Raw genomic sequence first — 55,638 nt, 5'->3', positions numbered from 1 at the left:
TATCGACAACCCACCCGATCCGTTCATCGTAATGGTGTCCCAAAAGGACAAGATACTGAACATCTCGGGCCGCTTGCGTGGCACTGATGAGGGCCAGCGATTGGGGAACATCAGTTCGATCGACTCACTCAAGGAATTTCCGATCAGTGTGATCGACACGACCGCTTTCAACAGCGACGCGGCATCCTCTCATTTCGTTGCCGCGACCTCCCCGGCTTTGTTGTCGATCCTCAACTCGTTGCGGCGTGTCAACAATACCTTCGGGCGGGAAGACCGACCGGCCATCGATATTCTGGTGCCACCTACCGAACGCAATCCAGATGGTGCTACTGAAATTGTTCTGACGGAAACCGGGCAGGCACAGGTCAGCTCTCCGTGACGCGGTTCAAGCTGCGTCAGTATCTTCTGGACAATGCCACCTGGCTTGGCGCCGGCGTTCTTCTGACGTTTTTGTCCAGCTTCGGGCAGACCTTCTTCATCTCGATCTTTGCCGGTGAGATCCGCGCGGAATTCGGTCTCGGCCACGGTGCATGGGGTGGGCTGTACACATTGGGCACAACCCTGTCGGCCATCGTGATGATCTGGGCCGGAGGGCTAACGGACATCTTTCGTGTCCGGGTGCTGGGTCCGGTGGTTCTGACCGGGTTGACCCTGGCCGCCCTTGCCATGGCGCTGAATACCTGGCTGCTGCTGTTGCCGGTGGTGATTTTTCTGCTGCGCCTTCTCGGTCAGGGGATGAGCACGCATCTGGCCGCAGTCGCCATGGCGCGGTGGTTCACGGTCACGCGGGGCAAGGCGCTTTCCATTGCATCCATCGGCTATGCCATCGGTGAGGCCTTGCTGCCCCTGATCTTTGTTGCGGCCATGGTTTACATGGACTGGCGTTGGCTGTGGGTCGTCGCGGCGGGGATGACCGCCTTGGGAATTCCCGTGTTGATGCGACTGTTGCGCGAGGAACGAACACCGCAAAGCCTTGCCAGCAAATCCTCTGCCATTGGGATGCAGGGTCGCCATTGGAGCCGTCGCGACGCGCTGTTTGACCCCTTGTTCTGGTTCATGGTGCCCGCCGTGCTTGCGCCATCGGCATTCATTACCGCGTTTTTCTTCCATCAGGTCTATTTCGCTGAGGTCAAAGGCTGGCAGCATATTCAACTGGTCGCTCTGTTCCCGATCTTTACCGGAGTATCGCTGCTGTCGATGTTTGCTGCGGGCTGGGCATTGGACAAATGGGGCACTGCGCGCATCATGCCATACTATCAACTTCCGATGGCGGTTGGGTTCGTGGTTCTGGGCATGACTGAATCAATCAGCGGCGCGACGGTTGGGTTGGTGTTTCTTGGCCTGACGGTCGGAGCAAACAGCACTTTGCCCAGCGCGTTCTGGGCAGAATTCTATGGGACCCGGCATATCGGCGCCATAAAGGCGTTGGCTGCGGCTGTCATGGTTCTGGGGTCAGCCATCGGCCCTGGTTTGACCGGCGTTCTGATTGACCTTGGTTTCTCGCTGAGCATTCAGTTTTTCTGGATAGGCCTGTTTTTCGTGCTGGTATGCGCCTTGGTTTGGGTCGGTGTTTCCCGCGCCCGCCGCGACCTTTAGCGCGCGCGCCTGAGATATACGTAATACGCCCCGTCTCCGCCGTGGCTTATATGAGCCGGCGTGACCTGCAACACCGCCTGCGCCAGCGGTGGGATCGACAACCAGTGAGGAACCTGATTTCGCAGAACACCGCGCGGCGTCGGAATCGGACCGGGCTCGTCCCGATCCTTGCCTTTGCCGGTCACGACCAAAACCAGACGCTTTCCCTGTGCCTGCGCGCTCAGGATAAATCGGATCAGCGCCGGATGGGCCGAAGCGACCCGCATACCGTGCAGATCCAGCTTGCCTTCGGGTTTCAGCTTGCCGCGCTTCATCCGGCCAAAGGCCTTGTTGTCCATCTGAACCGGTGCATTGCGCAGCGCATCCGTCACCGAAGGTTTCAGATCATTCGGTTTCGGTTTCGACTGAAAGGTCTGTCCAAGTTCGAATGCCTGAAAACGCGGTTTCGGGGTTTTCTTGGGCTTAGGTTTCGGCAAAGAGGTCGGATGGACCGTCTGCGGGATTCCCGGGTGCAGCCTCTCGGCCTGTTTGGCGACCTTGCGCCACAGCTCGATCTCTTCGTTTGTCAGTTTGCGCCGGGTCATCAGAATTCATCCGGCAGCAGGGCATAGGCACGCTGGATGGGCAGCAACAGCACCATCCGGCCCGGATCCTTCAGCTTGCCCGCGGACTGACCGGCTTCGTCCCCCGTTCCGAAAAAGATATCAGCCCGTTGCGCGCCTTTGATGGCCGCACCTGTATCCTGCGCGATCATCAGGCGGCGGATCGATTCCTTGCCGTCCTTTTCCACCCAAACCGGCGCACCCAGCGGGGTATAGGCCGGATCGACCGCGATGCTGCGCATGGTCGTTATGGATCGGTTCATGGCACCCAGCGGTCCAAGCTCGGGCGCGACACGTGAAACTTCGCGGAAAAACACGTATGAGGGGTTGTGGAGCAGCAATTCCGCTCCGGCCTCGGGGTTCTTGCGCACCCAGGCGCGGATCATCTGCGCGCTGACCTCATGCGCGCCAAGAATACCGCGCCGCACCAGTTCCACGCCAATTGACCTGTAGGGATGCCCGTTCGCACCACCATACCCGACGCGCAAAGCCCCCCCATCCGGCAATCGAACACGACCCGAACCCTGGATTTGCAAGAAAAACAACTCTACGGGGTCATCGACCCAGGCAATCTCAAGCCCGCGGCCCTGCATGACATCACTGGTCAGGATTTCTCGCCGGCTCAGCCAGGCCCCCTCAGCGCGGGCCTCGGGCGGCATTTTGTAGATGGGGTACCTGAAACGATCCGTCCGGGTACGCGCACCATCAAGTTCGGGTTCGAAATACCCCGTGAACAGGGCATCCTCACCATCCTCGACCAGAACAGGGCGAAAAAAGAGCTCAAAGAACGACCGTGCCGCTTCGGCATCGTAGGTTCTTGCCACACCGCACAGGGCCCGCCAATCGGGATCCTTCAGATCACCGCAGGTGTTCAGAAAAACCGAAAGGGCTGCACCGTGGTCATCCTCGGCCCAGCCATGCAGATCATCGAACGACAGAATGGATCGCGTTGCCTCGGCACCGGCAGCGCTGGCAGCGGTCATTGCACCCACCAGTAAAAGCGACCGGAGCGTGGCAATCATGCGTCCGTGGCAACAAGCAGCCAGTTCGGATCGTCCTTGCCCATCACACGGGCAAAGGTCCAGCTGTCCTTTTGGCGTTTCACGGTATTGGGGCTGCCTTCGACGATATCGCCACCGCGATCCCGCACGACCGATGTCAGTTCACCCACGAATTTCATGGTGATTTCGGCCTGATTGGTATCCTTGTCGAACTTCACATCCGTCAGGGTCGTCTCTCGGACACCGATAAACTCGGCCTCGATCGTCAGGCCCTGATCTTCTCGTGCGGCGACGCCCGCAACGAAGGATTCAAAAACTTCTTCCGACAGGAACGGTTGGATCTCGTCCAGGTTTCCCTTTTCATACCCCATCAGGATCATTTCATAGGCACCGCGCGCACCCTGAACAAACTCGGTGACGGAAAAACTGGGTTCAACCCGTTTCATCGCCGCCAGCGTCTGTGCCAGCTCGCTGTCTTCCGGGACATGGTCTGTGATGTCATGATCCGGGCCGCCTTCGATCACTTCGAAATCGCGGCGCGACTTATGCGCTTCGGGCTGCTGCTGCACAGGCGGTTTTTCAAAACCTTCACGCGTGCCCAACACGCTCTTGAGGCGCAGGATCAGGAAAACGGCAATTCCGGCCAGGACCAGCAACTGGATCATGGGTTCGTTCATTTCATCCTCTTTTCAGAACCGCGGCTTTGTATACGCGGCCTCATGCCACTATGTAGGTGACCGTAGGTGGCAAGTCCACAGCCCGGCCTAAGGGAAAGGATAACGCAAATGTATCTGTTCTTGGCATTTTTGTTGGTGCCCATCATCGAGATTGCGCTGTTTATTCAGGTTGGCGGGTTGATCGGCTTGTGGCCAACCCTTGCCATCGTAGTACTGACGGCGGTTTTGGGCACTGTTTTGGTGCGGACACAAGGTCGCATGGCGTTGGGAAACCTGCAACGGTCGTTTGCCGAACTGGACGACCCGACCGAGCCGCTGGCGCATGGTGCGATGATCCTGTTGTCGGGTGCTTTGTTGCTTACACCGGGATTTTTCACTGATGCCATTGGATTTGCCTTGCTTGTTCCGGGCGTACGGGTTGCGGTTTTCAGGTACCTCAGATCGAAAGTCACCGTTACCCAGTTTCAGATGGGTCAGGGCCCCGGTTTTCGGTCACGGGAAAATCCGTTCGATCAGGGTGACATCATAGACGGCGACTTTACCGAGGTCCGCCCTAAAAATGATCCGTCAAAGCCGTCTAAATGGGTGGAAGGCCCCCACCGGCATTGAGGTGCCGCGCCCAACTTGATAAGCAGTGGCGAATTTCATTTTTGGAGTAGATCCATGGCCGAAGAAAAAGCTGCAGAAAACACTGCGGCCAAAGCCGCCCCGCAAGTTCAGATGCGTGTTCTGGGGCAGTTCATCCGCGACATGTCCTTTGAAAACGTGATGGCCCAGAAGGGTGTTTCCGGTGACGTACAGCCCGAAATCGCGGTTCAGGTGAATCTGGACGCCAAGAAACGCCCGACAGACCACCAGTTCGAAGTGTCGATCAAGCTGAACCTGACATCCAAAGCCAAAGGTTTGGAAGACGTTCTGTTCCTGTGTGAGCTGGACTATTGCGGCCTGTTCCACGTGGAAGGTGTGCCGGAAGACCAACTGCACCCGTTCCTGATGATCGAATGCCCGCGGATGCTGTTCCCGTTCCTGCGCCGCATCGTCAGCGACATCACCCGTGACGGCGGTTTCCCACCGGTGAATCTGGACAATATCGATTTCGTCGCCCTGTATCGCAACGAATTGATGCGTCGTCAGGCCGAACAGTCCCAAAAGACAGACGCCTGAGGTTTTGGCCCGTACCTGACGGGTTCAGGTGCGGGTCCACAGGGCATTGTCGCCCAGTTGTTCGATGAACGCGTCATGTGCCGCGCGTTCATCCTCGGTAATACGAGACGGCAGCGGCGTGGCTCGTGGTGCCGGTCGCCAATCATCGCCGCCGCCTGCCACGGATGATGCAGATGTTGACAGTCCAAAATCGGGCTGTCGTCCTCCGATCAGCTCAAGATAAACCTCGGCCAGGATTTCAGAGTCGAGCAACGCGCCGTGCAGAACACGGTTCGAGTTGTCGATATTGAAGCGACGGCAAAGCGCATCCAGTGAAGCCGGAGAGCCGGGGAACCGTTTGCGCGCAATCGCCAGCGTATCCAGCGCCTGTTCCATCGGGATGAGCGGGGCACCCATCCATTTCAGTTCGGCATTCAGGAACTTCATGTCGAAAGATGCATTGTGGATCACCAGCCGCGCATCGCCGACGAATTCGCGAAAAGCGTGTCCGATCTTGGCAAAAACCGGTTTGTCTTTCAGCGTCACTTCGCCTTTTTCCGGCGGACGTGGGTTTTCCAACAGGTCCGGGCCGATGCCATGCACGCCAAATGCCTCTTCCGGCATCGAACGTTCAGGGTTGATGTAAACGTGATACGTCTCACCCGTTGCGACGTGGTTCCACAGTTCAACCGCGCCGATTTCCACGATCCGATCACCGCTTTCGGGATCGAAACCCGTGGTTTCGGTGTCGAGTACAATTTCACGCATCTGCCATCCCCGCCCGTATCTGCCTGACCACATCCTGCACCTGCGCGCGGGCGTGGTCCAGAGTGTCGGTCACGATGACGTAATCCGACCGCGCGCATTTTTCTTCATTCGGCATCTGCTTGGCGCGGATTTGCTCGAACTGCGCCTCGGTCATTGTGCCCCGTTCCATGACACGCCGCTTTTGCTCGTCGGCCGGGATCGAAACACACGCCACCGCGTCCATCGCCGCGTCACCGCCCGTTTCAAACAAAAGCGGAATATCGAACACCAGGATGTCGTGAGTCGCGGTTTCACGAAATGCTGCGCGGTCAGCAGCGACCAGAGGGTGAACGATGGCTTCGATGGCCTTCAGCGCAGCGGGATCGGCGGCAATAATCTGTTTCAGTGCCTCCCGGTTGACCGCACCGTCCTGTATGGCCGTCGGAAACAGTCGTTCCATGGGGCCAACGGCCGCGCCCCCCCTGGAATACAGGCGATGCACCGCCGCATCCGCATCCCACAGGGCACAGCCTTCTTCGACGAACATCTGCGCCGTTGTGCTTTTCCCCATGCCGATGGAACCGGTCAGGCCAAGCGCGAAACTCATGCCAAGGCCGCCGCACGCGCATCAGCATCAACTTCGGGGCGCACACCGAACCAGCGTTCGAAACCGGGTACCGCCTGGTGCAACAACATGCCCAGCCCATCGACTGCGGTGCATCCTGCCTGTTCTGCTGTTTGCAACAGGCGGGTTTTCAAAGGCGCATAAACCAGATCCGTTACCACGGCACCGGGCTGCAACCCATCGAGTGGAACCCGCAATTCCGGTTGACCCTGCATGCCCAACGAGGTGGTGTTCACCACGAGCTCTGCGTTTTCGATGACATTTCCGGCCTGAACCCAATCCACCACGCGGATACGTTGGCCGAATTCCTCTTTCAGATGATCCGCACGGGCGCGGGTTCGGTTAGTCAGCAGGATTTCCGGGACACCCGCGTCAGACAATGCCTGCAACACGGCGCGCGCGGCCCCTCCGGCCCCGAAGACAACAGCCGGCCCGTCCTTTGCATTCCAGTCCGGTGCACCGGTGCGAAGATTCTCCATGAACCCGTACCCGTCAGTGTTATCCGCGTGGATCGAGCCATCTTCACGAAACACCAGAGTGTTCGCCGCACCTATCACCGTTGCACGGTCAGACGCATGATCCGCGATCTTCAAGGCGGCTTCCTTGTGGGGAACGGTCACATTGGCGCCAACAAAACCCGCCTTGGGCAGGGTGCGCAGCACGGCTTCCAGATCGGCGGGTGCCACATCCATCGGGATGTAATGACCGGCAAGACCGTATGTCTTCAGCCAATGACCATGCAGTTTGGGGGATCGTGAGTGACCAATGGGATGTCCAATCACACCGGCCAAAGGAACCCGATAGTCCGTCATTGATCGATTACCCCTTTGACAGCCAGAAAGTTGAGCAGCTCCAACAGGGGCATACCCAAAACGTTAAAATAGTCGCCGTCAATGGTGGCGAACAGGCGGACACCTTCTTCTTCCAGCTTGTAGGCTCCGACGGCATGCCGGATGCTGTCCCAGTTTCGCGCCACATAGTCTTTCAGATAGGCGTCCGAACTGGCCCGCATCCGTAACCGCACCTGCCCTACATGCCGCCAGATCGGCTCTCCATTCTGATAGATCACGGCCGCGGACAAAAGCATGTGCCGCTTGCCTCGCATGGCTTTCAGCTGGGCCAACGCCTGTTCGGGGGTTTCCGGCTTTGACATCAGCTGACCGTCAAAGTCCAGAACCTGATCACATCCCAGAACCATGGATCCGGGGTTTTTGTCGCTGACCTTCCGCGCCTTCATTTCTGCGAGTGTATCGGCAATGTCCCGTGGTGATGCGTTTTCAGCCAGCAGGGCGCGTTTGGCCGTCTCTTCATCCACGCGCGCGGTTTGAACCACAAACGGTACGCCTGCATTTTCAAGCAGCTGCGCGCGAATGGCGGACCCGGAAGCAAGAAGAATGGGGACAGACATGTGGAAAACCCCGTGCGCAAATCATTGAGAGTTCAGGGATGCTTTGTATGGGTTTCCGGTTGACACGCAACCCCGTGGATTTCGCGACAAAGATCCCCGAGTCGCTCAAATCCCATCCCGTCCGGACAAGGATAAGTCAGTTTCTCTGGAAAACCTCGATATCCCGAATTCTCCTACCAGTTATCCCCAAGTGAAACAAGGAAGGATGAGAATAAACCCTTGATTTTAAATGTTTAAAATATCCACCAACAGAATCACCTAAAGAATTCCGTGATCTGTCCACCTGGGGAAAACGCTTGTGTAAAAAAGTAATCCACGGATTTTGCTCACCCTACAAAACCATCATCCTTTTTCTTTTCTTATTTTTTTATTAGGGAGGGTTCCGAACAACGCCCGGAGCCGAAATGACCGATCTTCTTTTCACACTGTATCCGTGGGTGAAGTCACTTCATATCATGGCGGTGATTTCCTGGATGGCAGGCCTGTTCTATCTGCCCAGGTTGTTTGTCTATCACGTTGAGAAAGCTCAGGCCGTCGATGGCGCACAGGAAATTTTCTTTGAAATGGAAGAAAAGCTGCTGCGTGTGATCATGGGCCCGGCGATGATCGTAGCGTGGGTCTGTGGTTTGATCATGGTGTTTACGCCGGGCATCGTGGGGTGGGAATGGAGCTGGCCTTGGGTCAAGGGCGCCGCCGTGATCGGCATGACATGGTTTCATCACTGGTTGATGGCGCGACGCAAGGATTTCCTGGAAGGGCGAAACAAGCTCACTGGGCGGCAGTTTCGCATGATGAATGAGGTCCCGACCGTTTTGATGGTTGCCATCGTTCTGGCGGTCGTTCTGAAGTTCTGAGGGCCTGTTTGACTCCGAACCGCACTGCGCTTATGTAGGGATCAACACGCCCGTCCGGGCGGCGTATCTTCCATACTGAAATTCCACTTCGTGCCGCGCTGTGAGCGGTGAAGGTATATATCATGACAACCGAATCCCTGAATCTTGCTGATCTGAAAGCCAAAAGCCCCAAAGACCTTCTGGCGATGGCCGAAGAACTGGAGATCGAAAACGCCTCGACCATGCGTAAGGGCGAGATGATGTTCCAGATTCTGCGTGAACGCGCGGATGAGGGCTGGACCGTCGGTGGCGATGGCGTGCTTGAAGTGCTTCAGGACGGTTTCGGTTTCCTGCGCTCGCCCGAGGCGAACTATCTGCCCGGCCCGGATGACATCTATGTCTCACCCGAGATGATCCGCCAGCACTCGTTGCGGACAGGGGATACCGTCGAAGGCGAGATCAAGGCTCCGGATGAGAATGAGCGCTATTTCGCGCTGACGAAGGTGACCAAGATCAACTTCGAAGATCCGGAAAAGGCCAAGCACAAGATCCTGTTCGACAACCTGACGCCGCTCTACCCGGATGAGCGGCTGAAGATGGAGATCGAGGATCCGACCATCAAGGACAAGTCCGCCCGCGTGATCGACCTGGTCGCGCCGATCGGCAAGGGCCAGCGGTCGTTGATCGTGGCGCCGCCGCGAACCGGTAAGACGGTGATCCTGCAAAACATCGCGCATTCGATCGAACGCAACCACCCGGAATGCTACCTGATCGTGCTGCTGATCGACGAACGCCCCGAAGAGGTGACGGACATGCAGCGTTCGGTGAAGGGCGAGGTGGTGTCTTCGACCTTTGATGAACCGGCGTCGCGTCACGTTGCCGTGTCGGAAATGGTGATCGAAAAAGCCAAGCGTCTGGTTGAGCATAAACGAGATGTTGTTATTCTTCTCGACTCGATCACAAGACTTGGTAGGGCCTTTAACACCGTGGTCCCATCCTCGGGCAAGGTTCTGACCGGTGGTGTGGACGCAAACGCCCTGCAACGGCCCAAGCGGTTCTTTGGTGCGGCGCGGAACATCGAGGAAGGCGGATCGCTGACCATCATCGCAACCGCACTGATTGATACCGGCAGCCGGATGGACGAAGTCATCTTCGAAGAATTCAAAGGTACGGGTAACTCGGAAATCGTTCTGGATCGCAAGATCGCAGACAAGCGTGTGTTCCCGGCCATCGACATCCTCAAATCCGGCACCCGGAAAGAGGACCTGCTGGTCGACAAGGGCGACCTGGCCAAGACCTTCGTTCTGCGGCGTATCCTCAACCCGATGGGCACGACCGACGCAATCGAGTTCTTGCTGTCCAAGTTGAAGCAGACAAAGACAAACAGCGAATTCTTCGATTCCATGAACACCTGATACTGGTCTTTAACTCTAGCGAGGCCTTCGAATGGATACGATATTCGCCTTGGCCAGCGCGCAGGGCAAAGCCGGGGTGGCGGTCATCCGCCTCTCGGGTCCGGACTCCCATTCAGCAGCGGCGCGCCTGACGGGTGGTGCGCTGCCAAAGCGTGGCATGGTCCTTCGCACTCTGACCGATCATGGCGGAGCACGTTTGGACGACGGATTGATCTTGACCTTCCAGGCCCCGGCTAGCTTTACCGGTGAGGACGTTGCCGAGCTTCAGATTCATGGAAGCACCGCCTCGGTCAACGCCGTGCTGCGTTGCCTGTCGGATACGGAAGGATTGCGCATCGCTGAACCGGGTGAGTTCACACGCCGGGCACTGGAAAACGGCAAGATGGACCTGACTCAGGTTGAAGGCCTGGCCGATCTAATTGATGCAGAAACGGAAGCACAACGTAAGCAGGCTCAGACCATTCTGGCGGGCGAGCTGGGCACATTGGCTGAACGGTGGCGTCGGGATCTGATACGGGCTGCGTCCCTGTTGGAGGCTGTCATCGATTTTGCGGATGAAGAAGTTCCAACCGATGTGACGCCGGAAGTACGCGCGCTGATCCAAGGTGTCATGTCGGACCTTGATCGTGAAGCAGATGGCGTCAAGATTGCCGAGCGAATACGTACAGGGTTCGAGGTTGCGATCGTGGGCCTTCCAAATGCGGGAAAATCCACCCTTTTGAATGCCTTGGCAGGCCGTGAGGCGGCCATCACTTCGGAATATGCCGGGACCACGCGTGATGTGATCGAAGTTCGCATGGATCTGGCTGGTCTACCGGTGACCTTGCTGGATACGGCGGGGTTGCGACAGACCGAAGATCATGTCGAAAACCTGGGCATCGAGCTTGCGCGCAGCAGAGCGGAGGCCGCCGATCTTCGCGTTTTCCTGTCTGAAACACCGAAGGACCTGGGGGTGGAGATGCGGGAAGATGATATACATGTTTTGCCCAAAGCAGACCTTCGGGGGATCGAGGGGAAGGGTGTGTCAGGGAAAACAGGTCAGGGAATAGATGCGCTAGTAGACCAGATATCGTGTGTGCTGCGTAAGCGAACTACTACGCATGGTATTGCAACTCGGGAACGTCACCGCATTGCAATCACCAGAGCATTGGACTCACTTACATCTGCGATCTCGGTTCTGGAATCAGGCCCAGACCTGTATGATATTGCGGCAGAGGAGCTGAGAACCGCCATTCGCGCCCTTGAATCCCTGGTGGGCAGAATAGACGTGGAAACTCTGTTGGATGAAATCTTCTCCAGCTTCTGTTTGGGAAAATAAGGAGTGTTTCACGTGAAACATTCGAAGTTTGATGTCATCGTCATCGGCGCAGGTCACGCCGGAACCGAGGCTGCTCATGCATCAGCCAGAATGGGCGCAACAACTGCGCTGGTAACGCTGTCTGCAACCGACATTGGCGTCATGTCCTGCAATCCGGCGATTGGCGGTTTGGGGAAGGGCCATCTTGTGCGTGAGATTGACGCTTTGGATGGCGTCATGGGGCGCGTGGCGGATCAGGCGGGCATTCAGTTTCGTTTGTTGAACCGTCGAAAAGGGCCCGCCGTTCAGGGGCCGAGAGCGCAGGCGGATCGCGCCCTTTATCGTCATGCCATGCAACAGGTAACGGAGAAACAGGATAACCTGTCCGTCGTTGTCGGAGAGGTTGTCGATTTCCTGATGAACGGCAAAAAGGTTGCAGGTGTTGTTCTTTCCGATGGATCAGAAATTTCAGCGCGCGCCGTTATCCTGACGTCCGGTACGTTTTTAAGGGGCGTCATCCATATCGGTGACGTGTCTCGCCCAGGTGGGAGAATGGGGGATCGGCCTTCCATCAAGCTGGCCGAGCGGTTGGATGGATACGATCTTCCCATGGGGCGATTGAAAACCGGCACACCGCCGCGTCTGGATGGACGAAGCATTGATTGGTCCGATCTTGAAAGGCAGGACGGCGACGATGAGGCAACCCTGTTTTCTTTCATGTCGAAAACCGTTGTCGCGCCCCAGATTTCTTGCGGAATTACGCATACAAATGCGCGAACACATGAGATCATTGCGGCGAATCTTTCGAAATCTGCCATGTATGGTGGTCACATCGATGGGGTAGGCCCGCGTTATTGCCCCTCGATCGAAGACAAGATCGTACGCTTTGCGGACAAGGAATCGCATCAAATCTTCCTCGAGCCCGAAGGGGTCAACGATCACACGATCTATCCGAACGGTATATCGACGTCATTGCCGCAAGACGTTCAGCTTGACTATGTGCGATCGATTAAGGGTCTGGAGAATGCAGAGATTCTGCAACCGGGATATGCGATCGAATACGACTATGTTGATCCGCGCGTCCTGAGCGCTTCTTTGTGCTTGCCAGCTATTCCCGGACTATATCTAGCGGGTCAGATAAATGGAACCACAGGATATGAGGAAGCCGCGGCTCAGGGCATGGTGGCCGGCCTCAATGCGGCGTTGGAGACCCAAGGGCGGGAACCCATCCATTTTACGCGATCCGACAGTTACATTGGCGTGATGATCGATGATTTGACAACTCGAGGAGTTGCCGAACCTTACCGCATGTTCACGTCACGCGCGGAATTCCGGCTATCCCTGCGCGCCGACAATGCCGACCAACGGCTGACACCGCTTGGTTTGGAATTGGGGTGTGTCGGACAGGAGCGTAAAGTTCAGTTCGAAGAAAAAATGCACCAACTTGAGAGTGTGAAGTCAAAGCTGACGGAACGGACTTATACGCCCAAGGAAGTTCTCGCCGCTGGTATAAACGTTAATCAGGATGGAAACCGTAGGGATGGGATGGCAATTCTGGCATTCCCCGATACTTCGTTTGAAGATTTGTTGCCCCTTGTTCCTGATTTACAAGACGTTGATCCAAAAATCCGCCTCCAGATCGAGCGGGACGCCTTGTATGCCAATTACATTGCCAGACAAAAGCGGGACGTCGAAGCAATGAAACGGGATGAGTCCTATGTCATCCCCCATGAGTTCGACTATTTTGCTTTGGACGGTCTGTCTTCGGAGATGAAACAGAAACTGTCGCAAGCCAAACCCGCAAATATCGCTCAGGCAAGCCGTGTTGAGGGGGTCACGCCCGCAGCGCTGACGCTTGTTCTGGCAAAACTGCGCCGGGATCAAAGAGCTCGCCAAGCATGATGGTTGATTATTCGAAGTTTGAGGACCTGAATGTTTCACGTGAAACATTCGAGCGCCTTGTAACCTATGTTGATCTGGTGAAACGTTGGAATCCTAAGATCAACCTTGTGTCGCGGAACAGCTTGGAGAATATCTGGGACCGGCATATTCTGGATTCCGTGCAAGTCTATCGGTGCGCTGACAGTTTTGACACCTGGGCGGACCTGGGAAGTGGCGGCGGATTCCCCGGTATGGTCTGCGCCATCATCGCTGCGGAAGAAAACCCAGGCGCCGCATTCAATATGATCGAGAGCGACCAGCGGAAATCGGCTTTCTTACGCAGCGTTGCGCGGGAATGCGGCATAAAATGCGCGGTGACTTCAAAACGGATTGAATCGGTTGATCCTTTGGCTGCTAGCATAGTTTCCGCCCGAGCACTGGCTGACTTGCGCACCTTGTTGTCCTTTTGTGACAGGCATTTACGCACCGACGGGACAGCGTTGTTGCCCAAAGGCGCAAATTGGAAAAAAGAGCTGGAAGACGCACGTGAGGAATGGAATTTCCAGGCTGAGGCGATTACAAGTTTAACTGAACCTCAAGCCGTTATCCTTAAGATAAATGGAGTATCACGTGGTTGATTTGTCTCGACCTTCAGGGCCTCGGATAATTGCTGTTGCCAATCAGAAGGGTGGGGTCGGGAAAACAACCACAGCTATCAATCTTGCCGCTGGATTGGCAGAGGCCGGTTGCAGAGTTCTGGTGGTTGATCTCGATCCACAGGGGAACGCGTCAACCGGTTTGGGTGTCGAAGATCGAGACTGGACAACTTATGATCTGATCCTCGACGACGCGCCATTGGAAGCCGTTGTTCAGGAGACTGAAATTGAAGGTCTTTTCGTTGTCCCGGCCACCGTTGATCTGAGTTCCGCCGATATCGAACTGATCTCAAACGAAAAACGCAGCTATCTTTTGCATGATGCTTTGCGGCAGACAGCCATAGACGCGTTTGAACTGGATTTCGTGCTTATCGACTGCCCGCCGTCCTTAAATTTGCTGACCGTGAATGCAATGGTCGCTTCGCATTCGGTGCTTGTGCCGTTGCAGAGCGAATTCTTTGCCCTTGAAGGCCTGTCGCAATTGATGCTGACGATTCGAGAGGTTCGTCAAACGGCGAATCCAGATCTGAGAATCGAAGGTGTTGTGTTGACCATGTATGACAACCGCAACAACTTGTCCCGCCAGGTTGAAAAGGACGCGCGTGACAATCTGGGTGAGATGGTTTTTAAAACCAAGATACCCAGAAATGTGCGGGTCAGCGAAGCGCCGTCATATGCGCTGCCTGTTTTGCAATATGACTCGGGCTCGCTTGGGGCCATGGCCTATCGGCATCTTGCTCGCGAGATCATGCACAAGAACAATAAGACCGCTGCCTGAGCGGGAACGAGGAGGGCGACATGAGCGCCAAGAAAGCAAAGTCCAGAGGTTTGGGGCGGGGCCTGTCTGCCCTAATGGCGGATGTGAATCCTGAATCGGAAGGTCGGATTCCAACGGATGCACGCAGACCTGATCTGAAAGTCCCGATTGAAAAACTGAAAGCCAACCCCAACCAGCCGCGCCGGACATTCATGCCCGAGCAGTTGGACGAGCTGGCAGCGTCGGTTAAGGAAAAAGGCATCATTCAGCCGTTGATCGTTCGCGCGACGGGTTCCGACGAATACGAAATCGTCGCGGGGGAACGCCGTTGGCGCGCGGCGCAGATGGCGCAGCTGCATGATATCCCGGTGATTGTACGTGATTTCGATGATACTGAAGTGTTGGAAGTTGCGATTATCGAAAACATCCAACGCGCGGATCTGAACGCTGTGGAAGAGGCCGCCGGCTACAAGCAGTTGATGGACCGGTTTGGTCACACACAGGAAAAGCTCGCCGAGGCCCTGGGTAAAAGCCGAAGCCATATCGCAAATCTTTTGCGGCTTCTGTCCTTGCCAATGGATGTGCAAACCCTTGTTATTGAAGGAAAATTATCCGCAGGCCACGCAAGGGCACTGATTACGGCGGAAAATCCTTCGGAACTTGCGAAACAGATCGTCAAGGATGGCTTGTCGGTGCGCGCGACCGAGGCTTTGGTCAAAAAACAGCAACAAGGCGGCGCTGAGCGTTCCGCACCTCGCGCCAGAAATCTGGATGCTGGAAAGGATGCAGACACACGTGCGTTGGAAAAAGACCTGTCCGCGATCCTGGCGATGAAAGTGTCGATCAATCACAAGGCCGGAACGGAAACAGGGCAAGTTGTTCTGACCTACGAAAACCTGGATCAGTTGGACGACTTGTGCGCCAAGCTCAGCCGTTAGGCCGTGACCAGATAAAGATCATGACGCCGCCCAGCACAACCGCCTGAATGATCAATACAAAAGGCGGTGCTGACAGCAAAACAGAGAGTCCGAAAACGGCGGCGATCGAGACGGTTGCCGCCCTTTTTGCGACCGGTCGAATGGCACCGGAGCTTTGCCAATCAAGAATCAATGGCCCAAAAAGGTTATGGGTCACAAGCCAATTGTGCAGCCGCGAGGATGAGCGGGCGAAGAAAAACGCGGCAAGCAGAAGAAAAGGCACAGTTGGAAGAAGGGGCAGGACAACCCCAACAGCCGCCATGGCAACACAAAGCAATCCCAGTCCGGCCCAAAGATACTGCATGCTCAGTCCAACAGCTCCCGGATGACTGCGTTCAATACGGCGCGCCCGTCTGATGTGGCGATGAGACGCCCGTTGCAACGCCGAACCATGTTGATGTCGGTCAGGTGATCTATGGCCTCAGAGGGAAGAGGGCGGCCAGAGAGGGCTTGCCACCTATCTATATCTAGCCCCTCAGCAATTCTCATACCCATCATAAGGTATTCATTTGCCTGATCTTCAAGTGGCAACGCGCTGCGGTTCTTTTCACCATTGCCTTGATTGGCGGCATCAAGCCAACGCTGGGGGTTCAGATGCGTTTCGGTCGCGTATTTCTGACCATTCAGGGTAATCCTCCCATGGGCACCGGGGCCGATGCCGACATAATCGCCGTACCGCCAGTATATCAGGTTGTGCTGCGATTCTGCGCCCGGGCGTGCATGGTTCGAAACTTCATAGGCCGGCAAGCCATGTGCTTCGCATATTTCCTGAGTGACCAGATACATGTCGGCGGCACTGTCATCTTCGGGCAGGCCGCGTAACTTACCTAGGGCATACCGATCCCCAAAGGCCGTCCCGTCTTCGATCGTCAATTGATAGAGCGACAGGTGATCTATGGCCATCGACAGCGCTTCGGTCAGTTCTGTACGCCAGGCGTCCAGCGTCTGGTGTTGGCGCGCATAGATCAGGTCAAAGCTGACCCGGTTGAAACAGGTGCGGGCGATGTCAAAGGCGGCGCGTGCTTCTGCCACGGTGTGGATGCGGCCCAGTCGCCTGAGATCTTCGTCATTCATCGCCTGAATGCCCATCGAAACCCGGTTCACGCCCGCATCGCGATAGGCGGCGAACCGTCCGGCCTCGACCGAACCGGGATTGGCCTCGAGGGTGACTTCCATGTCATTGGCGGGCCGCCACAGGGCGCGGGCGGTGTCGATCACGGCAGCCACGGTCTCGGGTGCCATCAATGACGGAGTACCGCCGCCAAAGAAGATCGTGTTCAGAACCCGGTCGGGCGTTTCGGCAGCAGATCGGTGAAGCTCGGATAGATAGGAGTTAAGCCATTGTTTTTGATCAATATTTTTGGAAACATGGCTGTTGAAGTCGCAATAGGGGCACTTGGCCTCGCAAAAGGGCCAATGCACGTACAGGCCAAAGCCCCCGTTGCGCCAATCATCCGCCAAAGCAGCCTTTCACGAACATTTCCACCGCGCGACCGCGATGGCTGATCTTGTTCTTTTCCCAGCGATCCATTTCGGCAAAGGTAATGTCATATCCTTCGGGGACAAACATCGGGTCATAGCCGAACCCGTCCTTGCCACGAATCGGCCAGACCAGATGACCGGGCGCGACGCCTTCGAACACTTCGTCGTGCCCGTCGGGCCAGGCCAGAACCAGTGTGCAGCGGAATTGGGCCGTGCGCGGATGCGGCGCGTTTTTTGCTTCGAGCTCATCATGGGCGCGGGTCATGGCCATCAGAAAATCGCGCCCGTTGCCGGTTTCTGCCCAATCGGCGGTGTAAACACCCGGTGCGCCGTTCAGCGCATCGATCGTGATCCCGGAATCGTCCGACAAAGCGGGCAGGCCGGTGGCTTTGGCGGTCGCATGGGCCTTGATCCGCGCATTGCCGACAAAGGTGTCCTCGGTCTCTTCGGGTTCTGGCAGGTTCAGTTCGCCGGCACCGACGACTGTCACGCCGAAGGGCTCGAGCAGATGCGCCATCTCCTCGAGCTTGCCTTTGTTGTGGGTGGCGACCAGCAATCTGTCGCCGTCGAACTTGCGGGTCATGCGGTGGCGGCCTTTTGCGCGGCCGCCAGTTCCGACACGCCTTTTTCCGCCAGATCCATCAGTTGATCCATTTGGGCGCGGCTGAAGACCGAGCCTTCGGCGCTCATCTGTACTTCGATCAGTTTGCCGGATCCGGTCATGATGAAGTTGCCATCTACGCCTGCTTCGCTGTCTTCGGGGTAATCAAGGTCCAGCACCGGCTGACCTGCATAAATACCACAGGACACAGCCGCGACCGGATCAACCAGCGGGTCCGAGATCACATCGCCGGCCTTCATCAACTTGTTCACCGCCAGCCGCAGCGCGACCCAGCCGCCGGTGATCGAGGCGCAGCGGGTGCCGCCATCGGCCTGGATCACATCACAGTCCACGGTGATCTGACGCTCACCCAGGGCAACCCGATCAACGCCGGCGCGCAGGGCGCGGCCGATCAGGCGCTGGATTTCGACCGTACGACCCCCCTGTTTGCCCGCGGCCGCCTCGCGCCGCATCCGCGTATTGGTGGCACGAGGCAACATGCCGTATTCGGCTGTGACCCATCCCAGGCCCGAGCCCTTGATAAACGGCGGCACGCGATCGTCGATCGTGGCGGTGCACAAAACATGCGTGTCGCCCATTTTGATCAGGCAGGAACCTTCGGCATGTTTCGTGACTCCCGTCTCGATTGAAACGGCGCGCATTTCACTTAAATCTCTTCCAGAGGGTCGCATCGGAATTCCTTTGTTTGCTGGGTTGGGGATAACGCCCCGCAGCGTTACGATGCAACCCCGATTGACCTTTCATTTGCCTGCTATTTAATGACAAGCGAGCAGGGGAACACGGATGAGCGAAGCGAGCAAGATACTGGACGAGATGAACGACCGGTCACGAGAAGTGTTCCGGCTGATTGTCGAGAGCTATCTGGAAAGCGGAGAGCCCGTCGGCAGCCGTACTTTGACACGTACGTTGTCCGAAAAAGTCAGCGCCGCAACTGTCCGCAATGTGATGCAGGATCTGGAGTTTCTGGGCCTTCTGGACAGCCCCCATGTCAGCGCCGGTCGAATCCCGACGCAGCAAGGTCTGAGAATGTTTGTGGACGGATTGCTTGAGGTCGGCGACCTGGGTGCAGATGACCGGCAGAAACTGGAACAGACATTAGGCTCTAACACGGGTGATGTTGGTGGAATGCTGGACCGTGTCGGGTCTGCCTTGTCAAACGTGACACAAGGGGCCTCGCTGGTTTTGACGCCCAAGCATGAATCGGAAATCAAACATATCGAATTTGTTTCTCTGGGCCATGACCGGGCTTTGGTGGTTTTGGTTTTCTCGGACGGACATGTGGAAAACCGGCTGTTCACGCCGCCGCCCGGGCAAACTCCCAGTTCAATGCGCGAGGCCGCGAATTTCCTGAACGCACTTATCGAGGGGCGGACACTCAGCGAAGTGCGGCGGCAGATGCAGACTCAGATCGATGCGCGTAAGCAGGAAATCGACACTCTGGCGCGTGAGATGGTCGAAAGCGGAATGGCCGTTTGGGACGGAGATGGAAGCGACTCGGCCCGTTTGATCGTGCGCGGGCGCGCGAATCTTTTGAACGAACCCGGTCAGGCCGAGGAACTTGACCGCATCCGCACCCTGTTCGATGACCTTGAACGCAAGCGAGACATCGCCGAATTCCTTGAATTGACCGAAGAAGGCGAGGGTGTGCGCATTTTTATCGGCTCTGAGAACAAACTTTTCTCACTTTCGGGTTCCTCTTTGGTGGTGTCTCCTTATATGAACGCTGATCGAAAGATAATCGGTGCGGTTGGGGTTATCGGACCCACCCGTCTGAATTATGGGCGGATCGTACCGATCGTGGACTATACGGCGCAACTGGTCGGCAAGCTGATATCCGACCGGAGCTAGAGGGTAAAAGATGGCAGAGCCGAAGAACGAAGATTTTCTGGACGATATCGCAACCGCCGAGGCCGAGGAACTGGCCGACGAGCTGATGGATATCAGCGAAGAAGAACTGGAACTGGACGCGCTGCGGGCCGAACGGGATGACTATAAAGACAAGTTCATGCGCGCGCTGGCGGATGCTGAAAACATGCGCAAGCGCAGCGACAAGGCGCGTCGCGATGCGGAACAGTATGGCGGGTCCAAGCTGGCCCGCGATATGCTGCCCGTCTATGACAACATGAAACGGGCCCTTGATGCTGCGACTGATGAGCAGAAAGAAGTGGCTGCTGGTCTGCTGGAAGGCGTCGAACTGACCATGCGTGCATTGAAGGACGTGTTCCACAAGCATGGTATCGAAGTGATCACGCCCGAAGTGGGCGACCGGTTTGATCCGAACGTGCACGAGGCCATGTTCGAGGCGCCTGTTCCCGGAACCAAGGCAGGAGACATCATTCAGGTGTCCGCCGAAGGTTTTATGTTGCACGATCGCCTGCTGCGTCCGGCACAGGTGGGCGTGTCGTCAACCCCGGCAAGCTGATACGCGCCCCTTGGGCGCGTGCCTTCGGCGAGAGTATTTGGGAAAAGATGAAGGGGCGGTCAGGATCTGGCCGCCTCTTTCAGTTTGTAGATCAGATCCAAGGCTTCGCGCGGGGTCAGCTCGTCCGGTAGGATCTGGTCCAGCATATCGGTGACGGGCGATGCTTTCGGGACCGGCGGCGGCGGGGGTGGTGCGGCGGAAAACAGCGGCAGATCATCGATCAACGCCTTTTGTTTGCCGCCCTCGCGCTCGGTCTTCTCCAGCTGGTTCAGTACCACACGCGCGCGCTCGACCACGGATGCGGGCAGCCCGGCCAATTGCGCGACCTGCACGCCATAGGAGCGGTCGGCGGCGCCCTTGTGGACCTCGTGCAGGAAGATCACCTCGCCGTCCCATTCCTTGACCGCGACGGTGGCGTTTTCGACGCCCTCCAGCTTGCCGGCCAGCGCGGTCAGCTCGTGGTAATGGGTGGCGAACAGGGCGCGGCAGCGGTTGGCGGCGTGAAGATGCTCCAGCGTGGCCCAGGCGATGGACAACCCGTCATAGGTGGCGGTGCCACGACCGATCTCATCGAGGATCACCAGCGCCCGGTCATCGGCCTGGTTTAGGATGGCCGCGGTTTCCACCATCTCGACCATGAAGGTCGATCGGCCGCGCGCAAGGTCGTCAGAGGCGCCCACGCGGCTGAACAGCTGGCTGACCACGCCGATATGAGCCTGCTCGGCCGGGACGTAGCTGCCCATCTGGGCCAACAGGGCGATCAACGCATTCTGGCGAAGGAAGGTTGATTTACCCGCCATGTTCGGGCCGGTCAGCAGCCAGATGGCGGCGCCGTCCTCGGCGCCGAGGTCGCAGTCATTGGCGATGAAGGCATCGCCGCTTTGCTGGCGCAGCGCGTGCTCTACCACCGGATGCCGACCGCCCTGAACGCTGAACGCCCGGGACGCGTCTACCTGTGGTCTGCACCAGTTTTCACTGCGGGCCAGATCTGCCAGCGCGGTGGTCATATCCAGTTCGGCCAACCCTCGGGCGGCTTGATTAAGTCGCGCAGCGAGGCTCAAAATCTCATCAGAAAGCCTTTGATAGAGCCGCTTTTCGATCTCCAATGCCAGGTTGCCGGCATTCAGGATGCGGGTTTCGATCTCGCTGAGTTCAACCGTGGTGAAGCGCACCTGGTTGGCGGTGGTCTGACGGTGGATATAGGTCTCGGAAAAGGGCGGGTTCAGCATCTTCTCGGCGTGGGTGGCCGTGGTTTCGATGAAATAGCCCAAAACGTTGTTGTGCTTGATCTTCAACGAAGCGATGCCGGTATGTTCCGCATATTTCTGCTGAAACCCGGCAATGACCGAGCGGCCTTCGTCGCGCAGGGTGCGGGCCTCGTCCAGTTCGGCGTCGAAACCCGGCGCGATGAAGCCGCCATCGCGCGCCAGCAGCGGCGGGTCGGCGACCAGCGCCTGATCCAGCAGGTCGAGCAGATCGTCAAAGCCCACGAGATTCTGCACCGCAGTCGCCAGCAGCACGGGCAGGTCCTGACCTTCGCAGATCTCGGCAATTGCCTGCGCCTGCGCCAGACCGTTGCGGATGGCGGCCAGATCGCGCGGGCCGCCTCGGTCCAGCGACAGGCGAGACAGGGCGCGGTCCAGATCCGGCGTTTTCCGCAATGCTTCACGCAGGTCTGACGCGACAAGACTGTATTCGGCCGCAAAGCTCACTGCGTCCAGTCGGGCGTGAATGACATCCAGATTGCGTGAGGGGCTGGACAGGCGTTGCTCAAGCAAACGCGCACCGCCCGGGGTCACGGTTCGATCGACTACCGAAAGCAATGAACCGGCACGCCCGCCAGCCAGGGACCGGGTCAGCTCCAGATTGCGGCGCGTTGCAGCGTCGATCTGTACAACGCGGTCTTCGGATTCCTTCAGTGGCGTTTGCAACAGGGGCAGTTTACCCTTCTGTGTGATCTCCAGATAGTCGATCAGCGCGCCCATCGCGGACACTTCGGCGCGTCCAAAGCTTCCGAAAGCATCCAGCGCACCCACGTGAAACAACCCGCAGATGCGTTTTTCAGCCGCCGTGCTGTCAAAACTGGCCCGCCCGACAGGGGTGATGGAAATACCCAAGTCACGGACCGGCTCGTTCAGTTTGTCTTGCATGCCATCAGCCACGATCAGTTCCGACGGCGCCAGTCGGGCCAGCTCGGGGCTCAGCCGGACCGAGGTCAGCGGCATCACGTGGAACGCCCCGGTCGAAATGTCGGCCCAGGCCAGCGCGGCCTCATCCCGGACTTCGGCATAGGCGGCCAGAAAGTTGTGGCGGCGGGCTTCCAACAGCGCGTCTTCGGTCAGGGTGCCGGGGGTGACAAGGCGCACGACATCACGCTTTACGACTGATTTAGAGCCTCTTTTCTTGGCCTCGGCCGGGCTTTCCATCTGCTCGCAGACAGCCACGCGAAAGCCCTTGCGGATCAGCGTCAGCAGGTAGCCCTCGGCGGAATGCACCGGCACTCCGCACATCGGAATGTCTTCGCCATTGTGCTTGCCACGTTTTGTCAGGGCGATGTCCAGCGCCTCGGCGGCGTTGACGGCGTCTTCAAAAAACATCTCATAGAAATCGCCCATGCGGTAAAACAGCAGGGCATCCGCGTGGGCCTCTTTGATTTCCAGGTATTGCGCCATCATCGGCGTGACATTGGACAAGGCTGCTCCCCTCTGGCGTATTCCGGCGCGACCTTACAAACCCGGCCCCTGCGACGAAAGGTGAAAACGTATTGTCGTTGAGACGCGCCTTTGCCTGCGCTATGAGGCAAAAGCCCAACAGATGTAAAGAAACGACATATCCGATGCCCAAAGCGAAGATCACCAAAGAAGAGGCGCTGGCCTTTCACCTCGACCCGACCCCCGGCAAGTGGGAGGTGCAGGCAACCGTCCCGATGACCACGCAGCGGGATCTTTCGCTTGCCTACAGCCCGGGTGTGGCCGTTCCATGTGAAGCAATCGCCGAGAACCCAGAAACCGCCTATGACTATACCAACAAGGGCAACCTGGTGGCCGTTATCTCGAACGGGACGGCGGTGCTGGGGCTTGGCAACCTTGGCGCGCTGGGCTCGAAACCGGTGATGGAGGGGAAATCCGTTCTGTTCAAACGGTTCGCCGACGTGAACTCGATCGATATCGAGCTGGATACAGAAGACCCGGATGAGTTCTGCCGCGCGGTTCGACTGATGGGGCCGACCTTCGGCGGGATCAACCTGGAAGACATCAAGGCGCCCGAGTGTTTCATCATAGAACAGCGCCTTAAGGAAGAGATGGACATCCCCGTCTTTCACGACGACCAGCACGGCACGGCGGTGATCTGTGCGGCGGGGCTGATCAACGCGCTGCATATTTCGGGCAAGAAGATCGAGGATGTGAAGATCGTTCTGAACGGGGCCGGTGCGGCAGGGATCGCCTGTATTGAACTGCTCAAATCCATGGGCGCGCGGCACGAGAACTGTATCGTCTGTGACACCAAGGGCGTGATCTACCAGGGCCGGACCGAGGGCATGAACCAGTGGAAGTCGGCCCATGCGATCACCACGGATCTGCGTACTCTGGAAGAGGCCATGAAGGGCGCGGACGTCTTTCTTGGTGTTTCGGTCAAGGGCGCGGTCACGCAGGAGATGGTCGCAAGCATGGCCGACAATCCGGTGATCTTTGCCATGGCCAACCCCGATCCGGAAATCACCCCGGAAGAGGCGCACGAGGTCCGCGTGGACGCCATCGTGGCGACCGGGCGCAGCGACTATCCCAACCAGGTCAACAACGTTCTGGGCTTTCCCTATTTGTTCCGCGGCGCGCTGGACATTCACGCGCGTGCCATCAATGACGAGATGAAGATCGCCTGTGCCCATGCACTGGCCAATCTGGCGCGCGAAGACGTACCGGATGAGGTCGCGATGGCTTATGGCAAATCGCTGACCTTCGGGCGCGACTACATCATTCCCACGCCGTTTGATCCGCGCCTGATCCACCGTATTCCGCCCGCTGTTGCCAAGGCGGGGATGAATACCGGCGCGGCCCGCCGTCCGATCATCGACATGGATGCGTATGAGCTGAGCCTGAAGTCCAGGATGGACCCGACCGCAAGCATTCTGCGCGGGCTGAACGCCCGGGCGCGACAGGCGCAAGGCCGCATGATTTTTGCCGAGGGCGATGACCCCCGCGTGCTGCGTGCGGCGGTCATGTATCAGCGCTCGGGCTTCGGAAAGGCGCTGGTCGTTGGTCGCGCCGATGACGTCAAAATCAAACTTGAGGCTGCCGGGCTCGGAGATGCTGTGCGTGAGCTGGAGGTGGTGAACGCCGCCAACACCACTCACCTCGATACCTATAAGGAATTCCTCTATAAACGCCTGCAACGTAAGGGGTTTGACCGCAAGGATATCCACCGTCTGGCCGCGCGCGACCGACATGTGTTTTCGTCTCTGATGCTGGCACATGGGCATGGCGATGGTCTGGTTACGGGCGCAACCCGGAAATCAGCGCATGTGTTGGATCGGATCAATCACGTCTTTGACGCGGATGCGGCCCATGGCGCTGCTGGAGTCACGGCATTGCTGCACAAGGGCCGGATCGTCCTGATAGGTGATACGCTGGTTCACGAATGGCCGGATGAGAATGATCTGGCCAATATCGCCGAGCGCGCAGCCGCCGTTGCCCGCCATATGGGTCTGGAGCCGCGCGTTGCTTTCGTCAGCTTCTCGACCTTTGGCTATCCGGTGTCGGAACGTGCGGAAAAAATGCATGTCGCCCCGGAAGTTCTGGACGGACGTGGTGTGGATTTCGAATACGAAGGCGAGATGACCGTCGATGTTGCCCTGAACATGGATCAGCAGGAAGCTTATCCATTCTCGCGCCTGACCGGTCCTGCGAACATTCTGATCGTTCCCGCGCGGCATTCGGCCAGCATCTCGACCAAGCTGATGCAGGAAATGGGCGGTGCCACCGTGATCGGGCCGATCCTGTCGGGTGTCGACAAGCCGATTCAGATTTGCTCGACCGTCTCGACAGCGAACGATATTCTGAACATGGCCATTCTGGCCTCGTGCGACATCGGATAAACCATGACGATCTGGAACCTCGGCTCGATCAACGCGGATATGGTCTATGACCTGCCGCATCTGCCTGCGCCGGGGGAAACTCTGGCCGCCCACGGGCTGGATCGGTTCCTTGGTGGAAAAGGTGCCAATATGTCAGTGGCGGCTGCGCGGGCCGGATCGCGCGTCAGCCATATCGGTGCCGTCGGGCATGATGGCCGCTGGGCGAAGGACCGACTGACGGAATATGGCGTGGACACACGCTATATCTCGGAGGCGGATCTGCCGACGGGGCACGCGATTATTGCGGTGGACGCCGAGGGCGAGAATCTGATCATCCTCTATCCGGGGGCCAACCATGCCTTGGATATCAGCCATCTTGGGCAGGCCCTGTCATCAGCAAGCACCGGTGATCTGCTGATCTTGCAGAATGAAACCAACGCACAGGTCGAAGCCGCGCAGTTGGGGCGCAAACTTGGACTGACCGTGTGTTACGCCGCCGCACCGTTTCAGGCACAGGCGGTTCAGGCGGTTCTGCCCTATCTGGATTTCCTGATCCTGAACGAGATCGAGGCCGAACAATTGCGGCAGGAAACCGGGATGGGTGCGGCTGACCTGCCCGTGCGACATGTCATTGTCACGCTGGGTTCAAAAGGTGCCCGGTATTTGCAGCAGGGCAATGACCCGGTGGAATTTTCAGCACACAAGGTTCAGGCCGTGGATACCACCGGGGCAGGTGATACATTTACCGGCTACGTGCTGGCTGGAATGGATCGCGGAATGCCGATGGAACAGGCCATTCTGCAAGCGAACCGCGCCGCTGCCCTGATGGTCACGCGGCACGGAACCGCGGATGTCATTCCCGATCTGAGAGAAGTGCGCGACGCGACCTTCGATTAAGACCCGGCGAAAGGCGCATCTGAACCCCAAAGCTGTTTGACACGCGCGTCACGGCCACAGGCTTTGCGATATGCTTTATAGGCGTTGTGCTGACGTTTGGGTCCAAAGCGGGTAAGGATCAGCTTGTTCCCTTTGTAGTAATCCTGATGATAGGCCTCGGCAGGGTAAAACGTGCCCGCCTTCAGGATCGGGGTGACAACATTTTGACCCAGGGCTCGTTGTGCTTCTTTCTTCGCCTGTTCAGCCAACGCTTTTTCGCCTGTGTTAGAGACGAAAATTGCGGTTCGATAGCTGTCGCCCCGATCGCAGAACTGGCCGCCGGCGTCCGTCGGATCAACCGAGCGGAAGAACATGTTCAGAAGCGTTTCACGTGAGACGCGGGCCGGGTCAAAAGTGATCTGAACTGCTTCATAATGGCCGGTGCCACCTTTGGAGACCTGATCATAGGTGGGGTTGGCCGATTTGCCGCCGGTATAGCCCGACACGGCCCCGACAACGCCCGGTACAGATTCAAAATCGGACTCGACACACCAGAAACAGCCTCCTGCAACTGTCAGCGTTTCGGCCTCTGCCGCGGGGGCAGGCAGGGCGCGCAACATCATCGCAAGTGTGATCAGGGCAAACAAAATGGCCGGTTTGAAGGCGTCCAGATAAGCAGTCCGTGACATGTCGGGTCTCCTTTCGGCACCAAGGTGACCCGAACCCGGATGACATTCAATTGCCTGACATCTGATGTCACGGGCTGGTGAGGCAAGTTTATCGGCGCCGGATGTCGGTGGAACACCTTGCGCCGAGCCGTCTTGGCGGTGGGACAGGGTGCCCCGGCGGGGGGCAGTCCGCGATGAACCTGCTTTCGGCTTAACCCAGGAACTGCCCCAGTTTCATCGCAACGCCCATATTGCCCGAGATTTTGAGCTTGCCCAAAGCGACACCTGTTATCGGGTTCAGTTTTCCGGTCAAAAGCTTGGTCAGGTTGTCCTGCGAGATGCGGATCGTGCAATCCGTTTCCTGATCCTGTGTCGATGCCTGACTGTCGGCCAGAACAATCACGCCGTCCTCGCCACAATCGAATTTCAATGAGCCGTCAAAGGTTTTGCCGTTCAGGCCTTTTTGAATTTCGTCGGCGATATGCTGAAGCATCCGGGTTCCTTTCGCAGTTTCCGAATGCGTAAAGCGTCAGGTATCGAACAGGCAAGGCTGACCCAACTGGAACTTCCGATCACGATGCGCCAAGGCTCTGAACGGTTCGTGCGCAAGGCTCGCCGTCGTAGAAAGCATCAAGAACGGCCTGAAACTCTGCCGGAGCATCTGCCACCGAGGAAAACAATGTCATCGAAGAGCGAAGCTTTTTTGCGTCAATCCCGCCCAGAATGTCGCTGGCGTCGCGCCCCTGATGCAGCAACATCAACGAGGCCGCTTGTGTCAGACGGCGGCGCAGTACGGGGTGGTTCAGATAGCGCGTGGCTTCGTCCAGATCTTCGATACCGTAAAGCTGCGCCATATGGGACTGGCCCAGCTCGGCCAGTTGCGGAAACACGAACCACACCCAGTGGCTGGTTTTCTGCCCCTGTTCCAGTTCGCGCAGGACATCGGCCCAAACCGTGTCCTGCGCCTCGATGAACATATCGAGTTCGTCGTCGTTATCGTCTTCGTCGATCACTTGGACAAACGCTTGTCGCGTGCGGCCAGCAGTTTCAGACGCAGCGCGTTCAGCTGGATGAAGCCTGCCGCGTCGGTCTGATCATAAGCACCTGCATCTTCTTCAAAAGTGACATGCGCCTCGGAATACAGCGAGTGATCTGACCAGCGGCCCACGGTCGAGGCCAGACCCTTGTACAGCTTCACCCGTACGGTGCCGGTGACATGTTCCTGGCTCTTGTCGATGGCGGCTTGCAGCATCTCACGTTCAGGTGAGTACCAGAAGCCGTTGTAGATCAGTTCCGCATATTGCGGCATCAACTGGTCCTTCAGGTGCATCGCGCCGCGGTCCATGGTGATGGATTCGATGCCGCGATGCGCCTCAAGCAGGATGGTGCCGCCGGGCGTCTCATAGATACCGCGCGATTTCATGCCCACGAAACGGCCTTCCACAAGGTCCAGACGGCCAATGCCGTGCTTGCCGCCATATTCGTTCAGCTTGGTCAGGATGGTGGCCGGGCTCATCGCCTCGCCATTGATGCTGACCGCGTCGCCTTTTTCAAAGCCGATCTCGATGAACTCCGGCTCGTTCGGGGCGTCCTCGGGGTGGACGGTGCGCTGATAGACATAGTCGGGCGCCATATCCGCAGGATCTTCCAGAACCTTTCCTTCGGACGAGGTGTGCAGCAGGTTGGCATCGACCGAGAAGGGCGCCTCGCCGCGCTTGTCCTTGGCGATCGGGATCTGGTTCTGTTCCGCAAATTCCAGCAACTTGGTGCGGCTGGTCAGGTCCCACTCGCGCCAGGGTGCGATCACTTTGATATCGGGGTTCAGCGCATAGGCCGCCAATTCGAACCGCACCTGATCGTTGCCCTTGCCGGTCGCACCATGTGCCACGGCGTCAGCACCGGTGGCTTCGGCGATTTCGACCAGACGTTTCGAAATCAGGGGGCGCGCAATGGACGTGCCCAGAAGGTACAGACCCTCGTACTGCGCATTGGCGCGGAACATCGGGAAGACGAAATCGCGCACGAATTCTTCGCGGATGTCCTCGATATAGATGTTCTCGGGCTTGATCCCCAGCAGCTCGGCCTTTTTGCGAGCAGGCTCCAGTTCCTCACCCTGACCCAGATCGGCGGTGAAGGTAACGACCTCACAACCATACTCGGTCTGCAGCCATTTCAGAATGATCGAGGTATCAAGGCCACCGGAATAGGCCAGAACAACTTTCTTGGGCGCGGACATCTGACTTCCCTTTATGCGTAGAACGATTGGCCCCTAGCGGGTTTTGCGCGCGGGGGCAAGTTGTGAGGATTGACGCAGTACCTGAATTGGGGTGAAACGGGTGCAGAGAATAACAAGCATTGGTTGAAGGGGCGGTTTCAAATGTTGGGATGGCAGATTTTCTTGCATTCTGTGCGGATGGTATTTGGAAACATCAAGCAGGTGCTACAGATTGCGGTTGGCCCTGCCCTGATTGCGACGATCATCATCGTGGGCGTGTTCTTGGCGCTTGGTATTCCGCTTGAGGCACTTGAAGACAACGCAGGCGCGTTGCCGTCAGGTGCAACCGCAGGTTCAGTATTTGTTTTTGTGGTCGTTTTGCTGGCGGTAATGTCCGTCACGATGTTCTGGATTGCGGTGTCATGGCACCGCTTCATCCTGTTGGAGGAGTATCCCACGGGAATACTCCCGACATTCCGCTTCGACAGGATTCTTGCCTATTTCGGTCGCTTTCTGATGTTGGGGATTTTGATGGTGATCGCTTATATCCCCATGGGTCTGGTCGCTGCTGCACAAGGCGAAGGTCTTGCGGGGCTTTGGTTCATTCTGATGATTGTTTACACCGTTTTTCTGGTCGTGTGCTTCTATCGCCTGTCAATTATTCTGCCCGCGGCGGCGATAGGAAATCCCATATCGATCGGTGAGGCATGGAACAACACATCCGGGGTCAGCGGTGCAATCTTGTTGCTGCTACTCGTCGCCCTCCTTTTCCAGATTCTGGTGCAGCTGGCTTTCGCCCTTCTGGCAATAATACCTGTGCTGGGCGTATTGCTGACCGTGTTCTTTGGCACGCTCATTCTGCCGATGATCAATGTCAGTATCCTGACCACGATGTACGGAATCTTCATCGAAAAACGCGAACTGTCCTGAGCGGCGTACACATATGTATTCCTTGCCCTTATCGCGATGATGGGGCAGGGAAATCGACATGACTGATTTCTTGACCTGCGCCCGCGCTGCCGAACAGGCGATGCGCACCGTGTTTCCGGCAACACCGTTGCAACGGAATGCCCATTTGTCTGACCGTTATGGGGCCGATATCTGGCTCAAGCGCGAAGACCTCAGCCCAGTGCGGTCCTACAAGATCCGTGGTGCGTTCAATGCCATGCGCAAGCAGCAGGGGCAGGACCTGTTCGTCTGTGCCAGTGCTGGCAACCACGCGCAGGGCGTGGCGTTCATGTGCAAGCATCTGGACGTGCGCGGCGTGATCTTCATGCCGGTGACGACGCCGCAGCAAAAAATTCAAAAGACCCGCATCTTCGGCGGCGACAATATCGAGATTCACCTCACCGGCGACTATTTCGATGACACGCTGGCTGCTGCCCAGGCGTGGTGCACACAGCAGGGCGGGTATTTTCTGTCTCCGTTTGACGACGTGGATGTCATTGAAGGCCAGGCATCATTGGCGGTCGAGATCGAAGAGCAAATGGGCGGTGTGCCGGATCACGTCGTTCTGCCGGTTGGTGGTGGGGGCATGTCCTCGGGCGTGGCCACGTGGTTCGGGGATCGCAGCCATTGTCTGTTTGTCGAACCGGCCGGAGGTGCCTGTTTGCGCGCTGCGCTGGCCGCGGGGCACCCTGTTTCGCTGGATCATGTGGATACCTTCGTCGATGGCGCTGCGGTCGGCCGTATCGGCGAGAAACCGTTCGAACTGCTGAAATCTCGCCATCTGTCGGACGTACTGGTTCTGTCCGAGGACCGAATCTGCACCACCATGATCGAGATGCTGAATGTCGAAGGCATTGTTCTTGAGCCCGCTGGCGCGCTGGCGATCGAAGCGGTGGGTGATATCCAAAGTTTTGTACGGGGCAAAACCGTGGTCTGTGTAACGTCGGGCGGCAATTTCGATTTCGAGCGCCTGCCCGAGGTCAAAGAACGCGCCCAACGCTATTCCGGAGTGAAGAAGTATTTCATCCTGCGCCTGCCGCAGCGCCCCGGCGCGTTGAAAGAGTTTCTGGGTATTCTCGGCCCCGAGGACGATATCGCCCGCTTTGAATACATGAAAAAATCGGCCCGCAATTTCGGTTCGGTCCTGATCGGGATTGAAACCCGCAAGCCTGAGAACTTCATGCGTCTGTTTGCGCATCTGGATGAGGCAGGGTTCACCTACACCGATATAACCGAAGACGAAACGCTGGCGCAGTTCGTGATTTAATCCAGATTCTGGCGCAGCTCAGCCTCGAACTTCTGTTTCGAACTGTCAAATACGGCCAGAATAGCGGGCAGATCGACATCCTCGCCCTGACCCGCGGCCGCCTGCCGTTCGCCGTCCTGACAGAGTTTCGAAAACTGGTCGAATCCAAGACTGAGCGCGCTGCCCTTCAGGAAATGCAGATTCTGTTCCAGTTCGGACCGGCTTGTATCCTGATGCAAGCGGGCGATGACCTCCTGCACTTCTTCCAGAAAGATGTCGACCACCTCATCAAACTCATCCGGGCCAACCTCGTCCCGCAATTGTCGGACTCTGCCCCAGTGGATCATACTGCGTCACCTGCCGTTGAACATGCGTTTTCAGGAATAGGCAACACCAGTAAAAACCGGGTTAACAGCCCAGCGGGATTGCGGCCTTCGGTCTTCACCGGATGTTAAAACCGTCGCTACTAGGATCGCCCTGTGTGAATGAACGCATCAGGTCAGAGGGTAAATGGTACCAAGGGCGAGTCTTAAGGAAACCAGATCAGATCTGGATTTCGGCGCGATCCGTAAGGTGCTGGTGGTTGATGACAGCCGTCTGCAGCGGCGCATCCTGGTCGCATCGCTCAGAAAATGGGGCTTTGAGGTGGTTGAGGCCGATACGGGCGATGCCGCCCTGGCGCATTGTCTGGACGATCCGCCCGATCTTGTTCTCAGCGATTGGGTCATGCCGGGGATGAGCGGGCTTGAGTTCTGCAATGCGTTTCGCGCCCTGGATTGCGATCAATATTGTTATTTCATCCTCCTGACTTCCAAAAGTGAAAAGCAGGAGGTTGCGCGCGGGCTGGATGCCGGGGCAGACGATTTTCTGATCAAACCCCTTGAGGCGGATGAATTGCGGGCGCGCATATCCGCAGGCGCGCGCATTCTGGACATGCAGCGCGAGCTTTCGCAGAAAAACCGCCTGATTGAATCCGCGCTGGAAGAACTCAGGCTGGCGCATGACGCGATCGACAAGGACCTCATGCAGGCCCGTAAAATCCAGGAATCGCTGGTTCCGGAGTTTACGCGGAGCTTTGGAAAATCCCGGGTCAGCCTGTTGTTGAAACCCTGCGGCCATATCGGTGGGGACCTTGTTGGCATGTTCTCGCCCGGGGTCAATCGGCTGGGGTTCTACAGCATAGATGTATCCGGGCATGGCATCACCTCGGCCATGATGACGGCGCGTCTGGGCGGTTATCTTTCCAGCAAGCATTTCGATCAAAACGTCGCAATGGAGAAGAGGTTCAACAAATTCTACGCTCTGCTGCCTCCGGAAGACGTCGCAAGCATGCTCAATTCCCGATTGATGGCGGATGAAGGGATCGAGGAATATTTCACGATGGTCTACGCCATTGTGGATCTTCGAAACGGGCATCTCAAGATGGTGCAGGCCGGGCATCCGCACCCGCTTCTGCTGCGGCAGGATGGCAGCACTGAATTTCTGGGTGATGGCGGGTTGCCGATCGGGCTGATCGAAGACGCGAGCTTTCAGCAAATCGAGATTCACATGAAACCCGGCGACAAACTGTTGGTGTACTCGGACGGGTTTACCGAATGTCAGCTTGCCGAAGGCGGTTTGCTGGAGGAAGACGGTTTGCGAGAGATGGCCCAGCAGTGCATTTCTGAAAAGGGCGGGTCAGAGTTTCTGGACGACATGTTCTGGCGATTGACCCAGGAGATTTCGCCCAAAGATGGCATTGGGGATGACGTATCCGCCGTTTTCTTTGAATATAACGGGCCTTAAAGCGAACTGAGATGCAATTCCGCAAAGTGCCGGTCACCGTCATTGCCCAGTAATTCAACGGCATCGGCGGCTTCCATCCACAATGCTTCGTGGAATGCCTCGGTCGGCGGGCCTTTGCGGCGTACGGGACGGGCGCGGTAGATCAGGCAGACCTTTTCGGCCCACAGATCGTATTCGGGCATATAGGTGAACCGGCGAAAAGCGCCGACGCGACGCGGGTTGGCGACGTGCCACCCGGTTTCTTCATAGACTTCGCGATGCAAGGCCGAAATCGGTGATTCGCCCGGATCGATGCCTCCACCCGGCAATTGCAGATCCGGGCCCGGCTCGGTCTGACAGGTCAACAGCAACTGGCCGCCTCGTGGCAAAAGGGCGTATACGCCAACCCTTCGGGTGTATTTCCGCCCCGTCTCGGGGGTTTCACCGAACCGCCTGATCATGTATGGCCCCTTACAACCCGATCTGTACGACCTATATGGTGCCGGTATGCCAACCTGTGGCGTGTAAGGAAACCCCATGTCTCTTGGAACAAAAATCGCGTGGGACGATACCGTCCTGCCCTTTCAACTTGATGCATCCGACATGCGCGGCCGCGTGGCCCGTCTGGATGGCGTGCTGGATGGCATCCTGAAACAGCATGACTATCCTGAACAGGTCGAGGCGCTTGTGGCCGAGATGGCCTTGCTGACCGCGTTGATCGGCCAAACGGTTGCGCTGCGCTGGAAATTGTCGTTGCAGGTGCAGTCCAAAGGGGCGGTCCGCATGATCGCCACCGACTATTATGCGCCGCAGGAAGAGGGCCAGCCCGCTCAGATTCGGGCTTATGCCAGCTTTGACCGGGACCGGCTTTCCAATTCCGCGCCTTTCGATCAGGTGGGCGAAGGGTATTTTGCCATCATGATCGATCAGGGCGGGGGCACGCAGCCGTATCAGGGCATCACTCCGCTGGCCGGTGGATCGCTGAGCGCCTGCGCCGAGTCGTATTTTGCGCAATCCGAACAGCTGCCGACGCGGTTCTCGCTGAGCTTCGGCAAATCGACCGAGCCGGGCGTTGTCGAGCATTGGCGTGCTGGCGGCATCATGCTGCAACACATGCCCAAAGCGTCGCCTTTTGCCGCGTCGGGCGAAGGAACCGGTGACATCCTGACCGCTGCCGATCTGGTCGACGGCGAAGAAGGTGAAAACTGGGGTCGCGTCAATATCCTGCTGGATACCGTCGAGGATTTGGAGATGATCGGCCCCTCTGTTGCGCCGACCGACCTTCTGGTTCGCCTGTTTCACGAGGAACAGCCGCGTGTCTATGATGCGCAATCTGTGCAATTTGGCTGCACCTGTTCCGAGGATCGCGTGCGACAGAGCCTGTCGATCTATTCGGCCAAGGATATCGAAAAGATGACCACGCCCGAGGGCCAGGTCACCGCGGATTGTCAGTTCTGCGGGGCTCATTATGTATTGGACCCGGCCACTGTCGGGTTCGACGCCGAAGACACCAAAGGTGCATGACCCGGTTGAAAAGATCGGGGCGGCCCTGCGCCGCCCCGGTCACGGGTCCAGCGATTTTGATCTGAACCCGGATACCGTTCTGCCGCCTGGACGACGGTTGCGGCCCGCCGGTGTTCTGGTGGCCATTTCCCTGGCTGATGACACACCGCAGGTCATCCTGACCAAACGCTCATCCGCATTGAAGCATCACCCGGGCCAGATCGCCTTTCCCGGCGGCAAACAGGACGAAACCGATGCCGATGTTACGGCTGCGGCGCTGCGGGAAGCTGAGGAAGAGATCGGCCTGCCCCCGGAAATGCCCGAGATCCTGGGATTTCTGCCGACGCACGAGACCGTGACATCGTTCACTGTGACACCGGTTGTCGCGGTTTTGCGGGACAGGTTCCATCCCGTGCCTGAACCCGGCGAAGTGGACGAAGTTTTCTCGACCCCCCTTGCTCATCTTTTGAATCCTGAGAATTATCTGGTCGAGTCGCGCCGATGGCGCGGCCAGAGACGCAGATATTACGCAGTTCCGTACGGCCCCTATTACATTTGGGGCGCGACCGCCCGCATATTGCGCGGGCTTGCAGCACGGGTGAATGAATGATGCTGATTGACGAGCCATGGATTAGTGAACCAGCGACCCAAAAAGTCTGTTCGGCCCTGACCTCATCCGGGGCTCAGGCGCTTTTCGTGGGTGGCTGCGTGCGCAACGCGCTGCTTGGCGCACCAGTGTCGGATATCGACATTGCCACCGATGCAAAGCCCGGGCAGATCGTCGAATTGGCGCAGGCTGCAGGGCTCAAGGCCATTCCGACCGGCATCGAGCACGGTACGATCACAGTGGTCAGCGCGGGCATCCCGCACGAGGTCACGACCTTCCGCCGTGACGTGGAAACCGATGGCCGGCGCGCGGTCGTGGCGTTTTCCGATCACGTCGAAGAAGACGCGGCGCGACGGGATTTCACCATGAATGCGCTCTACGCCCAACCCGATGGCACCGTGCTGGACCCGCTTGGAGGTCTTCCCGACCTAGAGGCCCGGTTGGTGCGGTTTATCGGAACCGCCGAGAACCGCATTCGCGAAGACTATCTCCGCTCGCTTCGCTACTTTCGTTTTCACGCCTGGTACGGGGATCCGGATGGCGGTTTCGACCCCGATGCGCTGGCCGCCATCGGTGCCAATCTTGACGGGCTGGAGTCTTTGTCGCGTGAGAGGGTCGGGGCAGAACTGCTGAAATTGCTGGCATCGCCTGATCCGGCTCCCGCCGTTGCGACCATGCGCAGTACCGGTGTTCTGGCCCGGGTGTTGCCGGGAGCGGACGACCGGTCTTTGGCCCCTTTGATCGCGCTGGAACGGGCGGCTGGTGCCGATCCCGATCCGGTGCGCCGTCTGGCAGCCATTGCCGCGCCCGAGGATGCCGCGACATTGCGGTTGAGCCGTTCGCAGTTGCAACGCCTGACCAGGATGCGTGAAGAGGCACAGGCCGAAACCAGTATAGCTGAACTGGGATACCGCTATGGCGACGAAGGCGGATTGCACGAGACGCTTTTGCGCTGCGCCTTTCTGGAACAACCCTGGTCCGAAGATTTGCGGCGCGATCTGCATGCAGGCGCAGCAGCGCGTTTCCCTGTCCAGGCCAGGGACCTGATCCCCAACTTCACAGGCCCGGCGCTGGGCAAGAAGCTGGCCGAGCTGGAAAAACGCTGGATCGCATCCGGTTTTGCGCTGTCTCGCGAAGAGTTGCTGGCGCATTAGTGCGAAGTCTCAAAAAGGGATGACAACATTGATCCTTTGTGCTTAGGTGCGCCTGTTACATGGATGGAGGACTGCGAATGTATTACGGGATCTGGTTCGGCTAAAGCCGGGACACTTGCCCCGTAAAGGGTGGTGTTCAGGCGCCATCTTTCTTCGCACGTCTTTGTTTCTGCTCAATCGGAGCACTCTCCATGTTTCGCTATTTCGAAAACCTTGTTGACCCTTTTGTTGCCTACCGCGAGGCTGACATTCCGCCGACGCGCTTGTGGCCCTTCATGCTGGACTATTCGCGACCGTTCTTTCGGGTATTTGTATGGGCGGCGCTGATTTCCATTGTCGTCGCGGGCGTTGAAATCGGGCTCATCTACTACATGGGTCGCGTTGTGGATCTGTTGGGCGGCACGCCGTCAGAGGTCTGGCAAAATCACGGAACGGAATTGCTGTTGATGGCGGCCTTTGTATTGCTGTTGCGTCCGCTTCTGCATTTGGTCGACGTACTTCTGCTGAACAATACGATTTTGCCGAACTTTGGTACGCTGATCCGTTGGCGTGCGCACAAACACGTGTTGCGTCAGTCGGTCGGCTGGTTCGAAAACGACTTTGCCGGGCGGATTGCAAACCGGATCATGCAGACACCGCCCGCGGCGGGCGAAGTGGTCTTTCAGGTATTTGACGCGATTTCATTTTCGCTGGCCTATCTGATCGGTGCGGCGATCCTGCTGTATGCGGCGGATCCGCGATTATTGATCCCGCTGCTGATCTGGTTTGCGTTCTATGCGGCACTGGTTCGTTGGACCGTTCAGCGTGTCGGCCCGGCGTCAAAGGCGGCATCGGACGCGCGTTCGACGGTCACGGGACGGGTGGTGGACAGCTATACGAACATCCATTCGGTCAAAATGTTTGCCCATGGCCCGCAAGAGCTGGACTATGCCCGCGAGGCGATCGAGGAAACCCGCCGGACATTTCAGATCGAAATGCGGATTTTCACCATCATGGATGCCGTTCTGGTCACTTTGAACGGTATGCTGATCGTGGGTGTTGTGGGCTGGGCGATCGCGTTGTGGATGCAGGGCAGCGCTTCGGTCGGAGTTGTTGCGGCGGCTACCGCCTTGACCCTGCGCCTGAATGCCATGACCGGATGGATCATGTGGGCCCTGACCAGCTTTTTTCGCCAACTTGGTATCGTGGCCGAGGGGATGGAGACCATTGCCCAGCCCATCGATTTGATCGACGCACCTGATGCAAAACCCTTGCGGCTCGGCAAGGGAGAGATCCAGATCCGCGACCTCTCGCATCACTATGGACGCGAGGCCGGCGGTTTGGACCATATCAACCTGACCATCCAACCGGGTGAAAAGATTGGCCTGATCGGTCGCTCCGGCGCTGGCAAATCGACCCTGGTAAAGCTGCTGTTGCGGTTCTACGACGTCGAACGCGGTGCGATTTATATTGACGGTCAGAACATTGCGAACGTCACCCAGGACAGTCTGCGCAGCCATATCGGTATGGTTCAACAAGACAGCGCCTTGCTGCATCGCTCGGTCCGCGACAACATCCTTTATGGCAGGCCGGATGCGTCCGAGGCGCAGATGATCGCCGCCGCCAAGCAGGCCGAAGCGCATGAGTTCATCCTCGACTTGCAAGATCCGCAGGGTCGGACCGGGTACGACGCGCATGTCGGTGAACGGGGGGTGAAACTGTCAGGTGGTCAGCGGCAGCGCGTGACGCTGGCGCGGGTGATCCTGAAGGATGCGCCGATCTTGTTGTTGGATGAGGCGACTTCCGCCCTAGATTCCGAGGTCGAAGCGTCAATTCAGGAAACCCTCTACGGCATGATGCAAGGAAAAACCGTGATCGCCATCGCCCACAGGCTCAGCACCATCGCGCAGATGGATCGCATTCTGGTTATGGATGCGGGCCGTATCGTCGAGGAAGGCACGCATTCCGATCTTCTGGCGCAGGGTGGCCTTTACGCCCAATTCTGGGCGCGGCAATCTGGTGGCTTCATGAACCCGGAGGCCGCTGAATGAGGATTGCCGATCTCATCTATCCGTTCAGGAACATCGAAACGCCCCCACCGCAGACGTTGGGGGCGTTCATCCGCTGGAGCCTGTCCGGGGCGTGGCCGATGCTGTTTGTTGCGGCGTTCTTCTCGGCCATTGCAGGCGCGATGGAGGCGGGGACAGCATGGATTCTGGGCCGCGTGATTGATGTAGCGACCGCCAGCGGGCCCGAGAATTTCCTGACCGCTGCCAATATGTGGATGATCCTCGGTGCGGTCGCCTTCTTCATGTTGCTTCGCCCGATCCTGTTTGGCCTGTCATCCTTGTCGAACAATTACATTGTCATGCCAAACATCACACCTTTGGTTCTGGCCAAGCTGAACCGTTGGACCCTGGGTCAGTCGGTGACCTATTTCGACGATGATTTTGCCGGTCGGATCGCGCAAAAGCAGATGCAGACATCGAACGCGATGGCATCGGTGGTGTCGGAAACCATCAGCGCGATTGTGTTTGCCCTGGCGTCTCTGATGGGGTCTTTGCTTTTGTTAGGGTCTATTCATCCTTTGGTGATGCTGCCCTTCGCGGCATGGCTGGCGGTGTATTTCATGCTGGTGCGCTGGTATCTGCCGCGCATCCGCAAACGTTCCGCCGCGCGGGCCGGGGCGCGGGCGATGGTGTCCGGGCAGGTGGTCGATACGATCACCAACATCAAGACCGTGAAGCTGTTCGCCCACTCAGAATTCGAAGATCAGGCGGCGCGCGAATCGATGGTGGATCTGCGCGAAAAATCGCTGGATTTTGGCAAGTTGTCGGCCAGTTTCCGGTTCATCCTGATGACGCTGGCCGGTGTCCTGCCCGTCTTGCTGCTGGGCGCGACCTTGTGGCTGTGGCAGGGCGGCATGGCGACCGCCGGGGATATCGTGGCTGCCGGGGCTGTTTCGATCCGTATTGCTCAGATGACCGGTTGGGTCAGTTTCACCTTGATGGGGCTGTATGCCAATGTCGGTGAAATCGAAAACGGGATGAAAACGCTGACCAAGCGTGACCGGGTCGAAGATATGCGCGGGGCTAAGGACCTTGATGTGACCGAAGGGTCGATTTCATTCGACGGCGTCAGCTTCGCCTATGGTCGCGATATCGGTGGCGTCACGGATTTGACCCTGACCGTCAACCCGGGTGAAAAACTGGGCATCGTCGGTGCCTCGGGGGCGGGGAAATCCACGCTCGTTTCGCTGTTGCTCAGGCTCTATGACAAGGAAAGTGGCGCCATTCGCATCGACGGCCAGGACGTGTCGCAGGTGACGCAGGACAGCCTGCGCCGACAGATCGGTATGGTTACGCAGGAAACGGCGATGTTCAACCGGTCTGCTCGTGAGAACATTCTGTATGGCCGGCCGGACGCCTCAGAGGCCGAGATGATCGAGGCCGCAAAGAAGGCCGAAGCGCATGACTTCATCCTGAGTCTTGAAGATGCTCATGGTCGAAAAGGCTATGATGCTCATCTGGGGGAGCGGGGCGTGAAACTCAGCGGCGGGCAGAGACAACGGATCGCTCTGGCGCGCGCCATTCTGAAAGATGCCCCAATTCTGGTTCTCGACGAAGCGACATCGGCGCTGGATTCCGAAGTTGAAGCCTCGATTCAGACTGCGCTGCATCGGGTGATGCAGGGCAAAACCGTGCTGGCCATTGCGCACCGTCTGTCCACGCTCAGCGAAATGGACCGGATTGTTGTTTTGGACCAGGGACGGATCGTGGAAACCGGAACCCATGAGGCGTTGCTGGACCTGGGCGGGCTGTATGCGCGGTTCTGGCACCGCCAGTCGGGCGGGTTCATTCAGGCAGAAGCTGCGGAATAAGGGTTTTTTTGCTGTGAAAGCCCGGCTATCAGGCCTCTCATGACGCAGCAATTCACAATCACACGGCTTGGACATCAGGGCGACGGTATTGCCGATGGCCCCATTTACGCCCCACGCACCCTTCCGGGCGAAGTCGTAAGCGGCACCCTCGTTGGCCAGCAATTGACCGATATCCGGGTCGAGACACCGTCCGAACACCGCGTCAAAGCGCCTTGCCGCCACTACAAAGCGTGCGGTGGCTGCCAGTTGCAGCACGCATCCGATGCATTTGTGGCCGACTGGAAACTGCAAATCGTCCGCAAGGCGCTGATGGCGCAAGGTCTCGAAGCGCAACTGCGCCCGATACACACATCGCCCGAACAGTCGCGGCGGCGCGCTACGATTGCCGTGAGGCGCACGAAAAAGGGCACGTTGGCGGGGTTTCACGGTCGTGCATCCGGCACGATCACCGAGATACCCGATTGCCGGTTGCTTGACCCGACATTGACCGCGGCCATTCCGGTGGCCGAGGCGCTGGCCACCCTGGGCGCAAGCCGCAAGGGCGTTCTGGCTGTCACGCTTACACTGTCCGAAGGTGGTTTGGATGTGGCCGTAACAGGCGGCAAACCGCTGGACGGCCCCTTGGAACTGGCGTTGGCCCAGGCGACCGAGAAACATGGGCTGGCCCGGCTCAGCTGGGATGATGAGGTTATTGCCATGCGGCATGCGCCGGTTCAGCGTTTCGGGACAGCCAGCGTCACGCCACCCCCCGGGGCTTTCTTGCAGGCAACAAAGGACGGAGAAAAGGCTCTGTTAAAGGCAGTTTCCGAGGCTACACGGGGTGCAAAACGTATCGTAGACCTGTTTGCAGGCAGCGGAACGTTCTCTCTGCCGTTGGCGGAAAACGCCGAAGTTCACGCAGTTGAAGGCGAGGCCGCCATGGTCGAGGCGCTGGATCAGGGCTGGCGTCGGTCACAGGGTCTGAAACGCGTAACGACCGAGGCCCGTGACCTGTTCCGCCGCCCGCTGATGCCGGACGAGCTGAAATCCTTCGACGCCATTGTCCTGGATCCGCCTCGTGCCGGCGCCGAAGCGCAGGTAGATGAGATAGCACAGGCGCAACGCCCGGTGATTGCCTATGTCTCGTGCAATCCCGTCACCTTTGCGCGCGATGCGAAAACGCTGGTTAACGCGGGTTACACCCTTGAATGGGTACAGGTTGTTGACCAATTTCGATGGTCGTCACATACGGAACTTGCTGCGCGGTTTGTTCTGAACGCCGCATCTTGATCTTACTGGGGAAGCTGACACATGGGGTCCAAACAGCGTTTGCTGAATTTTATCGAAGCGCCCGTTTTCGGTCGGTTCATAACGGCCGTGATCATTTTCAATGCCATTCTTTTGGGGATGGAGACATCGCCGACCCTGATGGAGCTGGCAGGCCCTTTGATCGTGGCGCTGGACCGGCTTTGCCTGACGATCTTCGTGGTCGAAATTGCCATGAAGCTGATCGCCACCGGGCGCAGGTTCTTCACAAATGGCTGGAACATATTCGATTTCCTGATCGTTGGAATTGCCCTGGTTCCCAGCGCCGGAGGTCTGTCGGTGCTGCGCGCCCTGCGAATTCTGCGGGTTCTGCGCGTGATTTCCGTGGCGCCTCGTTTGCGTCGCGTGGTCGAAGGGTTCATCTCGGCCCTTCCCGGAATGGCCAGCGTGTTTCTGCTGATGGCAATTCTGTTCTATATCGGGGCGGTTATCTCGACCAAGCTGTTCTCGACATCCTTCCCGGACTGGTTCGGCGATCTGGGCCTGTCTGCTTATACGCTGTTCCAGATCATGACACTGGAAAGCTGGTCCATGGGCATCGTGCGCCCGGTGATGGAGGTCTATCCCTATGCCTGGGTCTTCTTTGTTCCCTTCATCATGGTCACGACCTTTGCGGTGGTGAACCTGTTGGTGGGTCTGATCGTCAATTCGATGCAGGATGCCCACCACGCCGAGGATGAGGTTAAAACCGATGCCTATCGTGATGAGGTTCTTGTGCGGCTGGAAAGCATTGAACGTCGACTGGCCGAGCAGTCGAACATCAAAAAGTGATTTCAGTTTTTGCCTTTTTTGGCATAATGATCGAAAAAAAGCAGAGCAGGCAGTGAAACATGGATCGTCGAGTATTCGGTTTGGGGGCGTTGGCAACGCTGAGCCTTTCGGCTTGTGCCTCTGGCCGCCCAAGATTTCTGACTTATGACGGGCCCGAGGTGACCTCTTTGGTGGTCAACAAAGGTGCGCGCAAGCTTTACTTGTTGCACAACGATAAAATCCTCAGGGAATATGACGTCGATTTGGGGTTCGCGCCGAATGGAACAAAGAACCAGCGCGGTGACGGCAGAACGCCCGAGGGCACTTATCTGATCGACCGTCGCAACCCCAGAAGCCGGTATCATCTGTCCCTGGGCATTTCTTATCCCAACTCGCAGGATGTCGCCAAAGCCAAGGCTGCGGGCGTTGATCCGGGTGGAGATATATTCATCCACGGTGAACCCAATCTGCGCTCAGAGCGGAAGCGCGCAAAAAAGAAGCGGGATTGGACAGCAGGATGCATCGCGGTCAAGAATGACGAAATCGAAGAGATCTATGCGATGGTCAACAAAGGTACGCTGATTACCTTGCGCCCCTAGGCTGTTTTTGGCGCCCAGTCAGTGAACCCGAATGCTTCATAGTCGCGCTGGTACGCTGCAACTGCCAGCGCTTCGAGGTTTTCGTCGTAGATCTGGTCAAAAGCGTATGGTTCATCCGGCGCGCAGGAGCCAGGTTTAGGCGGGTTTGAATGCCCCATATTGCGCGCCAGATCCGGCAGGGCGGTCATCAGATCCTCTTCTCTCAGAATCAGATCCGGCATGGTGAAGGATGCGATTCCCTCCAACGTCCTGGACTGGCTGCACCACGTGCCGTCTACGCGGATCGGCGTCTGCCCGTTGAGGTTGAGGCGCAGAAACTCCAGAAAGCCCGAAAAAGCTTCGCGGTGTTGTTCCACAGAATAATTGGTGTCCCGCACTTGCCCCGGGATCGGCAGCTTGAGCCGGTTGCGAAGATAATTCCGCACCATCTTGTAGCTGCCTGGTCCGGTATTCAGAATGTGACTGCAAAACGCCGTATGTGCCCGCGCCAGAGGGTGACGCAGAACCGTAAATTGCCGATGACCGGGATGGCCCTGCTTCCATGAACGGACCTGTTTGCGATTTCGATCCGTGATCAGTTTGTCGGTCTGACATCCGTCCAGATCAGCCAGCCATTGCACAACAACAGGCTCTATTCCGCCCCGAATGGGCAAATACATCAAAGAAGACCGCGCAGCGGCAACATAAAGCGGCACAGCCGCGCCGCGCTGCGGCTCAAAACTTGTTGACCGATGCAATCCGAACCGATCCTGATCGCACAGGGCTTGCTTCATCTCATCAGGATTCGTGACCTTCGACAAAGCCGGCGCCGGGTTTTGCGGCTTCAGGGTATCATCCAGTCGGGTCAGCCGCCCGTCAACACCCAGCCATGCAGCCAGCCCGTTTATGACATCCAGCTCGGTCAGGTCGTCATAGTGAATGAAGAACCCGGTTTGACCTGTCTTTTGCAGGTGCCGTTGCACCGTAAGCTGATAGTCTTGCAGCTGATCCAGGTAATCCGAAAACTCGTCGGCGTCGAAGTCAACCTGCGCGTCGACGCGGCGTTTCACATTCTTCAGCAACCACTGCTGCGTTTTCCGTGCTATTTTCAGCGACAGATAACTGTCCAATGGATTGCGGGTCAGAATGATCTTGGCACAGCGCGGGTCGTTCAGCATGGGTTTCAGGATACGTGGGTCATGGTCTTCGAAATATCGAAACCCATTGATGTCACCCGGTGCTGATTTGATGGCCTTGAGCATTCGCATCGGATCCGCATCCCGGTCTTCCAGTGACAGGCCGAGCAGGTGGTCGGATTTCAGGCTGCCCGCAAAATGCGGATTGAACGCCTCTCCGTGACAGGTAACCCCGTCCATCGCATTCAGGTTGGCTTCCAGCAGGTTCGAACCTGTGCGCATGGCCGCCAGAATGACGAAGTAATCAAAATGGGCTGACATGGGCAATCACTGCACCAGATACGGTTTTCGGTATGGCTTTTTCTGGCGACCGAACACATCGTCCGCCGGGAAATCACCCATCAGATACGGGTGCATTCCCTGATTCTTGAGGTTTTGCAGGAACTTCCCGAACCCGGACAGGTCGACCATGGTTGGCACTTCGGTCAGGTGGCTGGTCTGCTGCATGCCGATTTCTTCAAGAATGCCCTGCAAGGCATCCATCGGAGATTCAATGAAGTCGGCCAGCGTCCAACTGCGCATCCGCGCCTTGGTCCAGACCGATGTCAGCACCTCCAGCTGTTTGGTTTCAATTTGTTGCAGGCGCGCCGCCTCACACCGGATTTCCGAGAAGTTCATATTGGACCGGAACAGTGGGATCGCCCAAGCGCCGGTGATAACCGAAATCTGAGCGTTCTTGTCCCGCGCCAGAAACCAGTTGATTTCCTGAGTGTCCCGCGGGCTGAACTGGAAACACTGGCGTTCGCCCCGCGTATTCCAGATCAGGTTCGACAAAAAGGCGGTCGGGTTGTAGTCCCGCAGCGTCGCACTGTCGCTGAGAGCACCATTCGTTATGGCTTCCCCCTGCGAAAATTCGGCGCGTTCGGGGCCGAAAAGATGCCCGTGGACTCTGGCCCCAGTGGTTGCGGCCAACCATGGCTCGAAATCCTCGAACAGTTCCGAAAAGCCTTGGAATACAGAATATTGTGACGATGTCAGACCGTTTTCACTGCCATGGCGGGGAAACCGGCTTTGCATATACAGCCCGTCGCGCCCGCGGGTTCGCCGTTCCACCGCTTTGGAAAATACCCGATCGATCTTGCCCGGATTGGGCTCTGCCGGTTTCATCGCCCCGGCCTGATCTGTCAGGAATGCCTGGTACAATCGCTCTGCGCGGGGCCAGATTTTTCGGGCGACAAAACAATCCGATCGGCGCAGCAATTGCAGATGATCGTCATAGAAGATGTGTGGGCGGCCCTGGTAATCGAATTTGGACAGGGTCAGGGACCTGCTTTCAATATGTGTGGAATACAACCGCGCCAGCGTCTGGAAATAGCTTTCATCCGGAATCCAGACATGACGGAAATACTTGTCATACAGCTTGCGTCTGGGGTCCTGAAGGATTGCAGACAGCGTTTGGCGGGTCAGGCACCACCATTGGCTTCCCATATGCGGAACCAGGCCGTCGGGGATTCTCCTGCGAAACCCCATCAGGCGCTGAAGTTTTACATATGCGTCGAATAGTTTGCGATGTTTGCGCCACGAAAACGGAAACCGCAGGGTGAACCGTTCATGATCCAGCCCGCCGATGGTCCAGCTGACATCGGATGTCGTCGCGCTTTCGATGAAATCGACACGTGGCCGGTCTGACAGGTAGTCGATCAGCTCCTGAACCGGTCGCAACGGCAGGCAGGCCCCCGAGGCAAGAAACACATGCCGAACCTCGGGGAATCGCTCCAGCATCAACTCGGACGCGCATTGCGAGGCGGCAACGATACCCCAGCCACCCCAATCGCACCGATGCCGGTTTGAAAACACGATCGAGGGATTATTCGAACAGGACGCAACAAACCGGGAATAGACATTGTCGGACACCTTGCGATCCACATGTATGACCACCGGGCACCCCGCTGCCGTCCAGTGGCGCGCGACCTGCTCGGCGCGGTCCAGCGAGGTATGAACCAACATGACAATACCCAGACTGCTCATGCCCAGTTTCCTTTCGACATGAGGCCCAGGATCTCAAGCTGTCGCCAGTTGATATAGGCCTCGGACCATTCGCACCAGAAAACAGGCTTGTCCTCAAGCCGGGTTGCATATGCCTTGTATTCGCCCGAGCTCCGGTAATGCTGGCCACGCTGCAACTCTTCGCGGGCTTTTTCCCCAAGAGTGTTGATCAACTTGGCATGAAGCAGTGATCCGCTGGCCTTTTCGCCGCCCCATTCGTCGTAAACCTGATTGAGCCCGCGTGGCAAAAGCGAATGGGTCGAGCTGACATAGACATAGCGCCGGTTCCATTTTACCAGCGGAATCTTGTTCAGCGCCGGTGCCTTCGAGGGGTTGTCCTGAAAGAACACGCGCGCCCGTGGACCCCCTTGAATCCAAAGGTTCTTGTACTCGGGGTTCTTGGTGATCATGTAATTCCCGGGATCGAACCAGCGCGCGATTTCGAACGGGTTCTGACCTTCGGCATAGGGTTCGGCGTCCACCGGACCTTCAGGGTACATGTCGATCAGCATCGTGCCAAAACTGCGCACGGCACTGCCATCCAGCCAGTCCGTCAGGGCACGGATTGGACGGGTGTCGCAGAACGGATAGACGAAGAACTCGTCCGGATCGACGCTCAAAACCCAGTGACCGTGCGCATATTTGCGCAGCAGATAGTTCGACCAGTCCAGACCATAGCTTGCCCGTTTGTAGCTGGTCGTCGTCCGCCAGACCGAAACGTCAGCCTGTTCTTTCAAAAATTCAAAACTGCCATCATCGCTGTTGTTGTCGACAAACAGAAAATGGTTGATGCCCAGTTTGCGATAATATTCAAGAAAGAAGGGCAGGCGAATTTTCTCGTTCCGTATAACGCTGATCAGCAGGATATCATCACGCCGTATGGCCTGTGTGTTGTTGCTGACCGGCTTGAGTTCGCGGCGTCGTTTGAGGCAGCGCAGAATACGGCGCTTGCGCCGCAATCTCATTTTGTAGGACTCAAACAGGCTCACGTGACTGCCCAACCTTTTTATAACGCGAGCTTTCCCCGAACCCGTCGTGACCGTTGGCACGACATGGCATTACCGGTTTATGCCATCTTTGCATCTTCTGACGCAACGTCTTTAAAACCGATAAACCGTAAACGTGCGGTTGATGCCCTTGTTTTCGTTTTCAATCCCAGCCTCCGCCGTTCATCAGACCCAACTGTTCCAACTGGCTCCACCCGGTGTAGCGTACCGACTGTGGGGTCCACATGTCCGGCTGGTTGATTATTCCATCGTAGTATGGCCCGAATTGGTCCGGATCATGAAAATGCTGGCGTCGCTGCTTTTCGGTATTGGATTTCTCGACAACGTCCGGCAGGAATTTCGTGTGCAGCAACACGCCCGACGGGGTATCGCCGCCCGGCCCATCATAGGTTTCGTTCAGACGGCGCGGCAGGGCGGAATGGCATGAGTTCACATAGGCATAGCGCCGCGACCAGCGCATCAGCGGGATCTTGTTCAGCGTGGGTGATCTTTGCCGTGTCTGCGTAAAGAACATCCGTTCCCGCGCGCCACCCTGCACCCAAAGGTTGCCCATCGGGCTTTGCCTCTGCGCGCGATACGGTCCTGCATCGAACCAGCACAGCAGATTTGTGGGGTCGGTGTCCGGGTCATAAGCCGCATCCCCCAAAGGACCCTTGGGATAGAGGTCCAGCATCAACGCCCCGAACCCGATCTTCCCGCGCCGGTCCAGCCAGGCCGTCAGGTCATGCAGGGGCCGGGTGTCGCAGTGGGCATAGACCAGCAGTTCATCCGCATCCACCATCAGGCACCAGTGGCGGTGGCCATAGCGCATCTGCAACCAGGTCAACCAGTCCAGGCCAAACCGCGATCCACGGTAGCTGGAATGGGTTCTCCACACGGAGACGTCCGGTTGATCCTCCAGATACTCGGACGATCCGTCATCGCTGCCGTTGTCGACGATCAGAAAATGATCGACACCCAAAGCGCGATAGTGACGAAAGAACCACGGCAGGCGGATGATTTCATTGCGCAAGGTGACAAAGGCCAATATGTCACCCCGCTGGATTTGGGATGTCTGATCCTTCTGGCAGATCAACTGATGTCGGCTGCGCAGCGACCTCCAGAGCAGCCGCCGGCGTTTCCAGCGCAACCTGTACTTCCGATCCCATCCGATCCGGGGAAGTGTCAATGCAGTACTGGATGTCACCGGGTCCTCATTTCTCGTAGTGGCCGTTCTGGTGCCAACGCCAGGCATCTGCGATCATCGTCTCCAACGTTGATCTTTTGGGCTTCCATCCCAGTTCGTTTTCAGCCCGTACAGAGCCGGAGACCAGCTTGGTGCAATCTCCTGCCCGACGAGGGCCCACTGTATACGTCACGGGACGGTTGGTGACGGACTTGGATTGCTCGATCACCTCAAGAACGGAAAACCCGGACCCGGTGCCCAGGTTGAAGACACGGCTGCCTTTGCCCTGTTTCAGCCAGCCCAGCCCCAGAATATGCGCATCTACCAGGTCACAAACATGTACATAGTCGCGGATACAGGTGCCGTCGGGCGTGTCGTAATCCGTGCCAAAGACGGTAAGACCTTCGCGCTTGCCGTCAATCGCGTCCAACATCAGCGGGATCAGATGCGTTTCAGGTCGGTGAAACTCGCCCACGTCCCCTTCGGGATCGGCGCCTGCAACGTTGAAATAGCGGAAGATGACATGGCGCAGCCCATGAGCTGCCTCGAAATCCTTGAGGATATCTTCGATCGCGCGTTTTGATGCTCCGTAGGCGTTCAGGGGATACTGCGCGGTGGATTCATCAAGAACCACGTTGTCGTGCTCGCCATATGTGGCACATGTGGACGAAAACACGAAATCCAGACAGCCGGCCGCAACGGCGGCTTCAATCAGTGTCAGTGACCCCGTGACATTGTTCGACCAATACACGCCGGGCTGACGCATGGCATCGCCAACCTGGCTGAGCGCCGCGAAATGCATCACCGCATCTGGTTTGTGTTTCGCGAACACCGCATCCAGGCGGTCCCGATCCAAAAGGTCGCCCTGTTCAAAAGGGCCAAACTGCACCGCATCCTGCCAACCCGTGATCAGATTGTCGTAGGTCACAGGAAGATAGCCTGCCTGCGCAAGCGCCTTGCAGGCATGTGAGCCGATATACCCGGCACCACCGGTGACAAGAATTGTCTTCATGGGATATCCATCGGGGCTGGTTGAGGGACAGTTTCCACAGGGGCGCCGTCCGAGTCATGGGGAAAAGACGTCACTCCAGCCCCATGGCTGCCATCATCTCTTCGATCTTGGGCACGTCCTGCGGGTTGTTCAGTTCCCAGAACTGACGGCCCCTTGCCTCGACCTCGACGCACAGAACCTTGCGCCCGTTTTCCATGAACCTGAGCTGTTCCAGGCCTTCCTGCTGTTCCAGAGGCCCGGCTGGCCAGCCCGGATACGCCGCAAGGGCGTCGGGCCGATAGGCGTAGACGCCGACATGGTGAAACACGGGCGTCGCTTCATCGCCGGCGTATGTCCGGGACGTAAAGGGCACGACCTCTTTCGAGAAGTACATTGCACTGTGATCGCGTCCGAACACTGCCGTCGTGCCGCCTACACGGCCATGCTTGCGGTCGTTCAGCAGACTGTTCAACGCACTGCCGTCGCAGCGCAGGACAGGGGTCGCGACGCCGGCATCCGGGGCCGCGCGCAGGCCGGACACCAGATCTTCGACAAACCAATGCGGGGTCAGCGGGGCGTCCCCTTGCAGGTTGACGATGATTTCATACCCGCCGCCCAGAACCTCATGCGCTTCGGCGCATCGTTCGGTGCCGTTTTGACAGCTTTCCGAGGTCATCACGACGTCGGCCCCAAAGCCCTCGGACACTTCGCGAATTCGGTCATCATCCGTCGCAACAACTACGCGATCGACGCCCGAGACTGACTTGGCTGCACGCCACGACCGTTCAATCAATGTCATGGATTCGCCCGTCGCGCCTGTCAGAGGAACCAGAGGTTTGCCGGGATAGCGGGTCGAGGCGTAGCGGGCAGGGATGGCAATCAGAACAGACATCAGGCTTCCTTCAGTTCAACACCCGGAGCGTAAGCAATAAAGAACGGATTTGCATAGCCATCTTTGCCATAAACCAGCGGAGTATGGTCGTCAAAACGCACAACCCGGCCACCGGCTCCGGCCAGTACTGCATGGCCCGCTGCCGTATCCCATTCCATCGTGCGTCCGACGCGCGGGTAAATATCCGCTTCGCCCGTGGCAACCAGACAGAACTTGAGTGACGAACCCGCGCTTTTGCTGTCCTTCACGTGGTATTTGTTGATGTAGTCCTCGGTGGCCTGATCCCTGTGGGACTTCGACGCCACAACCAGCAGCCCGGAATTGTCCGGTTCAGAGACTGATATGGGCGTCAAAGGACCTGTCACGTTTTTGTCGAAAGCACCTGTTTCCTCGACCGCACGGCCATCAGCCAACGTGAAGAACATACGACCCCGCGCCGGGGCATAGACGACACCCCGGGTCGGCACTCCGTTTTCGACAAGTGCGATGTTGACGGTAAAATCACCGCGACGGTTGATGAACTCCTTGGTGCCGTCCAGCGGGTCAACAATGAGGAAAGTGTCGCCTTTTTCAGAGTGCGAAGCGGCCTGTTCTTCGGTGACCAGAAGAATATCCGGGAAGGCCGCACGCAACCCTGCCGAAATCAATGCGTCGGCGGCTTCGTCTGCCACGGTCACAGGGCTGGAGTCGGATTTGACTTTGACATCGAAATCATCCGCCTCGTAGATTTCCATGATCTTGTCGCCTGCCTCCAGAGCCAGTCGCCGGATGACGGGAATAAGCGCATCGTAGGTCACAAAAAAGCTCCGTTCCTGTGGTTTGTTGATCCAAAATCGCGATCGACTTATGATGCGGCGGTTACGGAACGGCAAGATATTCATGCCAGTTTAGAGGCGACGAAGCAGAAAAGACCCTTTGAATGTTCTATTTCAAGCGCAACCAAACGCTGCTGGGCAGCGCTTTCACGACGGCTGAGCTGGTGTTCCATGCCACCGTACGAAAGGTGCGCTCGCAACATCCGAATGCAATAGTCGCCATCCTGATCAATGTCCTGCAACTTGTGGTGATGGGAACCACTTTCTACCTGCTCATGTCACTGATGGGCCGGGGCGGAATTCCAAAGATCAGGGGCGAATTTCTGCTGTATGTTCTGTCCGGCGTGTTCCCCTTCATGCTTCATATCCAGTCAATCGGTGCGATTTCAGGGGTTGGGTCCGCGAACAATCCGATGATGCTCCATTCGCCGATGAATGTGATGGTCACGATCCTGTCTGCGGCGCTCGGTATTCTTTACAAGCAATTGCTGGCGATGTTCGTGATCCTGTTCATCTACAGCGTCGCGGTCGCCCCGATCGAGGTGCAGGATCCCGGCGGTGCTTTCGCGATGCTGATATTGGCCTGGTTTACCGGATGCGCCGTGGGTTTGGTGTTCATGGCGATGAAGCCCTGGTTTCCGACAACCGTTGGAATGCTCACCAATATCTATCGTCGCCTGAACATGGTGTTTTCAGGAAAGATGTTCGTTGCAAACACGCTGGGCGGCGGATTGCTGATGATGTTCGCCTGGAACCCGCTGTTTCATATTATCGACCAGTGCCGGGGCTTCATCTTTCGAAACTATTTTCCGCGAAACACGAGTTGGGATTACGCATTGTGGGTGGGGATCGCCCTGCTGATGATCGGTTTGATGGGTGAGTTTTTCACGCGCCAGCATGTTTCACAAAGCTGGAACGCGCGCCGCTAACGTGCGACCCGCAGCGTCAGGTTGATCCGCCCGCCTTTTGGCAACAGCCGGGATGACCCGTATCTGATCCGGTCGATCCCGTGATAGGCCAATCGTGCCGGGCCACCCATGATCACCACGTCGCCCGAGCCCAGCCAGATCGACTCGGTCTTGCCGCCACGGGTCGTATTGCCAATTCGGAACAGGGCGTCATCGCCCAGGGAAACCGACAGAACGGGCCAGGAAAAATCTGCCTCGTCCTTGTCTTGATGCAGGCCCATTTTGGCGCCTTCTCCGTAGTAATTGACCAAACAGCAATCCGGTGCGCGCTCAGAGCTGACCAGATCGCGCCAGATATCCAGAATGACCGGGGGGATTTCAGGCCAGACCCCGCCTTTCGGATGCTTGTCCTGATAGCGATAGCCCGCCTTGTCGGTCACCCATCCCAGATCCCCGGCCGAGGTCATTCGCACCGACATCTCTTTGCCCGACGGCGTGACGGGCCGAAACAAGGGTGCCGCTTTCAGAATCGGTCGAAGAGCCGCGATCAGCCGTGCCTGGGCAGCAGGGTCAATATAGCCTTTCCTGATTTCGAACCCTCGCAAGATGACCCGCGTCATTCCGGAAACCCCAAACCTTTCCAATTCCTTGCCAAAAAAGACCTCAAATTCCCGAAAACCTGCACTCTACGGTGCTTGCAGGCCTCTTGCCTCGCCCTTATATACGCCGGGACGCGCGATGGTAGTGCTGTCGCGCACATCAGATCGGGGGTGGGATGCCATAACGGGTCCGACCCTCGGGACATCGCCTTGAAGAGAAAGGGATTGAAAAAATGGGAAAAGTAATCGGGATCGACCTCGGAACCACAAACTCCTGCGTAGCCATCATGGAAGGCTCGCAGCCGAAGGTCATCGAAAACGCCGAAGGGGCGCGGACCACGCCTTCGATCGTCGCCTTCACCGAAGATGAGCGACTGGTCGGTCAGCCGGCGAAACGCCAAGCGGTCACCAACCCCGACAACACGATCTTTGGCGTCAAACGTCTGATCGGGCGTCGTGTGGATGATGCAGAAGTCGAAAAAGACAAGAAAATGGTGCCGTATTCCATCGTGAATGGCGGCAATGGTGATGCGTGGGTTGAAGCCCGCGGTGAAAAGTATTCCCCGAGCCAGATCTCGGCCTTCACTCTGGGCAAGATGAAGGAAACCGCCGAAAGCTATCTGGGTGAAGATGTCACGCAGGCGGTTATCACCGTTCCGGCATATTTCAACGACGCCCAGCGTCAGGCCACCAAAGACGCCGGTAAAATCGCCGGTCTGGAAGTGCTGCGGATCATCAACGAACCGACAGCGGCTGCGCTGGCCTATGGTCTGGACAAAGAAGAAACCCAAACCATCGCGGTATATGACCTGGGTGGTGGTACCTTCGACGTGACCATTTTGGAAATCGACGACGGCCTGTTCGAGGTTAAGTCGACCAACGGCGACACCTTCCTGGGTGGTGAAGACTTTGACATGCGCATCGTCAACTACTTGGCGGATGAGTTCAAAAAGGAACACGGTGTCGATCTGTCTCAGGACAAGATGGCCCTGCAGCGTCTGAAAGAAGCCGCTGAAAAAGCCAAGATCGAACTGTCCTCGACCTCGCAAACCGAGATCAACCAGCCCTTCATCTCGATGGGCGCCAACGGTCAGCCGTTGCACATGGTCATGAAACTGACCCGTGCCAAGCTGGAATCGCTGGTGTCGGACCTGATCAAGAAGTCGCTGAAGCCCTGCCAGGCCGCTCTGAAAGACGCGGGTCTGTCGGCTGCTGACGTGGACGAAGTTGTTCTGGTCGGTGGTATGACCCGGATGCCGAAAGTGATCGAAGAGGTCACCAAATTCTTCGGCAAAGAGCCGCACAAGGGCGTGAACCCGGACGAAGTGGTTGCCATGGGCGCCGCCATTCAGGCCGGTGTTCTTCAGGGCGACGTCAAAGACGTGGTTCTGCTGGACGTGACTCCGCTGTCGCTGGGCATCGAAACGCTGGGTGGCGTGTTCACCCGCCTGATCGACCGCAACACCACGATCCCGACCAAGAAGTCTCAGGTCTTCTCGACCGCCGAGGACAACCAGAACGCCGTGACCATCCGCGTGTTCCAGGGTGAACGTGAAATGGCTGCGGACAACAAGATCCTGGGTCAGTTCAACCTTGAAGACATCCCGCCGGCACCGCGCGGTATGCCTCAGATCGAGGTGACTTTTGACATCGACGCCAACGGCATCGTCTCGGTTTCGGCCAAAGACAAAGGCACTGGCAAAGAACAGAAGATCACCATCCAGGCCTCGGGCGGACTGTCGGACGAGGATATCGAAAAGATGGTCAAGGACGCCGAAGAGAACGCGGAAGCCGACAAGGAACGCCGCGAGCTGATCGAGGCGAAGAACCAGGCGGAAAGCCTCATCCATTCGACCGAAAAGTCGATGGAAGAGCATTCCGACAAAGTCGACCCGACCACGATCGAAGCCATCGAGCTGGCGATCGCCGCGTTGAAGGACGAGCTGGAAACCGAAAATGCCGACAAGATCAAGTCGGGCATCCAGAACGTCACCGAAGCCGCGATGAAGCTGGGCGAGGCCATCTATAAGGCGCAAGCCGAAGAAGGCGAAGAGGAACCTGCTGCCGCAGATGCTGCACCAGGCGACGATGACATCGTCGACGCCGAGTTCGAAGATCTCGACGACGACAAACGCGCCTGACGCGTTACTCGGTTCCGGCAGGCCTGGTTCGGGCCTGCCGGAACGGTCTTCACCATGCAGCACGCGTCTCCGAAACCTCCATATGGCACTTACGTTCTTTCACATCGGATGGAAATCTTGCGCCGGTGGTCCGAGGGCATGCCACGTCAATGGATGTCGTCCGGAATTCGCAGGATAGTCATGGCCTCTCGGCGAGAGCCTTGGGATTATGCCTTTGTCGATGCCGGTGCGAATGTCGGGCTGTACACCCTGTGGGTCAAATCAGTTGCGCAGAAGTTGGCACGCAACCTGAAAGCGCTTGTGGTTGAACCGGCTCCGGTCGACAAGGCTCGCCTCGGTACCACTCTGGCTGCCAATCAAGCCAGTGAGGACATCCATTGCGACAAGGCCTTGTCTGACGAACCCGGTGAGGTGTGGTTCGAATCCGCGAACCTTGGAGACCGGGATCATGCCAAAGTTGCCGAGTCGGGCGATCTGTGCGTTCAGGCGATTCCGTTGCTGGACGCGACACGTGATGCCGGGCTGACCAGGGTTGATGCCATGAAAATGGATATCGAAGGCCAGGAAACCCGCGTATTGCGCGCTTTTTTCGAAGACGCACCGCGGGAGATTTGGCCCGAAGTGCTGCTGACGGAAATCAAGCATTCGGACGACGGGCTGGACGAGGTCTTGAATAAGGCAGGTTACGTGGCCAGTTTTGCAAACAACACCAACGGCGTGTACAGGCTCAATGAAAGCGCCGCGTCCGGCGGCACGAAGGAATAACAAATGTCAAAGCGCGACTATTACGAAGTGCTCGGCGTGTCCAAGGGCGCTTCGGCGGATGAGATCAAGAAGGGTTTTCGCAGGAAAGCCAAAGAGCTGCACCCTGACCGCAACAAGGACAACCCGGATGCCGAGGCGCAGTTCAAGGAAGCCAACGAGGCTTACGACGTTCTGCGCGATGCCGAAAAGAAGGCAGCTTATGATCGCTTTGGCCATGCCGCATTTGAAAACGGCATGGGCGGCGGTGGCCGCCCCGGTGGCGGTTTTGGCGGTCAAGGCGACTTCTCCAGCGCATTTTCGGATGTATTTGACGACCTGTTCGGTGATTTCATGGGTGGTCAAAGGGGTGGCGGCGGGCGTCGCGCCGCGCGCGGCTCGGACCTGCGCTACAACCTGCGTGTGACGCTGGAAGAGGCCTACTCGGGCCTGCAAAAAACCATCAACGTGCCAACGGCTGTGGCGTGTTCGTCCTGCGAAGGTACCGGGGC

The 55,638-nt window shown here is 57.7% G+C and carries 56 protein-coding genes (2 of these 56 only partly in view); 30 read left to right on the top strand and 26 right to left on the bottom strand.

Annotation, left to right across the window (positions count from 1 at the left end; genetic code table 11):
- Both AC2FFD_RS12670 and AC2FFD_RS12665 read left to right on the top strand, forming a co-directional pair.
- Positions 1-379 carry the final stretch of an alpha/beta hydrolase gene (locus tag AC2FFD_RS12670; protein WP_496873221.1) on the top strand. Its footprint begins 752 nt before the window's first position, so 379 of the gene's 1,131 nt are visible here — the last part of the coding sequence; its start codon lies beyond the left edge, outside the window; the stop codon is at positions 377-379.
- Positions 376-1,596, top strand: coding sequence for an MFS transporter (locus tag AC2FFD_RS12665; protein ID WP_496873220.1), 1,221 nt, complete (start codon positions 376-378; stop codon positions 1,594-1,596). The genes AC2FFD_RS12670 and AC2FFD_RS12665 overlap by 4 nt, the downstream gene beginning before the upstream one ends.
- On the opposite strand, the gene AC2FFD_RS12660 is transcribed toward AC2FFD_RS12665, so the two are convergent.
- From AC2FFD_RS12660 to AC2FFD_RS12650, 3 genes are read right to left on the bottom strand one after another with little or no spacing between them, the layout of a single operon-like run.
- Entirely contained in the window at positions 1,593-2,180 is a 588-nt protein-coding gene (locus AC2FFD_RS12660; protein ID WP_496873219.1) for a Smr/MutS family protein, read from the bottom strand. The two genes, AC2FFD_RS12665 and AC2FFD_RS12660, sit on opposite strands and share 4 nt — an antisense overlap.
- Positions 2,180-3,220: a murein transglycosylase A gene (mltA, locus tag AC2FFD_RS12655; protein ID WP_496873218.1), complete on the bottom strand. Its 1,041-nt coding sequence runs from the start codon at positions 3,218-3,220 to the stop codon at positions 2,180-2,182. The genes AC2FFD_RS12660 and mltA overlap by 1 nt, the downstream gene beginning before the upstream one ends.
- Positions 3,217-3,876 (bottom strand): Tim44/TimA family putative adaptor protein, encoded by a 660-nt coding sequence (locus AC2FFD_RS12650; RefSeq protein ID WP_170345861.1) that lies wholly within the window; start codon positions 3,874-3,876, stop codon positions 3,217-3,219. Before AC2FFD_RS12650 ends, mltA begins: the two co-directional genes overlap by 4 nt.
- A 108-nt stretch (positions 3,877-3,984) precedes the next feature.
- On the opposite strand from AC2FFD_RS12650, the gene AC2FFD_RS12645 reads away from it, so the two are divergent.
- Together AC2FFD_RS12645 and secB are read left to right on the top strand one after the other, a co-directional pair.
- Positions 3,985-4,485, top strand: coding sequence for an FxsA family protein (locus AC2FFD_RS12645; RefSeq protein ID WP_170345859.1), 501 nt, complete (start codon positions 3,985-3,987; stop codon positions 4,483-4,485).
- A gap of 54 nt (positions 4,486-4,539) precedes the next feature.
- On the top strand, positions 4,540-5,040 hold the full coding sequence (secB, locus tag AC2FFD_RS12640; protein WP_171230153.1) for a protein-export chaperone SecB: 501 nt from the start codon (positions 4,540-4,542) through the stop codon (positions 5,038-5,040).
- Positions 5,041-5,064: 24 nt separating this feature from the next.
- On the opposite strand, the gene dnaQ is transcribed toward secB, so the two are convergent.
- The 4 genes from dnaQ to AC2FFD_RS12620 are packed head-to-tail and all read right to left on the bottom strand — an operon-like array spanning position 5,065 to position 7,799.
- Positions 5,065-5,787, bottom strand: coding sequence for a DNA polymerase III subunit epsilon (gene dnaQ / locus AC2FFD_RS12635; protein WP_496873217.1), 723 nt, complete (start codon positions 5,785-5,787; stop codon positions 5,065-5,067).
- Positions 5,780-6,373 (bottom strand): dephospho-CoA kinase, encoded by a 594-nt coding sequence (gene coaE, locus AC2FFD_RS12630; protein ID WP_496873216.1) that lies wholly within the window; start codon positions 6,371-6,373, stop codon positions 5,780-5,782. Before coaE ends, dnaQ begins: the two co-directional genes overlap by 8 nt.
- Complete coding sequence (locus tag AC2FFD_RS12625) at positions 6,370-7,203, bottom strand: shikimate dehydrogenase (RefSeq protein ID WP_171330670.1); 834 nt, start codon at positions 7,201-7,203, stop codon at positions 6,370-6,372. The genes coaE and AC2FFD_RS12625 overlap by 4 nt, the downstream gene beginning before the upstream one ends.
- On the bottom strand, positions 7,200-7,799 hold the full coding sequence (locus AC2FFD_RS12620; protein ID WP_496873215.1) for a Maf family protein: 600 nt from the start codon (positions 7,797-7,799) through the stop codon (positions 7,200-7,202). The genes AC2FFD_RS12625 and AC2FFD_RS12620 overlap by 4 nt, the downstream gene beginning before the upstream one ends.
- Positions 7,800-8,203: 404 nt before the next feature.
- Here AC2FFD_RS12620 and AC2FFD_RS12615 point away from each other — a divergent pair, with 404 nt between their 5' ends.
- The 7 genes from AC2FFD_RS12615 to AC2FFD_RS12585 all read left to right on the top strand — a co-directional run bounded on the left by AC2FFD_RS12615 (position 8,204) and on the right by AC2FFD_RS12585 (position 15,576).
- A complete protein-coding gene (locus tag AC2FFD_RS12615; protein ID WP_170345850.1) occupies positions 8,204-8,653 on the top strand; it encodes a CopD family protein in 450 nt (149 codons plus the stop codon).
- Positions 8,654-8,775: 122 nt separating this feature from the next.
- Positions 8,776-10,047, top strand: a complete 1,272-nt coding sequence (gene rho, locus AC2FFD_RS12610; RefSeq protein ID WP_170345848.1) for a transcription termination factor Rho — start codon at positions 8,776-8,778, stop codon at positions 10,045-10,047.
- A 31-nt stretch (positions 10,048-10,078) separates the two neighbouring features.
- Entirely contained in the window at positions 10,079-11,365 is a 1,287-nt protein-coding gene (mnmE, locus tag AC2FFD_RS12605) for a tRNA uridine-5-carboxymethylaminomethyl(34) synthesis GTPase MnmE (protein WP_496873214.1), read from the top strand.
- 12 nt (positions 11,366-11,377) lie between these two features.
- A complete protein-coding gene (gene mnmG, locus AC2FFD_RS12600) occupies positions 11,378-13,246 on the top strand; it encodes a tRNA uridine-5-carboxymethylaminomethyl(34) synthesis enzyme MnmG (protein WP_496873213.1) in 1,869 nt (622 codons plus the stop codon).
- The gene (gene rsmG, locus AC2FFD_RS12595; RefSeq protein WP_257600886.1) at positions 13,246-13,863 is read left to right on the top strand and encodes a 16S rRNA (guanine(527)-N(7))-methyltransferase RsmG; all 618 of its coding nucleotides are present in this window, start codon (positions 13,246-13,248) and stop codon (positions 13,861-13,863) included. Before mnmG ends, rsmG begins: the two co-directional genes overlap by 1 nt.
- A complete protein-coding gene (locus AC2FFD_RS12590) occupies positions 13,856-14,659 on the top strand; it encodes a ParA family protein (RefSeq protein WP_306977794.1) in 804 nt (267 codons plus the stop codon). The genes rsmG and AC2FFD_RS12590 overlap by 8 nt, the downstream gene beginning before the upstream one ends.
- Before the next feature lie 20 nt (positions 14,660-14,679).
- Positions 14,680-15,576: a ParB/RepB/Spo0J family partition protein gene (locus AC2FFD_RS12585; protein WP_496873212.1), complete on the top strand. Its 897-nt coding sequence runs from the start codon at positions 14,680-14,682 to the stop codon at positions 15,574-15,576.
- On the opposite strand, the gene AC2FFD_RS12580 is transcribed toward AC2FFD_RS12585, so the two are convergent.
- From AC2FFD_RS12580 to rph, 4 genes are read right to left on the bottom strand one after another with little or no spacing between them, the layout of a single operon-like run.
- Complete coding sequence (locus tag AC2FFD_RS12580) at positions 15,566-15,919, bottom strand: YbaN family protein (RefSeq protein WP_170345838.1); 354 nt, start codon at positions 15,917-15,919, stop codon at positions 15,566-15,568. The genes AC2FFD_RS12585 and AC2FFD_RS12580 overlap by 11 nt on opposite strands.
- Positions 15,920-15,921: 2 nt before the next feature.
- A complete protein-coding gene (gene hemW / locus AC2FFD_RS12575; RefSeq protein ID WP_496873211.1) occupies positions 15,922-17,076 on the bottom strand; it encodes a radical SAM family heme chaperone HemW in 1,155 nt (384 codons plus the stop codon).
- Complete coding sequence (rdgB, locus tag AC2FFD_RS12570; protein WP_496873210.1) at positions 17,066-17,680, bottom strand: RdgB/HAM1 family non-canonical purine NTP pyrophosphatase; 615 nt, start codon at positions 17,678-17,680, stop codon at positions 17,066-17,068. The genes hemW and rdgB overlap by 11 nt, the downstream gene beginning before the upstream one ends.
- Positions 17,677-18,390, bottom strand: coding sequence for a ribonuclease PH (gene rph, locus AC2FFD_RS12565; protein WP_496873209.1), 714 nt, complete (start codon positions 18,388-18,390; stop codon positions 17,677-17,679). The genes rdgB and rph overlap by 4 nt, the downstream gene beginning before the upstream one ends.
- 112 nt (positions 18,391-18,502) lie before the next feature.
- Here rph and hrcA point away from each other — a divergent pair, with 112 nt between their 5' ends.
- Both hrcA and AC2FFD_RS12555 read left to right on the top strand, forming a co-directional pair.
- Positions 18,503-19,567: a heat-inducible transcriptional repressor HrcA gene (gene hrcA / locus AC2FFD_RS12560; RefSeq protein ID WP_152459604.1), complete on the top strand. Its 1,065-nt coding sequence runs from the start codon at positions 18,503-18,505 to the stop codon at positions 19,565-19,567.
- Between the two features lie 10 nt (positions 19,568-19,577).
- A complete protein-coding gene (locus tag AC2FFD_RS12555) occupies positions 19,578-20,141 on the top strand; it encodes a nucleotide exchange factor GrpE (RefSeq protein ID WP_170345834.1) in 564 nt (187 codons plus the stop codon).
- 59 nt (positions 20,142-20,200) lie between these two features.
- Here the strand turns inward: AC2FFD_RS12555 and mutS are convergent, their stop codons facing one another.
- The gene (mutS, locus tag AC2FFD_RS12550; protein WP_496873246.1) at positions 20,201-22,816 is read right to left on the bottom strand and encodes a DNA mismatch repair protein MutS; all 2,616 of its coding nucleotides are present in this window, start codon (positions 22,814-22,816) and stop codon (positions 20,201-20,203) included.
- A gap of 161 nt (positions 22,817-22,977) precedes the next feature.
- Here mutS and AC2FFD_RS12545 point away from each other — a divergent pair, with 161 nt between their 5' ends.
- On the top strand, positions 22,978-25,233 hold the full coding sequence (locus AC2FFD_RS12545; protein WP_171206495.1) for an NADP-dependent malic enzyme: 2,256 nt from the start codon (positions 22,978-22,980) through the stop codon (positions 25,231-25,233).
- A gap of 3 nt (positions 25,234-25,236) precedes the next feature.
- Positions 25,237-26,109, top strand: coding sequence for a ribokinase (locus AC2FFD_RS12540; RefSeq protein ID WP_496873208.1), 873 nt, complete (start codon positions 25,237-25,239; stop codon positions 26,107-26,109).
- Here AC2FFD_RS12540 and msrA read toward each other — a convergent pair.
- From msrA to AC2FFD_RS12520, 4 genes are all read right to left on the bottom strand, one after another.
- Positions 26,106-26,777, bottom strand: a complete 672-nt coding sequence (gene msrA, locus AC2FFD_RS12535; RefSeq protein WP_170345831.1) for a peptide-methionine (S)-S-oxide reductase MsrA — start codon at positions 26,775-26,777, stop codon at positions 26,106-26,108. The genes AC2FFD_RS12540 and msrA overlap by 4 nt on opposite strands.
- Before the next feature lie 190 nt (positions 26,778-26,967).
- Entirely contained in the window at positions 26,968-27,249 is a 282-nt protein-coding gene (locus tag AC2FFD_RS12530) for an SCP2 sterol-binding domain-containing protein (RefSeq protein WP_496873207.1), read from the bottom strand.
- A gap of 79 nt (positions 27,250-27,328) precedes the next feature.
- Positions 27,329-27,733 carry a DUF1810 domain-containing protein gene (locus AC2FFD_RS12525; RefSeq protein ID WP_496873245.1) on the bottom strand — a complete coding sequence of 135 codons (405 nt, stop codon included), beginning with the start codon at positions 27,731-27,733 and terminating at the stop codon, positions 27,329-27,331.
- A gap of 32 nt (positions 27,734-27,765) precedes the next feature.
- Positions 27,766-28,992 carry an argininosuccinate synthase gene (locus tag AC2FFD_RS12520; RefSeq protein WP_496873206.1) on the bottom strand — a complete coding sequence of 409 codons (1,227 nt, stop codon included), beginning with the start codon at positions 28,990-28,992 and terminating at the stop codon, positions 27,766-27,768.
- A 177-nt stretch (positions 28,993-29,169) separates the two neighbouring features.
- On the opposite strand from AC2FFD_RS12520, the gene AC2FFD_RS12515 reads away from it, so the two are divergent.
- Together AC2FFD_RS12515 and ilvA are read left to right on the top strand one after the other, a co-directional pair.
- Positions 29,170-29,901 (top strand): hypothetical protein, encoded by a 732-nt coding sequence (locus tag AC2FFD_RS12515; protein WP_480685545.1) that lies wholly within the window; start codon positions 29,170-29,172, stop codon positions 29,899-29,901.
- A gap of 58 nt (positions 29,902-29,959) precedes the next feature.
- Complete coding sequence (gene ilvA, locus AC2FFD_RS12510) at positions 29,960-31,186, top strand: threonine ammonia-lyase IlvA (RefSeq protein ID WP_496873205.1); 1,227 nt, start codon at positions 29,960-29,962, stop codon at positions 31,184-31,186.
- On the opposite strand, the gene AC2FFD_RS12505 is transcribed toward ilvA, so the two are convergent.
- Positions 31,183-31,512 (bottom strand): Hpt domain-containing protein, encoded by a 330-nt coding sequence (locus tag AC2FFD_RS12505; RefSeq protein WP_170345824.1) that lies wholly within the window; start codon positions 31,510-31,512, stop codon positions 31,183-31,185. The genes ilvA and AC2FFD_RS12505 overlap by 4 nt on opposite strands.
- Before the next feature lie 163 nt (positions 31,513-31,675).
- Between AC2FFD_RS12505 and AC2FFD_RS12500 the strand changes: the two genes are divergently transcribed.
- On the top strand, positions 31,676-32,950 hold the full coding sequence (locus AC2FFD_RS12500) for a PP2C family protein-serine/threonine phosphatase (RefSeq protein WP_496873204.1): 1,275 nt from the start codon (positions 31,676-31,678) through the stop codon (positions 32,948-32,950).
- Here AC2FFD_RS12500 and AC2FFD_RS12495 read toward each other — a convergent pair.
- Positions 32,947-33,390 (bottom strand): NUDIX hydrolase, encoded by a 444-nt coding sequence (locus AC2FFD_RS12495; protein WP_171364095.1) that lies wholly within the window; start codon positions 33,388-33,390, stop codon positions 32,947-32,949. The genes AC2FFD_RS12500 and AC2FFD_RS12495 overlap by 4 nt on opposite strands.
- A gap of 76 nt (positions 33,391-33,466) precedes the next feature.
- Here AC2FFD_RS12495 and hslO point away from each other — a divergent pair, with 76 nt between their 5' ends.
- From hslO to AC2FFD_RS12455, 8 genes are all read left to right on the top strand, one after another.
- Positions 33,467-34,453: an Hsp33 family molecular chaperone HslO gene (hslO, locus tag AC2FFD_RS12490; RefSeq protein WP_496873203.1), complete on the top strand. Its 987-nt coding sequence runs from the start codon at positions 33,467-33,469 to the stop codon at positions 34,451-34,453.
- Positions 34,446-35,042: a CoA pyrophosphatase gene (locus AC2FFD_RS12485; protein WP_496873202.1), complete on the top strand. Its 597-nt coding sequence runs from the start codon at positions 34,446-34,448 to the stop codon at positions 35,040-35,042. Before hslO ends, AC2FFD_RS12485 begins: the two co-directional genes overlap by 8 nt.
- Positions 35,039-36,193: a CCA tRNA nucleotidyltransferase gene (locus AC2FFD_RS12480; protein WP_496873201.1), complete on the top strand. Its 1,155-nt coding sequence runs from the start codon at positions 35,039-35,041 to the stop codon at positions 36,191-36,193. The genes AC2FFD_RS12485 and AC2FFD_RS12480 overlap by 4 nt, the downstream gene beginning before the upstream one ends.
- 191 nt (positions 36,194-36,384) lie before the next feature.
- Positions 36,385-38,223 (top strand): ABC transporter ATP-binding protein, encoded by a 1,839-nt coding sequence (locus AC2FFD_RS12475; protein WP_496873200.1) that lies wholly within the window; start codon positions 36,385-36,387, stop codon positions 38,221-38,223.
- The gene (locus AC2FFD_RS12470) at positions 38,220-40,052 is read left to right on the top strand and encodes an ABC transporter ATP-binding protein (RefSeq protein ID WP_257599714.1); all 1,833 of its coding nucleotides are present in this window, start codon (positions 38,220-38,222) and stop codon (positions 40,050-40,052) included. The genes AC2FFD_RS12475 and AC2FFD_RS12470 overlap by 4 nt, the downstream gene beginning before the upstream one ends.
- Positions 40,053-40,091: 39 nt before the next feature.
- On the top strand, positions 40,092-41,321 hold the full coding sequence (locus AC2FFD_RS12465; RefSeq protein WP_496873199.1) for a class I SAM-dependent RNA methyltransferase: 1,230 nt from the start codon (positions 40,092-40,094) through the stop codon (positions 41,319-41,321).
- Between the two features lie 21 nt (positions 41,322-41,342).
- Positions 41,343-42,128: an ion transporter gene (locus AC2FFD_RS12460; protein ID WP_170345807.1), complete on the top strand. Its 786-nt coding sequence runs from the start codon at positions 41,343-41,345 to the stop codon at positions 42,126-42,128.
- Between the two features lie 59 nt (positions 42,129-42,187).
- Positions 42,188-42,706, top strand: a complete 519-nt coding sequence (locus AC2FFD_RS12455; RefSeq protein WP_480685557.1) for a L,D-transpeptidase family protein — start codon at positions 42,188-42,190, stop codon at positions 42,704-42,706.
- On the opposite strand, the gene AC2FFD_RS12450 is transcribed toward AC2FFD_RS12455, so the two are convergent.
- The 7 genes from AC2FFD_RS12450 to cysQ form a co-directional block, all read right to left on the bottom strand.
- The gene (locus AC2FFD_RS12450) at positions 42,703-44,142 is read right to left on the bottom strand and encodes a nodulation protein NodH (RefSeq protein ID WP_496873198.1); all 1,440 of its coding nucleotides are present in this window, start codon (positions 44,140-44,142) and stop codon (positions 42,703-42,705) included. The genes AC2FFD_RS12455 and AC2FFD_RS12450 overlap by 4 nt on opposite strands.
- A gap of 6 nt (positions 44,143-44,148) precedes the next feature.
- On the bottom strand, positions 44,149-45,849 hold the full coding sequence (locus AC2FFD_RS12445; RefSeq protein WP_496873197.1) for a DUF5927 domain-containing protein: 1,701 nt from the start codon (positions 45,847-45,849) through the stop codon (positions 44,149-44,151).
- Positions 45,846-46,832, bottom strand: coding sequence for a glycosyltransferase family 2 protein (locus AC2FFD_RS12440; RefSeq protein WP_170345982.1), 987 nt, complete (start codon positions 46,830-46,832; stop codon positions 45,846-45,848). Before AC2FFD_RS12440 ends, AC2FFD_RS12445 begins: the two co-directional genes overlap by 4 nt.
- A 184-nt stretch (positions 46,833-47,016) precedes the next feature.
- Positions 47,017-48,060 (bottom strand): glycosyltransferase family 2 protein, encoded by a 1,044-nt coding sequence (locus AC2FFD_RS12435; RefSeq protein WP_496873196.1) that lies wholly within the window; start codon positions 48,058-48,060, stop codon positions 47,017-47,019.
- 7 nt (positions 48,061-48,067) lie between these two features.
- The gene (gene galE, locus AC2FFD_RS12430; protein WP_496873195.1) at positions 48,068-49,051 is read right to left on the bottom strand and encodes a UDP-glucose 4-epimerase GalE; all 984 of its coding nucleotides are present in this window, start codon (positions 49,049-49,051) and stop codon (positions 48,068-48,070) included.
- A 70-nt stretch (positions 49,052-49,121) separates the two neighbouring features.
- Positions 49,122-49,922, bottom strand: coding sequence for a 3-deoxy-manno-octulosonate cytidylyltransferase family protein (locus AC2FFD_RS12425; RefSeq protein ID WP_170345798.1), 801 nt, complete (start codon positions 49,920-49,922; stop codon positions 49,122-49,124).
- On the bottom strand, positions 49,922-50,719 hold the full coding sequence (cysQ, locus tag AC2FFD_RS12420) for a 3'(2'),5'-bisphosphate nucleotidase CysQ (protein WP_496873194.1): 798 nt from the start codon (positions 50,717-50,719) through the stop codon (positions 49,922-49,924). The genes AC2FFD_RS12425 and cysQ overlap by 1 nt, the downstream gene beginning before the upstream one ends.
- A 122-nt stretch (positions 50,720-50,841) precedes the next feature.
- Here cysQ and AC2FFD_RS12415 point away from each other — a divergent pair, with 122 nt between their 5' ends.
- Complete coding sequence (locus AC2FFD_RS12415) at positions 50,842-51,666, top strand: ABC transporter permease (RefSeq protein WP_257599729.1); 825 nt, start codon at positions 50,842-50,844, stop codon at positions 51,664-51,666.
- Here AC2FFD_RS12415 and AC2FFD_RS12410 read toward each other — a convergent pair.
- On the bottom strand, positions 51,663-52,265 hold the full coding sequence (locus AC2FFD_RS12410; protein WP_496873193.1) for an alpha-ketoglutarate-dependent dioxygenase AlkB family protein: 603 nt from the start codon (positions 52,263-52,265) through the stop codon (positions 51,663-51,665). The genes AC2FFD_RS12415 and AC2FFD_RS12410 overlap by 4 nt on opposite strands.
- 212 nt (positions 52,266-52,477) lie before the next feature.
- Here AC2FFD_RS12410 and dnaK point away from each other — a divergent pair, with 212 nt between their 5' ends.
- From dnaK to dnaJ, 3 genes are all read left to right on the top strand, one after another.
- Positions 52,478-54,385: a molecular chaperone DnaK gene (gene dnaK / locus AC2FFD_RS12405; protein ID WP_496873192.1), complete on the top strand. Its 1,908-nt coding sequence runs from the start codon at positions 52,478-52,480 to the stop codon at positions 54,383-54,385.
- A 138-nt stretch (positions 54,386-54,523) separates the two neighbouring features.
- Positions 54,524-55,150: an FkbM family methyltransferase gene (locus AC2FFD_RS12400; protein ID WP_496873191.1), complete on the top strand. Its 627-nt coding sequence runs from the start codon at positions 54,524-54,526 to the stop codon at positions 55,148-55,150.
- A 3-nt stretch (positions 55,151-55,153) separates the two neighbouring features.
- Positions 55,154-55,638, top strand: the beginning of a protein-coding gene (gene dnaJ, locus AC2FFD_RS12395; protein ID WP_152459574.1) for a molecular chaperone DnaJ. Its footprint extends 664 nt past the window's final position; 485 of the gene's 1,149 nt are visible here — the first part of the coding sequence; it begins with the start codon at positions 55,154-55,156; its stop codon lies off the right edge, out of view.

The sequence above is a fragment of the Ruegeria sp. YTSC002 genome (genome assembly GCF_059609845.1).
This window is presented reverse-complemented; position numbering and strand designations above follow the sequence as displayed.

What these genes read in the sequence shown, in the direction of transcription:
- AC2FFD_RS12400 (WP_496873191.1), top strand. Translation starts at nt 54,524, where the DNA reads ATGCCACGTCAATGGATGTCGTCCGGAATTCGCAGGATAGTCATGGCC.
- AC2FFD_RS12555 (WP_170345834.1), top strand. Translation starts at nt 19,578, where the DNA reads ATGGCAGAGCCGAAGAACGAAGATTTTCTGGACGATATCGCAACCGCC.
- secB (WP_171230153.1), top strand. Translation starts at nt 4,540, where the DNA reads ATGGCCGAAGAAAAAGCTGCAGAAAACACTGCGGCCAAAGCCGCCCCG.
- AC2FFD_RS12470 (WP_257599714.1), top strand. Translation starts at nt 38,220, where the DNA reads ATGAGGATTGCCGATCTCATCTATCCGTTCAGGAACATCGAAACGCCC.
- hslO (WP_496873203.1), top strand. Translation starts at nt 33,467, where the DNA reads ATGTCTCTTGGAACAAAAATCGCGTGGGACGATACCGTCCTGCCCTTT.
- AC2FFD_RS12440 (WP_170345982.1), bottom strand. Translation starts at nt 46,832, where the DNA reads ATGAGATTGCGGCGCAAGCGCCGTATTCTGCGCTGCCTCAAACGACGC.
- mnmE (WP_496873214.1), top strand. Translation starts at nt 10,079, where the DNA reads ATGGATACGATATTCGCCTTGGCCAGCGCGCAGGGCAAAGCCGGGGTG.
- AC2FFD_RS12545 (WP_171206495.1), top strand. Translation starts at nt 22,978, where the DNA reads ATGCCCAAAGCGAAGATCACCAAAGAAGAGGCGCTGGCCTTTCACCTC.
- AC2FFD_RS12455 (WP_480685557.1), top strand. Translation starts at nt 42,188, where the DNA reads ATGGATCGTCGAGTATTCGGTTTGGGGGCGTTGGCAACGCTGAGCCTT.
- AC2FFD_RS12410 (WP_496873193.1), bottom strand. Translation starts at nt 52,265, where the DNA reads ATGACGCGGGTCATCTTGCGAGGGTTCGAAATCAGGAAAGGCTATATT.
- AC2FFD_RS12465 (WP_496873199.1), top strand. Translation starts at nt 40,092, where the DNA reads ATGACGCAGCAATTCACAATCACACGGCTTGGACATCAGGGCGACGGT.
- AC2FFD_RS12540 (WP_496873208.1), top strand. Translation starts at nt 25,237, where the DNA reads ATGACGATCTGGAACCTCGGCTCGATCAACGCGGATATGGTCTATGAC.
- AC2FFD_RS12615 (WP_170345850.1), top strand. Translation starts at nt 8,204, where the DNA reads ATGACCGATCTTCTTTTCACACTGTATCCGTGGGTGAAGTCACTTCAT.
- dnaQ (WP_496873217.1), bottom strand. Translation starts at nt 5,787, where the DNA reads ATGCGTGAAATTGTACTCGACACCGAAACCACGGGTTTCGATCCCGAA.
- AC2FFD_RS12645 (WP_170345859.1), top strand. Translation starts at nt 3,985, where the DNA reads ATGTATCTGTTCTTGGCATTTTTGTTGGTGCCCATCATCGAGATTGCG.
- AC2FFD_RS12460 (WP_170345807.1), top strand. Translation starts at nt 41,343, where the DNA reads ATGGGGTCCAAACAGCGTTTGCTGAATTTTATCGAAGCGCCCGTTTTC.
- AC2FFD_RS12475 (WP_496873200.1), top strand. Translation starts at nt 36,385, where the DNA reads ATGTTTCGCTATTTCGAAAACCTTGTTGACCCTTTTGTTGCCTACCGC.
- dnaK (WP_496873192.1), top strand. Translation starts at nt 52,478, where the DNA reads ATGGGAAAAGTAATCGGGATCGACCTCGGAACCACAAACTCCTGCGTA.
- mltA (WP_496873218.1), bottom strand. Translation starts at nt 3,220, where the DNA reads ATGATTGCCACGCTCCGGTCGCTTTTACTGGTGGGTGCAATGACCGCT.
- rsmG (WP_257600886.1), top strand. Translation starts at nt 13,246, where the DNA reads ATGGTTGATTATTCGAAGTTTGAGGACCTGAATGTTTCACGTGAAACA.
- mutS (WP_496873246.1), bottom strand. Translation starts at nt 22,816, where the DNA reads ATGATGGCGCAATACCTGGAAATCAAAGAGGCCCACGCGGATGCCCTG.
- coaE (WP_496873216.1), bottom strand. Translation starts at nt 6,373, where the DNA reads ATGAGTTTCGCGCTTGGCCTGACCGGTTCCATCGGCATGGGGAAAAGC.
- AC2FFD_RS12495 (WP_171364095.1), bottom strand. Translation starts at nt 33,390, where the DNA reads ATGATCAGGCGGTTCGGTGAAACCCCCGAGACGGGGCGGAAATACACC.
- ilvA (WP_496873205.1), top strand. Translation starts at nt 29,960, where the DNA reads ATGACTGATTTCTTGACCTGCGCCCGCGCTGCCGAACAGGCGATGCGC.
- msrA (WP_170345831.1), bottom strand. Translation starts at nt 26,777, where the DNA reads ATGTCACGGACTGCTTATCTGGACGCCTTCAAACCGGCCATTTTGTTT.
- AC2FFD_RS12520 (WP_496873206.1), bottom strand. Translation starts at nt 28,992, where the DNA reads ATGTCCGCGCCCAAGAAAGTTGTTCTGGCCTATTCCGGTGGCCTTGAT.
- AC2FFD_RS12450 (WP_496873198.1), bottom strand. Translation starts at nt 44,142, where the DNA reads ATGTCAGCCCATTTTGATTACTTCGTCATTCTGGCGGCCATGCGCACA.
- AC2FFD_RS12620 (WP_496873215.1), bottom strand. Translation starts at nt 7,799, where the DNA reads ATGTCTGTCCCCATTCTTCTTGCTTCCGGGTCCGCCATTCGCGCGCAG.
- AC2FFD_RS12650 (WP_170345861.1), bottom strand. Translation starts at nt 3,876, where the DNA reads ATGAACGAACCCATGATCCAGTTGCTGGTCCTGGCCGGAATTGCCGTT.
- AC2FFD_RS12515 (WP_480685545.1), top strand. Translation starts at nt 29,170, where the DNA reads ATGGTATTTGGAAACATCAAGCAGGTGCTACAGATTGCGGTTGGCCCT.
- AC2FFD_RS12530 (WP_496873207.1), bottom strand. Translation starts at nt 27,249, where the DNA reads ATGCTTCAGCATATCGCCGACGAAATTCAAAAAGGCCTGAACGGCAAA.
- AC2FFD_RS12445 (WP_496873197.1), bottom strand. Translation starts at nt 45,849, where the DNA reads ATGAGCAGTCTGGGTATTGTCATGTTGGTTCATACCTCGCTGGACCGC.
- AC2FFD_RS12480 (WP_496873201.1), top strand. Translation starts at nt 35,039, where the DNA reads ATGATGCTGATTGACGAGCCATGGATTAGTGAACCAGCGACCCAAAAA.
- AC2FFD_RS12580 (WP_170345838.1), bottom strand. Translation starts at nt 15,919, where the DNA reads ATGCAGTATCTTTGGGCCGGACTGGGATTGCTTTGTGTTGCCATGGCG.
- AC2FFD_RS12525 (WP_496873245.1), bottom strand. Translation starts at nt 27,733, where the DNA reads ATGTTCATCGAGGCGCAGGACACGGTTTGGGCCGATGTCCTGCGCGAA.
- AC2FFD_RS12500 (WP_496873204.1), top strand. Translation starts at nt 31,676, where the DNA reads ATGGTACCAAGGGCGAGTCTTAAGGAAACCAGATCAGATCTGGATTTC.
- galE (WP_496873195.1), bottom strand. Translation starts at nt 49,051, where the DNA reads ATGAAGACAATTCTTGTCACCGGTGGTGCCGGGTATATCGGCTCACAT.
- rdgB (WP_496873210.1), bottom strand. Translation starts at nt 17,680, where the DNA reads ATGACCCGCAAGTTCGACGGCGACAGATTGCTGGTCGCCACCCACAAC.
- AC2FFD_RS12625 (WP_171330670.1), bottom strand. Translation starts at nt 7,203, where the DNA reads ATGACGGACTATCGGGTTCCTTTGGCCGGTGTGATTGGACATCCCATT.
- AC2FFD_RS12660 (WP_496873219.1), bottom strand. Translation starts at nt 2,180, where the DNA reads ATGACCCGGCGCAAACTGACAAACGAAGAGATCGAGCTGTGGCGCAAG.
- AC2FFD_RS12415 (WP_257599729.1), top strand. Translation starts at nt 50,842, where the DNA reads ATGTTCTATTTCAAGCGCAACCAAACGCTGCTGGGCAGCGCTTTCACG.
- rph (WP_496873209.1), bottom strand. Translation starts at nt 18,390, where the DNA reads ATGCGACCCTCTGGAAGAGATTTAAGTGAAATGCGCGCCGTTTCAATC.
- AC2FFD_RS12505 (WP_170345824.1), bottom strand. Translation starts at nt 31,512, where the DNA reads ATGATCCACTGGGGCAGAGTCCGACAATTGCGGGACGAGGTTGGCCCG.
- AC2FFD_RS12425 (WP_170345798.1), bottom strand. Translation starts at nt 49,922, where the DNA reads ATGTCTGTTCTGATTGCCATCCCTGCCCGCTACGCCTCGACCCGCTAT.
- rho (WP_170345848.1), top strand. Translation starts at nt 8,776, where the DNA reads ATGACAACCGAATCCCTGAATCTTGCTGATCTGAAAGCCAAAAGCCCC.
- AC2FFD_RS12585 (WP_496873212.1), top strand. Translation starts at nt 14,680, where the DNA reads ATGAGCGCCAAGAAAGCAAAGTCCAGAGGTTTGGGGCGGGGCCTGTCT.
- hrcA (WP_152459604.1), top strand. Translation starts at nt 18,503, where the DNA reads ATGAGCGAAGCGAGCAAGATACTGGACGAGATGAACGACCGGTCACGA.